At 69.8% G+C, this 56,845-nt stretch carries 55 protein-coding genes (1 of these 55 cut by a window edge); 15 read left to right on the forward strand and 40 right to left on the reverse strand.

Going from position 1 to position 56,845, the window contains the following annotated elements; translation table 11 throughout:
- The 3 genes from AC3RX1_RS15155 to AC3RX1_RS15165 all read left to right on the forward strand — a co-directional run.
- Nucleotides 1-285 (forward strand): HNH endonuclease signature motif containing protein (locus AC3RX1_RS15155; protein WP_491502098.1); only part of this gene is annotated, 285 nt, incomplete at its 5' end.
- A 75-nt stretch (nt 286-360) separates the two neighbouring features.
- The gene (locus tag AC3RX1_RS15160; RefSeq protein ID WP_491502099.1) at nt 361-762 is read left to right on the forward strand and encodes a hypothetical protein; all 402 of its coding nucleotides are present in this window, start codon (nt 361-363) and stop codon (nt 760-762) included.
- 498 nt (nt 763-1,260) lie between these two features.
- Nucleotides 1,261-1,740, forward strand: coding sequence for a hypothetical protein (locus tag AC3RX1_RS15165; protein ID WP_491502100.1), 480 nt, complete (start codon nt 1,261-1,263; stop codon nt 1,738-1,740).
- A gap of 335 nt (nt 1,741-2,075) precedes the next feature.
- Here the strand turns inward: AC3RX1_RS15165 and AC3RX1_RS15170 are convergent, their stop codons facing one another.
- The 9 genes from AC3RX1_RS15170 to murC all read right to left on the reverse strand — a co-directional run bounded on the left by AC3RX1_RS15170 (nt 2,076) and on the right by murC (nt 9,507).
- Nucleotides 2,076-2,996, reverse strand: coding sequence for an RluA family pseudouridine synthase (locus tag AC3RX1_RS15170; RefSeq protein WP_491502101.1), 921 nt, complete (start codon nt 2,994-2,996; stop codon nt 2,076-2,078).
- Between the two features lies 1 nt (nt 2,997).
- Entirely contained in the window at nt 2,998-3,543 is a 546-nt protein-coding gene (gene lspA / locus AC3RX1_RS15175; protein WP_491502102.1) for a signal peptidase II, read from the reverse strand.
- 9 nt (nt 3,544-3,552) lie between these two features.
- Entirely contained in the window at nt 3,553-4,152 is a 600-nt protein-coding gene (locus AC3RX1_RS15180; RefSeq protein ID WP_491502103.1) for a DivIVA domain-containing protein, read from the reverse strand.
- Nucleotides 4,153-4,316: 164 nt separating this feature from the next.
- A complete protein-coding gene (locus tag AC3RX1_RS15185; RefSeq protein ID WP_491502104.1) occupies nt 4,317-4,619 on the reverse strand; it encodes a YggT family protein in 303 nt (100 codons plus the stop codon).
- A gap of 6 nt (nt 4,620-4,625) precedes the next feature.
- Nucleotides 4,626-5,099, reverse strand: coding sequence for a cell division protein SepF (locus tag AC3RX1_RS15190; RefSeq protein WP_491502105.1), 474 nt, complete (start codon nt 5,097-5,099; stop codon nt 4,626-4,628).
- 31 nt (nt 5,100-5,130) lie between these two features.
- On the reverse strand, nt 5,131-5,817 hold the full coding sequence (locus AC3RX1_RS15195; RefSeq protein WP_491502106.1) for a YggS family pyridoxal phosphate-dependent enzyme: 687 nt from the start codon (nt 5,815-5,817) through the stop codon (nt 5,131-5,133).
- Nucleotides 5,818-6,969: a cell division protein FtsZ gene (gene ftsZ / locus AC3RX1_RS15200; protein ID WP_491502107.1), complete on the reverse strand. Its 1,152-nt coding sequence runs from the start codon at nt 6,967-6,969 to the stop codon at nt 5,818-5,820.
- 178 nt (nt 6,970-7,147) lie between these two features.
- The gene (locus AC3RX1_RS15205; protein ID WP_491502108.1) at nt 7,148-8,101 is read right to left on the reverse strand and encodes a cell division protein FtsQ/DivIB; all 954 of its coding nucleotides are present in this window, start codon (nt 8,099-8,101) and stop codon (nt 7,148-7,150) included.
- 2 nt (nt 8,102-8,103) lie between these two features.
- Nucleotides 8,104-9,507 carry a UDP-N-acetylmuramate--L-alanine ligase gene (gene murC, locus AC3RX1_RS15210; RefSeq protein WP_491502109.1) on the reverse strand — a complete coding sequence of 468 codons (1,404 nt, stop codon included), beginning with the start codon at nt 9,505-9,507 and terminating at the stop codon, nt 8,104-8,106.
- 106 nt (nt 9,508-9,613) lie between these two features.
- Here murC and AC3RX1_RS15215 point away from each other — a divergent pair, with 106 nt between their 5' ends.
- Nucleotides 9,614-9,973 (forward strand): GntR family transcriptional regulator, encoded by a 360-nt coding sequence (locus AC3RX1_RS15215; RefSeq protein WP_491502110.1) that lies wholly within the window; start codon nt 9,614-9,616, stop codon nt 9,971-9,973.
- Here the strand turns inward: AC3RX1_RS15215 and AC3RX1_RS15220 are convergent.
- The 10 genes from AC3RX1_RS15220 to AC3RX1_RS15265 form a co-directional block, all read right to left on the reverse strand.
- Entirely contained in the window at nt 9,970-11,043 is a 1,074-nt protein-coding gene (locus AC3RX1_RS15220; RefSeq protein WP_491502111.1) for a UDP-N-acetylglucosamine--N-acetylmuramyl-(pentapeptide) pyrophosphoryl-undecaprenol N-acetylglucosamine transferase, read from the reverse strand. The genes AC3RX1_RS15215 and AC3RX1_RS15220 overlap by 4 nt on opposite strands.
- Before the next feature lie 9 nt (nt 11,044-11,052).
- Entirely contained in the window at nt 11,053-12,291 is a 1,239-nt protein-coding gene (gene ftsW, locus AC3RX1_RS15225; protein WP_491502112.1) for a putative lipid II flippase FtsW, read from the reverse strand.
- A complete protein-coding gene (murD, locus tag AC3RX1_RS15230) occupies nt 12,251-13,792 on the reverse strand; it encodes a UDP-N-acetylmuramoyl-L-alanine--D-glutamate ligase (protein WP_491502113.1) in 1,542 nt (513 codons plus the stop codon). Before murD ends, ftsW begins: the two co-directional genes overlap by 41 nt.
- A complete protein-coding gene (mraY, locus tag AC3RX1_RS15235; RefSeq protein ID WP_491502114.1) occupies nt 13,789-14,898 on the reverse strand; it encodes a phospho-N-acetylmuramoyl-pentapeptide-transferase in 1,110 nt (369 codons plus the stop codon). The genes murD and mraY overlap by 4 nt, the downstream gene beginning before the upstream one ends.
- Nucleotides 14,895-16,307 (reverse strand): UDP-N-acetylmuramoyl-tripeptide--D-alanyl-D-alanine ligase, encoded by a 1,413-nt coding sequence (locus AC3RX1_RS15240; RefSeq protein WP_491502115.1) that lies wholly within the window; start codon nt 16,305-16,307, stop codon nt 14,895-14,897. Before AC3RX1_RS15240 ends, mraY begins: the two co-directional genes overlap by 4 nt.
- A gap of 16 nt (nt 16,308-16,323) precedes the next feature.
- On the reverse strand, nt 16,324-18,102 hold the full coding sequence (locus tag AC3RX1_RS15245) for a peptidoglycan D,D-transpeptidase FtsI family protein (RefSeq protein ID WP_491502116.1): 1,779 nt from the start codon (nt 18,100-18,102) through the stop codon (nt 16,324-16,326).
- A gap of 4 nt (nt 18,103-18,106) precedes the next feature.
- Nucleotides 18,107-18,685, reverse strand: a complete 579-nt coding sequence (ftsL, locus tag AC3RX1_RS15250) for a cell division protein FtsL (protein ID WP_491502117.1) — start codon at nt 18,683-18,685, stop codon at nt 18,107-18,109.
- A complete protein-coding gene (gene rsmH, locus AC3RX1_RS15255) occupies nt 18,682-19,650 on the reverse strand; it encodes a 16S rRNA (cytosine(1402)-N(4))-methyltransferase RsmH (RefSeq protein ID WP_491502118.1) in 969 nt (322 codons plus the stop codon). The genes ftsL and rsmH overlap by 4 nt, the downstream gene beginning before the upstream one ends.
- Before the next feature lie 108 nt (nt 19,651-19,758).
- On the reverse strand, nt 19,759-20,190 hold the full coding sequence (gene mraZ, locus AC3RX1_RS15260) for a division/cell wall cluster transcriptional repressor MraZ (RefSeq protein WP_491502119.1): 432 nt from the start codon (nt 20,188-20,190) through the stop codon (nt 19,759-19,761).
- Between the two features lie 184 nt (nt 20,191-20,374).
- A complete protein-coding gene (locus AC3RX1_RS15265; RefSeq protein ID WP_491502120.1) occupies nt 20,375-20,755 on the reverse strand; it encodes an SCO2097 family morphological protein in 381 nt (126 codons plus the stop codon).
- A gap of 65 nt (nt 20,756-20,820) precedes the next feature.
- On the opposite strand from AC3RX1_RS15265, the gene AC3RX1_RS15270 reads away from it, so the two are divergent.
- Nucleotides 20,821-21,915, forward strand: a complete 1,095-nt coding sequence (locus tag AC3RX1_RS15270; RefSeq protein ID WP_491502121.1) for a polyprenyl synthetase family protein — start codon at nt 20,821-20,823, stop codon at nt 21,913-21,915.
- Nucleotides 21,916-21,953: 38 nt separating this feature from the next.
- Here AC3RX1_RS15270 and AC3RX1_RS15275 read toward each other — a convergent pair whose 3' ends face one another.
- Nucleotides 21,954-22,307 carry an Rv2175c family DNA-binding protein gene (locus AC3RX1_RS15275; protein ID WP_491502122.1) on the reverse strand — a complete coding sequence of 118 codons (354 nt, stop codon included), beginning with the start codon at nt 22,305-22,307 and terminating at the stop codon, nt 21,954-21,956.
- A 181-nt stretch (nt 22,308-22,488) separates the two neighbouring features.
- Here AC3RX1_RS15275 and AC3RX1_RS15280 point away from each other — a divergent pair, with 181 nt between their 5' ends.
- Entirely contained in the window at nt 22,489-23,775 is a 1,287-nt protein-coding gene (locus tag AC3RX1_RS15280; RefSeq protein WP_491502202.1) for a LysM peptidoglycan-binding domain-containing protein, read from the forward strand.
- A gap of 80 nt (nt 23,776-23,855) precedes the next feature.
- Complete coding sequence (gene pknB, locus AC3RX1_RS15285) at nt 23,856-25,823, forward strand: Stk1 family PASTA domain-containing Ser/Thr kinase (protein ID WP_491502123.1); 1,968 nt, start codon at nt 23,856-23,858, stop codon at nt 25,821-25,823.
- A 25-nt stretch (nt 25,824-25,848) separates the two neighbouring features.
- Here the strand turns inward: pknB and AC3RX1_RS15290 are convergent, their stop codons facing one another.
- Nucleotides 25,849-27,186, reverse strand: a complete 1,338-nt coding sequence (locus tag AC3RX1_RS15290) for a class II 3-deoxy-7-phosphoheptulonate synthase (RefSeq protein ID WP_491502124.1) — start codon at nt 27,184-27,186, stop codon at nt 25,849-25,851.
- Nucleotides 27,187-27,212: 26 nt separating this feature from the next.
- Complete coding sequence (locus AC3RX1_RS15295) at nt 27,213-27,905, reverse strand: lysophospholipid acyltransferase family protein (protein ID WP_491502125.1); 693 nt, start codon at nt 27,903-27,905, stop codon at nt 27,213-27,215.
- A 148-nt stretch (nt 27,906-28,053) separates the two neighbouring features.
- On the opposite strand from AC3RX1_RS15295, the gene AC3RX1_RS15300 reads away from it, so the two are divergent.
- Nucleotides 28,054-29,886: an AMP-dependent synthetase/ligase gene (locus AC3RX1_RS15300; protein WP_491502126.1), complete on the forward strand. Its 1,833-nt coding sequence runs from the start codon at nt 28,054-28,056 to the stop codon at nt 29,884-29,886.
- Nucleotides 29,887-30,025: 139 nt separating this feature from the next.
- On the opposite strand, the gene AC3RX1_RS15305 is transcribed toward AC3RX1_RS15300, so the two are convergent.
- The 4 genes from AC3RX1_RS15305 to AC3RX1_RS15320 form a co-directional block, all read right to left on the reverse strand.
- Complete coding sequence (locus AC3RX1_RS15305) at nt 30,026-31,051, reverse strand: hypothetical protein (protein ID WP_491502127.1); 1,026 nt, start codon at nt 31,049-31,051, stop codon at nt 30,026-30,028.
- Between the two features lie 209 nt (nt 31,052-31,260).
- Nucleotides 31,261-31,752: a peptide deformylase gene (gene def, locus AC3RX1_RS15310; RefSeq protein ID WP_491502128.1), complete on the reverse strand. Its 492-nt coding sequence runs from the start codon at nt 31,750-31,752 to the stop codon at nt 31,261-31,263.
- Nucleotides 31,753-31,754: 2 nt separating this feature from the next.
- Complete coding sequence (locus AC3RX1_RS15315) at nt 31,755-33,596, reverse strand: MinD/ParA family ATP-binding protein (protein ID WP_491502129.1); 1,842 nt, start codon at nt 33,594-33,596, stop codon at nt 31,755-31,757.
- A 50-nt stretch (nt 33,597-33,646) separates the two neighbouring features.
- The gene (locus AC3RX1_RS15320; protein ID WP_491502130.1) at nt 33,647-37,054 is read right to left on the reverse strand and encodes a pyruvate carboxylase; all 3,408 of its coding nucleotides are present in this window, start codon (nt 37,052-37,054) and stop codon (nt 33,647-33,649) included.
- Between the two features lie 96 nt (nt 37,055-37,150).
- Here AC3RX1_RS15320 and AC3RX1_RS15325 point away from each other — a divergent pair, with 96 nt between their 5' ends.
- On the forward strand, nt 37,151-37,963 hold the full coding sequence (locus AC3RX1_RS15325; RefSeq protein ID WP_491502131.1) for a ParA family protein: 813 nt from the start codon (nt 37,151-37,153) through the stop codon (nt 37,961-37,963).
- 114 nt (nt 37,964-38,077) lie between these two features.
- Here the strand turns inward: AC3RX1_RS15325 and AC3RX1_RS15330 are convergent, their stop codons facing one another.
- The 3 genes from AC3RX1_RS15330 to AC3RX1_RS15340 all read right to left on the reverse strand — a co-directional run bounded on the left by AC3RX1_RS15330 (nt 38,078) and on the right by AC3RX1_RS15340 (nt 39,925).
- Complete coding sequence (locus AC3RX1_RS15330) at nt 38,078-38,623, reverse strand: MerR family transcriptional regulator (RefSeq protein WP_491502132.1); 546 nt, start codon at nt 38,621-38,623, stop codon at nt 38,078-38,080.
- 112 nt (nt 38,624-38,735) lie between these two features.
- The gene (gene ftsR, locus AC3RX1_RS15335; protein ID WP_491502133.1) at nt 38,736-39,428 is read right to left on the reverse strand and encodes a transcriptional regulator FtsR; all 693 of its coding nucleotides are present in this window, start codon (nt 39,426-39,428) and stop codon (nt 38,736-38,738) included.
- Nucleotides 39,428-39,925, reverse strand: a complete 498-nt coding sequence (locus AC3RX1_RS15340) for an FHA domain-containing protein (RefSeq protein ID WP_491502134.1) — start codon at nt 39,923-39,925, stop codon at nt 39,428-39,430. The genes ftsR and AC3RX1_RS15340 overlap by 1 nt, the downstream gene beginning before the upstream one ends.
- A 215-nt stretch (nt 39,926-40,140) precedes the next feature.
- Between AC3RX1_RS15340 and AC3RX1_RS15345 the strand changes: the two genes are divergently transcribed.
- Nucleotides 40,141-40,689 (forward strand): copper resistance CopC family protein, encoded by a 549-nt coding sequence (locus tag AC3RX1_RS15345; RefSeq protein ID WP_491502135.1) that lies wholly within the window; start codon nt 40,141-40,143, stop codon nt 40,687-40,689.
- A 9-nt stretch (nt 40,690-40,698) separates the two neighbouring features.
- Nucleotides 40,699-42,096, forward strand: a complete 1,398-nt coding sequence (gene lpdA, locus AC3RX1_RS15350) for a dihydrolipoyl dehydrogenase (RefSeq protein ID WP_491502136.1) — start codon at nt 40,699-40,701, stop codon at nt 42,094-42,096.
- Between the two features lie 233 nt (nt 42,097-42,329).
- On the opposite strand, the gene AC3RX1_RS15355 is transcribed toward lpdA, so the two are convergent.
- From AC3RX1_RS15355 to AC3RX1_RS15370, 4 genes are read right to left on the reverse strand one after another with little or no spacing between them, the layout of a single operon-like run.
- Entirely contained in the window at nt 42,330-42,941 is a 612-nt protein-coding gene (locus tag AC3RX1_RS15355) for a CYTH domain-containing protein (protein WP_491502137.1), read from the reverse strand.
- Between the two features lie 4 nt (nt 42,942-42,945).
- Entirely contained in the window at nt 42,946-43,173 is a 228-nt protein-coding gene (locus tag AC3RX1_RS15360) for a response regulator (RefSeq protein ID WP_491502138.1), read from the reverse strand.
- Between the two features lie 49 nt (nt 43,174-43,222).
- Entirely contained in the window at nt 43,223-44,731 is a 1,509-nt protein-coding gene (locus AC3RX1_RS15365) for a CoA-acylating methylmalonate-semialdehyde dehydrogenase (RefSeq protein WP_491502139.1), read from the reverse strand.
- Nucleotides 44,731-45,669, reverse strand: coding sequence for an NAD(P)-dependent oxidoreductase (locus AC3RX1_RS15370; protein WP_491502140.1), 939 nt, complete (start codon nt 45,667-45,669; stop codon nt 44,731-44,733). The genes AC3RX1_RS15365 and AC3RX1_RS15370 overlap by 1 nt, the downstream gene beginning before the upstream one ends.
- Nucleotides 45,670-45,845: 176 nt before the next feature.
- On the opposite strand from AC3RX1_RS15370, the gene AC3RX1_RS15375 reads away from it, so the two are divergent.
- Nucleotides 45,846-46,733, forward strand: coding sequence for a LysR family transcriptional regulator (locus tag AC3RX1_RS15375; protein ID WP_491502141.1), 888 nt, complete (start codon nt 45,846-45,848; stop codon nt 46,731-46,733).
- A 4-nt stretch (nt 46,734-46,737) separates the two neighbouring features.
- On the opposite strand, the gene AC3RX1_RS15380 is transcribed toward AC3RX1_RS15375, so the two are convergent.
- Nucleotides 46,738-47,796, reverse strand: a complete 1,059-nt coding sequence (locus AC3RX1_RS15380; protein WP_491502142.1) for a YihY/virulence factor BrkB family protein — start codon at nt 47,794-47,796, stop codon at nt 46,738-46,740.
- Between the two features lie 95 nt (nt 47,797-47,891).
- Between AC3RX1_RS15380 and AC3RX1_RS15385 the strand changes: the two genes are divergently transcribed.
- The 3 genes from AC3RX1_RS15385 to AC3RX1_RS15395 all read left to right on the forward strand — a co-directional run bounded on the left by AC3RX1_RS15385 (nt 47,892) and on the right by AC3RX1_RS15395 (nt 51,588).
- The gene (locus AC3RX1_RS15385) at nt 47,892-49,559 is read left to right on the forward strand and encodes a GspE/PulE family protein (protein WP_491502143.1); all 1,668 of its coding nucleotides are present in this window, start codon (nt 47,892-47,894) and stop codon (nt 49,557-49,559) included.
- 180 nt (nt 49,560-49,739) lie between these two features.
- Nucleotides 49,740-50,402: a response regulator gene (locus AC3RX1_RS15390; RefSeq protein WP_491502144.1), complete on the forward strand. Its 663-nt coding sequence runs from the start codon at nt 49,740-49,742 to the stop codon at nt 50,400-50,402.
- A 13-nt stretch (nt 50,403-50,415) separates the two neighbouring features.
- The gene (locus tag AC3RX1_RS15395; protein WP_491502145.1) at nt 50,416-51,588 is read left to right on the forward strand and encodes a sensor histidine kinase; all 1,173 of its coding nucleotides are present in this window, start codon (nt 50,416-50,418) and stop codon (nt 51,586-51,588) included.
- Between the two features lie 3 nt (nt 51,589-51,591).
- Here the strand turns inward: AC3RX1_RS15395 and AC3RX1_RS15400 are convergent, their stop codons facing one another.
- The 6 genes in view from AC3RX1_RS15400 to AC3RX1_RS15425 are tightly spaced (at most 33 nt apart) and all read right to left on the reverse strand, a layout consistent with a single transcriptional unit that may run on beyond the window.
- Complete coding sequence (locus tag AC3RX1_RS15400; protein WP_491502146.1) at nt 51,592-52,830, reverse strand: type II secretion system F family protein; 1,239 nt, start codon at nt 52,828-52,830, stop codon at nt 51,592-51,594.
- Between the two features lie 2 nt (nt 52,831-52,832).
- Complete coding sequence (locus AC3RX1_RS15405) at nt 52,833-53,975, reverse strand: type IV pilus twitching motility protein PilT (protein ID WP_491502147.1); 1,143 nt, start codon at nt 53,973-53,975, stop codon at nt 52,833-52,835.
- An 8-nt stretch (nt 53,976-53,983) separates the two neighbouring features.
- On the reverse strand, nt 53,984-54,685 hold the full coding sequence (locus AC3RX1_RS15410) for a hypothetical protein (RefSeq protein WP_491502148.1): 702 nt from the start codon (nt 54,683-54,685) through the stop codon (nt 53,984-53,986).
- Complete coding sequence (locus AC3RX1_RS15415; RefSeq protein ID WP_491502149.1) at nt 54,685-55,344, reverse strand: hypothetical protein; 660 nt, start codon at nt 55,342-55,344, stop codon at nt 54,685-54,687. Before AC3RX1_RS15415 ends, AC3RX1_RS15410 begins: the two co-directional genes overlap by 1 nt.
- A complete protein-coding gene (pilM, locus tag AC3RX1_RS15420; RefSeq protein ID WP_491502150.1) occupies nt 55,344-56,363 on the reverse strand; it encodes a type IV pilus biogenesis protein PilM in 1,020 nt (339 codons plus the stop codon). The genes AC3RX1_RS15415 and pilM overlap by 1 nt, the downstream gene beginning before the upstream one ends.
- 33 nt (nt 56,364-56,396) lie before the next feature.
- Nucleotides 56,397-56,845 carry the 3' portion of a prepilin peptidase gene (locus tag AC3RX1_RS15425; RefSeq protein ID WP_491502151.1) on the reverse strand. 403 nt of this gene lie beyond the right edge of the window, so 449 of the gene's 852 nt are visible here — the last part of the coding sequence; its start codon lies off the right edge, out of view — the gene reads right to left on this strand; its stop codon occupies nt 56,397-56,399.

The following is a 56,845-nucleotide window of genomic DNA, read 5'->3' on the forward strand; positions in this document are numbered from 1 at the left end:
ACCACCTACCGGGTCCCCAACGCCCTGCGCCGCTGGCTGGGCGCCCGCGACCCGGTGTGCACCTTCCCCGGCTGCGGACGCCTCGTCCGGGACTGCGAGATCGACCACCGCATCGAATGGCACCAAGGCGGCACCACCGACGCCGACAACACCGGACCACTGTGCAAATCCCACCACCGGGTGAAGACCGAAACACGGTGGAACATCACCACCACACCCGACGGCACCGTGCAGTTCCGTTCGCCCACCGGCATCACCACCGACACCGACCCACCACCCTGGTAGACCATGGCCGGGGGCTCCGGCCCGCCTGTGGATAACTCCGACGTGTCATGCGATCGGGTCGCTACCGTGGTGCATGTGTCTCGTCGTCTCGCAGGGCTCACCATCGCCGCCGTCTGCGCGCTCGCGCTCTTGACCGGCTGCACACCGCAGCCCACCGAAACGCCGACTCCGACGCCCCGTTTCACGAACGAAGCACAGGCCTTCAAGGCCGCAGAGGAGACCTATCGCGCGTACGTCGATGCAGTGAATGCCCTGGATACGCTGGACCCAGCGACCTTTGAATCGGCCTATGACTGGACCACCGGCGAGGCGTTGGCCGCGGACAAGAAGAACCTCACCCGCTACTACTCGAAGGGCATCTCGAAGACAGGTGCAATCGTCATAGAGCTGATTGCTCCTCGGGACGTCAACGCCGGACCGATCTTCGGTTTCCCTGGATGTCTGCGAGAACGTCTCCGGAGTCGACCTCATCGATAAGTCCGGTGTATCGATCGTGGCCGCCGATCGCCCGGACGTGCAACAGAACGTTGTGACGTTGAAAGCGTCTAGCTCATAACAAACGGGCTTCCTCGTCGAAAGCGAATGGAAACGAACGGATGGACCCTCGTGTTCACCGGGCTGAGGCGATCATCGCTGCTCGTCGCCACACTTCTGATCTCCATTATTGGCATGAGCGGAGCGGAAGACCCTCCGGGCGGCGGTCTTGTGGGTGGGCTGGAATCGGAAGCCGCATCTGACGGGACCTCGGTGACCGTGACCGGTCAGAAGCATCAGCCGGGTCGCGATCCAGCGCCTGCCACGCCTCGTCAGTACCGCGGCACGACAGACAACGGAGGCTCACACGACGACACCGTCCACGCTCCGTCCACCGACCCGCTGACTGCGGTGGACTGCGAAGACCCTGCGACCCCGTGCCGCCTCAACGGCCCGTCCCCGTCGCCGAGCCCGACCCCGAAGGCGACAACCATCCCGGCGGTGACTCTCACCGACCTGGTCTCCTTCCGCCCCACCCCACCGACCCTGATCAGCGAACCCGACCACATCGGCATCGCCGGACTCCCCCAGAACCTCATCGCCCACACCACCACCCAAACCCTCCACGGACACCTGTTCGACCTGCCCGTCACCGTCCGATTCACCCCACACCACTACACCTTCACCCCCGGCGACGGCACCACCCACACCCACCACACCGGCGGCACCACCTGGGCCTCCACCGGCAAAGCCCAATTCACCCCGACCCCCACCAGCCACACCTACACCCACCGCGGCACCTACCCCGCCACCGTCACCGTCTCCTACACCCCCACCGTCACCTTCGACAACACCACCTGGCAAACAGTGCCCGGCTACATCACCGCCACCAGCAGCACCCAACGCATCCGCATCCTCGAAGCACACACCGCCCTCGTCGCACACACCTGCACCGAAGACCCCACCGCACCCGGCTGCTGACCCACACCCCACCCCCACACGCACCCCAACCCCCGCCCGCAAGCCCACTCACCGCACCGCCCGGACGTCGCCGAATCAGGCACAGCAACGGAATCAGGCAGATCCCGCCACGATCCGCCTGAATCCACACCATCGCCTGAACTCGCGACACCCCACGACGCAACACCGACGCTGACCCGACTTCCGCGCAGTCCGGACGTCACCGAATCAGGCACAGCGACAGATTCAGGCAGATCGCGCCACAATCCGCCTGAATCCACACCATCGCCTGAAGTCGAGATGCCCAGGACGTAAGCCCGGCTGCCGACCCACGGCAAGCGCTGCTGCGCCGCGACTCACTCGTCGCGCAGCACGTCCAGCGCGTGTTGGAAGTCGGCGGGATACTCCGACGCGAACTGCACCCACTCGCCCGTACCGGGGTGGGTGAACGCCAACTGGTGGGCGTGAAGCCACTGCCGCGTCAGGCCCAGCCGAGCCGACATCGTCGGATCCGCTCCGTACAGCGGGTCGCCGACGCACGGGTGCCGATGCGCCGCCATGTGCACGCGGATCTGATGCGTACGCCCGGTCTCGAGGTGGATCTCCAGCAGCGCCGCGCCCCGGAACGCCTCGATCGTCTCGTAGTGCGTCACCGAGTCCTTGCCGTCGGGTGTGACCGCGAACTTCCACGGATGCGACCGGTGCCGGCCGATCGGCGCGTCGATCGTCCCGCTCAGGGGGTCGGGATGCCCCTGCACGACGGCGTGATAGATCTTCTCCACGGTCCGTTCCTTGAACGCCCGCTTCAGCTCGACGTACGCCCGCTCGCTCTTGGCGACGACCATCAGCCCGCTCGTTCCGGCGTCCAGCCGGTGCACGATCCCCTGCCGTTCGCTCGGGCCGCTCGTGGCGATCCGGAACCCGGCCGCCTTCAGCGCCCCGAGCACCGTCGGGCCTTCCCATCCGAGCGACGGATGCGCCGCCACACCGGCGGGCTTGTCGACCACCACGATGTCATCGTCGTCGTGCACGATGCCGAGGTCCGGCACGGCGATCGCCTCGACAGCGGGCTCTGACTTCGGGGTCCACGTCACCCCGACCCACGAACCGGCGTGCAGCCGGTCCGATTTCCCGACCGTGCGGCCGTCGACGCTCACGCCCCCGCTGTCGGCGACCTCGGCGGCGAAGGTGCGCGAGAAGCCGAGCATCTTCGCGAGGGCGGCGTCGACGCGGATGCCGTCGAGCCCGTCGGGAACCGGGAGCGTACGGGACTCCACGTCAGTCCTCGGCCGCGCTCTCGGCCTTCGTGCGCTTCTCCCGGGTGCCGTCGAGCCGCACGCCGACGAGGACGAGGATGGCGACCCCCACCATCATCGTCGTGATGAACATGTCGGCCACGTTGTAGGTCGCCGGCATCATCCACGGTGTGTTGATGAAGTCGACGACATGTCCCACCGCGAAGCCCGGCTCACGAAGCAGCCGATCGCTGAGGTTCCCGAGCACCCCGCCGAGGAGGAGCCCCAGCACGATGGCCCAGGCGCGGGAACGCACCCGCGTGCCGACGAGCCAGATGATGACGAGCGCCACGACAGCCAGCGCGATCGTGAAGACCCATGTCACGTTCTCACCGATCGAGAACGCAGCCCCCGAATTCTTGATGAGGAAGAAGATCAGGAAGTTGCCGATCACACGCACCGGCTGCTCGAGCGGCAGGTGCTGCAGCGCGAGGTACTTGGTGAACTGATCGGCGGCCAGCACCAGCACTGCGAGGATCACAGTGATGGTGCCGGCCGCCGCCGTGCGCAGTGGGGCGCGGCCGCTCAACGACCGGGCCTAGCGGCCGACGGCCGAGACCGACGCCGAGCCGCTGCTGCTCGCAGTCGAGTCGAGGTCGCGCAGCTTGCCTTCGATGTAGCTGCGGAGCTGGCTGCGGTAGTCGCGCTCGAAGTTCTGCAGCTCGGAGATGCGGCCTTCCAGCGCCGCGCGCTCCTTCTCGAGCCGCGCGATCTCCTCACGACCACGAGCCTCCGCGTCGGACACGATCGACGCGGCCTGGGCCTGTGCATCGGCGATGAGCTTGTCGCGCTGCGCCTTGCCCTCTGCGACGTGCTCGTCGTGCAGACGCTGCGCCAGCTCGATGATGCCGGCGCTCTGGTTCGCGCCGCCCGTCGCGGCCGCGGGAGCCTCGGCGGGGGCCGGAGCCGGCGCCTCAGCCTGAGCGGGAGCGGCGGCCTGCTCGGCGGCGGGTGCCGGCGTCGCGCCGGACTCGTACGCGGCGAGCTTCGCCTTCAGCTCCTCGTTCTCGGCGAGTGCCTTGCGCCACTCCACGACGATCTCGTCGAGGAAGTCATCGACCTCATCGGGGTCGAAGCCCTCCTTGAACCGGACGTGCTGGAACTGCTTGGTGACGACGTCATCCGGAGTCAAAGGCATTTCTTCCTCTTTCGGGGCTCGTATCAGTGCTGGCCGATGTCAGGATAACCGGCGTTGCCGACCGGTCATATCAGGAAAGCATAGTCGGGGCGCTCGGTGCGACGCGAGCGAGGCGCCACCGCGCGACACGCAGCGGCCGGCCCTCGACCGGCCCGGTGAAGGCTTCACAGCGCCGCGATGGTACCTGTGATCGACAGCAGCACGAAACACGCCAGAAGCACGATGGTGAACGCGAAGTCGATCGCCACAGGACCGATCCGCACCGGCTTGACGAACCGGCGGAGGAGCCGGATGGGCGGGTCTGTGACGGTGTAGACGAGCTCTGCCACGACGAGTCCCGCGCCCTTCGGGCGCCATCCCCTGTCGAACAGCGGGATGTAGTCGAGCACCATCCGTGCGAGCAGGACGATGACGTACAGGAGCAGAAGTCCGTTCAGGACGGCTGCGATGAGGTGGACCGCTCCCACGTCGGACTACGGCTGCGCGAAGGGCGCGACCTCGGGGTCCGCCTGCGCGACGGTGCCGTCGCCGGAGACGGCGACGTTCTCGGGCGAGAGGAGGAACACCTTGCTGGTGACGCGCTCGATGCGGCCGTACAGGCCCAGCGAGAGCCCGCTCGCGAAGTCGACGAGGCGGCGCGCGTCGGCATCGCTCATCTGCGAGAGGTTGATGATCACCGGGATTCCCTCGCGGAAGTTCTCGGCGATCAGCTGCGCGTCGCGGTACTGCTTCGGGTGCACGGTGAGGATCTCGCTCACGGCGCTAGGTGCCGGCTGGCGCACCACGGCAGGGCGGTGGATGGGTGTGACCGGCGCGGCGGGCTTCTCGACGCTCTTCACCGTGCTGCGCGAAGCGGCCGGCTGCTGCTGCTCCGGTTCCTCGTCGTACACGTCTTCCTCGTCGGCGAGGCCCAGGTACACCATGGTCTTCTTGAGCGGGTTCGACATCGCATCCTCCGTTTGCTCGTCTGATTCGAGGCTAAGTGTGCACGGGCCGCGAGCCCGTGATTGCCGTGCCGATCCGCAGGTGTGTCGCACCCGCATCGATCGCCTCGGCGAAATCGGCCGTCATTCCCGCCGAGATCCAGTCGGCATCCGGAACCACCGCGCGGAGGCGTTCCGCGTACCCGGCGAGCCGGGCGAACGCGGCCGCCGGCGACTCGTCCAGAGGCGCGACCGCCATCACGCCCCGCACGCGCAGCGTGCGGCATCCGGCCACATGCTCGGCGAGCCGCTCCAGGCCCTCCGGAGCAACACCCCCGCGGTCGGGGTCGTCGGTGAGGTTGATCTGCAGCAGCACGTCGAGCACTGCAGGGTCGTCCTCGCCGGCTCGCTCGAGCGCGTCGGCGATCTTCTCCCGGTCGAGCGAGTGGACGACGGATGCCGCGGCCCGGATCGCGCGTGCTTTCTTGGACTGCGCCTGCCCGATGAAGTGCCAGCGCAGGTCGGTCAGGTCCGCGAGCTCCTCGCTCTTGGCCGTGAGCTCCTGCTGCCGGTTCTCGCCGACGTCGCGCACTCCGAGACGGTGGAGGTCGGCGACGAGCGAGGCCGGGTGGAACTTCGTGACGACGATGCGCGTGATGGCGGACGGATCGCGCCTCGACGCGCGCGCCGCATCAGCGATGCGCGCGTCGATGTCGGCGAGCCGACCGGCGAGATCGTCCACTTACTTCAGGAAGTCGGGGATGTCCAGATCGTCCTCGCCGAAGGCGGAGTCGAAGCCCGACTCGGCCACGACCGGCACCGGAACGCTCTTGATCTCGTCCGCCGACTCCGACGCTCCGCGCGCGGCATCGTCGGCCGACGTCGTCGGCAGCGCGGGCGCCGCTGCGGGCCGGCTCGTCATGATCGGCTCGATGCGCTGCTGCGGCTCACCGCCGTCGAAGCCCGCCGCGATCACCGTCACACGCACCTCGTCGCCGAGCGTGTCGTCGATCACGGTGCCGAAGATGATGTTCGCCTCGGGATGCGCGGCTTCCTTCACCAGCTGCGCGGCGTCGTTGATCTCGAAGATGCCGAGGTTCGAGCCACCCTGGATCGACAGCAGCACGCCATGCGCTCCCTCGATCGACGCTTCCAGCAGCGGGGACTCGACGGCCAGCTCCGCGGCCTTGATCGCCCGATCGGCGCCGCGCGCCGATCCGATGCCCATGAGAGCCGATCCTGCGCCCTGCATGACCGACTTGACGTCGGCGAAGTCGAGGTTGATGAGACCCGGCGTGGTGATGAGGTCGGTGATGCCCTGCACACCGGCGAGGAGCACCTGGTCGGCGGTGGCGAAGGCCTCGATCATCGAGATGCCGCGGTCGCTGATCTCCAGCAGCCGGTCGTTCGGCACGACGATGAGCGTGTCGACTTCTTCCTTGAGCTTCGCGACGCCGGCCTCGGCCTGGCTCTGCCGGCGACGGCCCTCGAACGAGAACGGCTTCGTGACGACACCGATGGTCAGGGCCCCGATCGACTTCGCGATCTTGGCGACCACCGGTGCACCGCCCGTGCCGGTGCCGCCGCCCTCGCCGGCCGTGACGAAGACCATGTCGGCGCCCGCGAGGGCTTCCTCGATCTCCTCCGCGTGGTCTTCGGCGGCGCGTCGGCCGACCTCCGGGTCGGCACCGGCTCCGAGGCCGCGGGTGAGCTCGCGTCCGACATCGAGCTTGATGTCGGCGTCGCTCATCAGCAGCGCCTGGGCGTCGGTGTTGACCGCGATGAACTCGACACCGCGCAGCCCCAGCTCGATCATGCGGTTGACGGCGTTCACGCCGCCGCCACCCACACCGACCACCTTGATCACTGCGAGGTAGTTCTGGTTCTGGCTCATGCCGGCCTCCGTCTCGTCCCGAACCACGCTGTTAAACCTTCAACCTCATCTAGAGGTTTAAAGAATTGCCCGGTATGCAATTCCTTCGAGTTCGAAGGTAAGCGGAGCACGGCCGTGCACCCGCGAGGACACGGGCGTGTCGCGCAAGTTTCGTCGGCGATTCGGGGGCGGCGCGGTCTCAGCGGACCAGGACCGCGGACGGGCTGGACACGTCGTAGGACGAGACGCCCTTCGGCGGCCGTGCCTTCATGATCTTCTGCAGCACGAGCGCCTTCATCGCGGAGTCGTCGGCGCTGCCCCACACGACGGATGTGCCGGTCTTGCCCAGGGTCAGGGTGACATCGTCCGGCGTGGTCGCCGTGACCTTCGTGACCTGAGAGCGGATGCCCGCGGGCAGCGACCTCACCACCTGACCGGCCGCACGGAACGCCTTCGAGTGCACGCCGGCCCCGATGGAGATCAGCGGCTGGTTCTTCGGGGCGGACGCGGTCGTCGACAATGCGACGCCCGCGGCGTCGACGAGCGTGTACCCCGCCGGACCCTTCACGACCCCGACGGGCGTGCGCTCGACGATCCGCACCACGAGCTCGTGAGGCGGACGCGCCTCGAGCGAGTACGACTGCACGAGCGGGAACGTCACGAGCGCCGCCTTCACGTCGCCCTCGTCCACGAGTGGCAATGGCGTGCCCAGTTCGCCCGTGAGCGCCTGCCGCACTGCGCTGGCGTCGAGGCTGTGGGCGCCCACGACGCTGATCTGCTGCACAGCGAACAGCGGACTGTAGGCGGCGCCGAAGGAGCCCGCGACGAGAACGAGCAGCGAGGCGCCGACGGCGATCCAGATCGCTCGGCGATGTCGCTGGCGCGCCGTGAACCGGCGCACCTCCGCCCGTTCGGTGCGGCGGCGGGCGCGGGCGGCCTTCCAGACCGCGCCGATGCCGACGCGACGTGCGTCGTCTTCCGCGCGTGCACCGGCATCAGACGCCTCCGTCTGTTCCCGGTGTTCCGGATCGAGCGGGATGACGTGCGCCGGGCGCTCGTCGGCGATGCCGTCGTCGGTCTGGGCGGGGACGGTCGGCACGCGCTCCGGCTTGCGCACCGGCGGCGGTGCGGGCAGGGGCGAGGGCCGGCGCACGGCTACTCCCCCGCGGGCACGCGGGTCAGGGCCTCGAGGACCTGGGGGATGATGAGGTTCACGTTGCCGCAGCCGAGCGTGATGACGTAGTCGCCGTCGCGGGCGACCGACGCGGTGTAGTCGGCCGCCTCCTGCCAGTCGGCGACGAAGTGCACCCGATCCTGGTCGGCGAAGTCGTCGCTGACGAGACGTCCGGTGACACCGGGAACGGGATCTTCCCGGGCGCCGTAGACGTCGAGCACGACGGTGTGGTCGGCGAGCGATTCGAGCACCTCGGCGAACTCGCGGTGCATATGCTGCGTGCGCGAGTAGGTGTGCGGCTGATGGACCGCGATGATGCGCCCGTCGCCGACGACGGTGCGAGCGGCGGAGAGCGCGGCGGCGACCTCGGTCGGGTGATGCGCGTAGTCGTCGTACACGCTGACGCCGCGTTCGGTCCCGTGCAGTTCGAAGCGGCGGACGGTTCCGGTGAACCCCGAGAGCGCCGACGCGGCCTCGCCGAGGCCATGGCCCAGCGTGAGGAGCACGGCGACGGCACCGGCCGCGTTGATCGCGTTGTGGGCGCCGGGGACCGCGAGCTGCACGTCGACGCTCGCGCCCGCATGGGTGACGGTGAACGAGACCGGTCCATCGGTGCGGATGTCTGTCACGCGGACATCGGCCGCGGCATCCGTTCCGAAGGTCACGACGTGGGGATGCGTGATGCGCTCGCGCACACGCCGGGCGCCGGTGTCGTCCGCCGAGATGACGACGGCTTCGCGGGCCTTGTCGGCGAACGCCGCGAAGGCTGCGTCGAAGGCGTCGGCGGTGCCGTAGTGGTCGAGGTGGTCGGGGTCGATGTTCGTGATGAGGGCGATCGACGTGTCGTAGAGCAGGAACGTGCCGTCGGACTCGTCAGCCTCGATCACGACGAGGTCGTCGGATCCGGTGGCGCTCGAGGTGCCGAGCTGCGCGATCACTCCGCCGTTGACGAACGTCGGATCGGTGCCGAGCGCCTGCAGCGCGGTCACGATCATGCCCGTCGAGGTGGTCTTGCCGTGCGCGCCCGCGACCGAGACGAGGCGCCGCCCGCCGATGAGCCAGTGGAGCGCCTGCGATCGGTGGATGACCGCGAGGCCGCGCTGCTTCGCGGTGACGAACTCCGGGTTCTCGGGCCAGATCGCGCCGGTGTGGATGACGGTGTCGGCGTCGCCGAGGTGGGCGGCGTCATGGCCGACGTGCACGTCGGCGCCGAGCGCGGCGAGAGCGCGCAGATTGTCGCTGTCGGCGCGGTCGGAGCCGGAGACCCGGATGCCGCGCTCCAGGAACATGCGCGCGAGCCCCGACATGCCGGATCCGCCGATGCCGATGAAGTGCGCGGCGTGGATCTCGTCGGGGATGGGGAGGCTCAAGTCGGGTCTGATCATGTCGGCTCCATCCTAAGTTGGCGCTCCTGATGCGCCGCCCAGGGCGCGCGGCGTCGCACGCGTTGATACGTTTGACCTCGCCGCCCACCACCCCCGGGAGCCCCGCATGATCACGATCGACCCCGAGAGCGCCACGCCGCCGTTCGAGCAGCTGCGCACGCAGTTCGTCGACGCCGTCGCGTCGGGCGCGCTCGCCCCGGGCGAGCGGCTGCCGACGGTGCGCCGCCTCGCCGAGGACCTCAGCCTCGCACCCGGGACGGTGGCCCGCGCCTATCGCGAGCTCGAGGCATCCGGTGTGATCGAGACGCGGGGACGCGCCGGCACGTTCGTCACGCTCGACCGCGACCCCGTGCGCCAGCAGGCCCAGCGCGCCGCGGCGGCGTTCGCGGAGCAGATCCGCTCCCTCAAGCTCGACGCCGACGACGCGCTCTCGATCGTCGCTGCGGCTCTCCGCGCGGGCGGCTAACGCCCCAGCGCCCGGTCGATGTGGACGATGACGTTCTCGGTTCCGCTGCGCGTGCCGACGGATGCCGCGGCCCGCCGCATCGCGTCGAGCGCCGCGCCATCGGCCAGCAGCGGCACCACGTCGCTGCGCACCCGATCGGCGGTGAACTCGCCGTCCGGGATGATCCGCGCCGCTCCCGCCCGCACCGCCGAGGCCGCGTTGAGGCTCTGCTCGCCGTTGCCGACGGCGTACGGGACGTACACCGCCGGGATCCCCAGCGCGCTGATCTCGCTCACCGTGGCCGCCCCCGAGCGTGACACGATCAGGTCGGCAAGAGCGAACGCGAGATCCATCCGATCGACGTACCGGCGCACCGCGTAACCGGGCAGGCCGGGGTCGGCCAGCTCGCTGCGCTCCCCCGTCACGTGCAGCAGCTGCCACCCCGCATCCAGCACGTCCCGCCAGCTGCCGCTGAACGCCTCGTTGAGCCGCTGCGCCCCCAACGACCCGCCGAACACGAGCAGCGTGGGCTTCGCGGCGTCGAGCCCGAAAAGAGCGGATGCCTCGGCCCGCGCCGCGTCGCGGTCGAGCGTCACGATCTCCCGGCGCAGGGGCATCCCGACGACCTCGCCCCGACGCAGCGGCGTCCCGTCGAACGCGACTCCCACGGCCGCCGCGCGACGAGCGCCCAGCACGTTCGCGAGCCCGGGCTTGGCATTCGCCTCATGGACGACGAACGGCACCCTCTCGCGACGGGCGGCGACGTATGCCGGAGCCGACGCGTATCCCCCGAATCCGACCACGACGTCCACACCGCGGTCGCGGATCTGCGCGCGCACCTGCGCGATCGCCTGGCGGAACCGCACCGGGAACGCCGCCGCCGCGCCGTTCGGCCGCCGGGGAAACGGCACCTTGTCCACGAACAGCAACTCGTAGCCGCGCGCGGGGACGAGCCGCGCCTCGAGACCTTCACGCGTGCCGAGCACGAGCACCTGCGCACCGGGCTCACGCTCGCGGAGCCCATCGGCGACGGCCAGCAGCGGATTCACGTGGCCGGCGGTTCCTCCACCGGCCAGAAGGTACGTCGTCACCTGACGACCCTAACGGGTGCGTGCTGGAGGGGTGACGGGAATCGGCCGGGCGGGCGGCTTGGCTGGAAGCGACCGCGCAAACGACAGCAGCACACCGCACGCGATCAGCACCGACACGAGCGACGTGCCGCCCTGCGACATGAACGGCAGCGGCACGCCGAGCACGGGGGCGAGCCGCAGCACGACGGCGATGTTCAGCAGCGCCTGACCGACGATCCACACGATGATGGCGCCCGAGACGATCCGCACGAACGGGTCGTGCGTCTTGCGGATCACGTGGAACACCCCCACGGCGAAGAGGGCGAACAGCACGAGCACGACACAGCAGCCGATCAGTCCCAGCTCCTCGCCGGTGATGGCGAAGATGTAGTCGTTCGCCGCGGCCGGCAGCCAGTCGTACTTCTGCTTCGAGTTCCCGAGCCCGACGCCGAAGAGCCCTCCGCTGGCGAGCCCCCACACGCCGTGCAGCGGCTGATAGCAGTCGCCGTAGTAGTCCGCGAGGCAGTTCGGATTCATGAAGCTCATGATCCGACGCATCCGGTCGGGGCTCGTGACGGCGAACACCGCGAGCGCGGCGAGTCCGCCGAGGAGCGGGAGGATGAAGATGCGCAGCTTCACTCCGGAGAAGAAGAGCGCGCCGAGCACGATGAACAGCAGGATGATCACCGTGCCGAGGTCATGGCCGGCGAGCACCGTGGCCATCACCGCGATCGAGACCGGCACGACCGGGATGAACACGTGCCGCCACCGGCCGAGCAGGGTCTGCTTGCGGAAGAGCACGTACCCCATCCACAGCGCGAGTGCGAGCTTGAGGAACTCCGACGGCTGGGCTTGGAGACCGGCGACCTGGATCCAGTTGCGGTTGCCGTCGTTCGTGACGCCCAGCGGGGTGAACACGAGAAGCTGGAACAGCGTCGCCGCGATGAGAACGGGCCAGGCGGCCTTCTTCCAGAACGACACCGAGAATCTGCTCGCGATGAGCATGATCGGGATGCCGATCAGGGCGAACATCCCCTGCTTGAGGAGCGCCTCGTACGGCGCATCGCCGTTCGCCGTGCCGATGGCGGATGTCGCGGACAGCACCATCACCAGACCGAAGCCGGTCAGCATGAGCGCCGTCGACAGGATCAGCAGGAACTCGCTGGGAACCGGTGCGAAGACCCTTCCCAGCACGACGCGGGCCGAGAGCCCGCGCTGCGGGTCGGCGTCAGGCGGCCCCGCCGGAGGCCGGGTCGTCGTGCTCGTCATCGGCCCCCCTCGAGATCAGCTCATGCACCGCGGCGGCGAACCGTGCGCCCCGGTCGGCGTAGGACGAGAACTGGTCGAACGACGCCGCGGCGGGGGCGAGCAGCACCACGTCCCCGTCACGCGCCACTCCGGCCGCGATCTGCACGACCCGCGCCATGACGTCATCAGTCTCACCGGCGTCGACCTCGATCACCGGCACCGCCGGCGCGTGTCGCGCGAACGCCGTCGCGATCGCCGCCCGCTCGACGCCGATCACGATCGCCGCCTTGGCCGTCGCGCCCCGCGTGGCGACGAGGTCGGCGATGTCGACGCCCTTCAGCTGCCCCCCGACGATCCACACCGCGCCGGGGTAGGCGGCGAGAGAGGATGCCGCAGCGTGCGGATTGGTCGCCTTCGAGTCGTCGATCCAGGTGACGCCGCCGGCGCTGCCCACCACCTCGATGCGGTGGGCGTCGAGACGGAAGCCGTCGAGAGCATCACGGATCGCGCCCGGCTCGACGCCGGCGGCGCGCGCCAGCGCCGCGGCCGCGAGGGCGTTCGCCACGACGTGCGGCGCCGCGAGGCCGCGGTCACGCAGCTCCGCGACCGTGCAGAGCTCCAGCGCGGTCGTGCGCCGCTCCTCGAGGAAAGCGCGATCGACGAGGATGCCGTCCACGACGCCGAGGTCGCTCGGCCCCGGCACGTCGAGGCCGAACCCGATGGCGCGCGCCCCCTCGACCACATCGGCCTCTTCGACCATGCGCATCGTCGCGGCATCCGCTCTGTTGTACACGCACGCGACCCGGGTGTTCGCGTAGACGACGGCCTTCGCGTCGCGGTAGGCCTCGAACGATCCGTGCCACTTGAGATGGTCGGCGGCGAGGTTCAGGCAGACGGCGGCGAGCGGCGAGACCGGGTCGGGCCCGGAGGTCTGGTGCGAGAGGTACCAGAGCTGGTGGCTCGAGATCTCGACCGCGAGCACGTCGAAGCCGCCCGGGTCGCGCACCGCGTCGAGCACCGGCACGCCGATGTTCCCGCAGGGCGCGGCGCGCAGGCCTCCCGCGGCGAGCATCGCGGCCGTCATCTGCGTCGTCGTGGTCTTGCCGTTCGTACCGGTGATCAGCACCCACTCGGCCGGCGTGCCATCGGGCCGTGTCACCTTGTCGCGCACTCGCCACGCGAGCTCGATGTCGCCCCACAGCGCGATGCCGGAGTCGAGGGCCCAGCGCACGACGGCGTGGTCGGGAGCAAAGCCCGGGGATGCGACGATCACCTCGGCGGCGAAGGCGGCGAGCTCATCCGGCACCTCGTCGAGCGGGCCGGTGTGCAGCCGCGCGCCGATGACCGGGAGGAGCCGCGAGTACTCGGCATCCGCGTCCTCGGTCACGACGAGGACGTCCGCGCCCAATTCGGCGAGCGTGTCGGCGACCGAGAAGCCGGTGACGGAGAGTCCGAGCACCGCGACGCGCAGACCCTTCCAGTCGGCATTCCAGCTGGTCAGGGCGTCGAGCCGTGCGGTCATGTCCGGGACAGCCATTCGACGTAGAACAGGCCCACACCCGTGACGGCGAGCATGCCCGCGATGAGCCACATCCGCACCACGATCGTGATCTCGGGCCATCCCCGCATCTCGAGATGGTGGTGGAACGGACTCATCAGGAACAGCCGCTTGCCGCGGGTGAGCTTGAAGTAGAGGCGTTGCAGGATCACGGATCCGGTGCCGATGATGAAGGCGCCGGCCAGCAGAGCGGCGAGGATCTCGGTGTGCGACAGGATCGACATGGCCGCCACGACGCCGCCGATCGCCATCGATCCCACGTCGCCCATGAACACCTTCGCCTTCGGCGCGTTCCACCAGAGGAAGCCGATCAGGGCGCTCACGAAGGAGGCCGCGACGATCGTGAGATCCATCGGGTCTCGCGTCGGGTAGCACGCGGGCTGATACGCGTCGACGAGCCCCTGCCCGCTGCAGGCCTGGTTGAACTGCCAGAACGTCACGAGGCTCATCGCGGCGATCGTGAAGATGCCGATGCCGGTCGCGAGGCCGTCGAGCCCATCGGTGACGTTGGTGCTGTTCGACCAGGCGACGCCGATGAAGCTGATCCAGACGAGGTAGAGGATCCAGCCGACGATCGCGCCGAGCGCGAAGAAGTTCAGCACCGGCACGTCGCGCACGATCGACACCATGCCGGATGCCGGGGTCTGCCCGTAGGGGTCTTTGAAGTTGAGCGCGAGGATCCCGAACGAGACGGTGACGAGCACCTGGCCGAGGATCTTCCGCCAGCCGCTCAGGCCGAGGCTGCGCTGACTGCGCACCTTCATGAAGTCGTCGATGAAACCGACGATGCCGAAGCCGACCATCATCCAGATGACGAGCAGGCCCGAGGCGGTCGGCGGGTTGTTGCCCGTGTAGCAGCCCACGAGGTATCCGACGATCGACGCGAGGATGAAGATCACCCCGCCCATCGTGGGAGTGCCGCGCTTCGCGGAGTGGCTCGGGTTGTGCACGTCCTCGGGGGTGCGGATCACCTGTCCCCAGCCCCAGCGGCGGAACAGCCGCAGGAAGACCGGGGTGAGGAAGAGCGTGAATGCGAGGGAGACCGCAGCCGCTGTCAGGAGGGATCTCACGAGAACGATTCTCCCAGACGATCGCCGAGGAACCGCAGGCCCGCGGAGTTGGACGACTTGACGAGCACGCGGTCGCCGTCGCGCAGCTCGCCGACGAGGTAGTCGTACGCCTCATCGGCGTCGGCGAAGAACACCGCCTCGTCATTCCACGAGCCCTCGCCGACCGCGGCGAGGTACAGGCGCCGCGCTTCCGCGCCGATCACGACGATGCGCTGGATGCGAAGGCGGACGGCGAGCTCGCCGATGCGATCGTGCTCTTCGCCCGCGTACTCCCCCAGCTCGCTCATCGCTCCGAGCACGGCGACGGTCCGCTCGCCGGGGCCGGTGATCTGCGCCAGCGTGCGCAGCGCCGCCGCCATCGAGTCGGGGCTCGCGTTGTAGGCGTCATTGATGATCCGCACCCGGTCGCTGCCCAGGGGCTGCATCCGCCACCGCTCCGCGAGCTCCACGGACTCCAGCCGCGCCAGGGCTGCGGCCGGGTCGACGCCGAGCTCCGTGGCGGCCGTCAGCGCGGCCAGGGCGTTCATGATGTGGTGCGCGCCGAGCACTCGCAGGTGCAGGGGACTCCGCGCGCCGTCGACGGTCACGGTGCAGCGCGTCCCCGACGCATCCGTCTCGATGTTCTCCGCGCGCACATCCGAGGTCGGCGCGGTGCCGAACCAGCGCACGGCGAGTCCGCGCTCGTCGGCGATCCGGGACATGGATGCGACCCGCGCGTCGTCGGCGTTCAGGACGGCGGTGCCGCCCGGGCGGACCGCCTGCACGAGCTCGGACTTCGCCTTCACGGTGCCCTCGATGCCGCCGAAGCCGCCGGCGTGGGCCATCCCGACCATGAGCACGACCCCGACGTCGGGGGTCACGAGCCCCGCGAGCCGGGCGATCGCGCCGGGTCCGCTGGCGCCGAACTCGCACACCAGGAACCGGGTCTGCTCGGTCACGCGCAGCATCGTCAGCGGCGCGCCGACCTCGTTGTTGAACGAGGCGCGGGGGGCGACCGTCTCGCCCTCGTCCTGCAGGATGCGCGCGAGGAGGTTCTTCGTCGTGGTCTTGCCGTTCGACCCGGTGATGCCGACCACCTTCAGGTCACCGACCTCGCGCACGCGCGCGACGACGGTGCGTGCGAGGTCGGCCAGCGCCTGTACCGCATCGGAGACGACGATCTGGGTGACGGATGCGTCGACCTCGTGCTCCACGATCGCGAGCACCGCGCCGCGCTCGACGGCGGCGTCGACGAACAGGTGCCCGTCGGTGGTCTCCCCGGGCTTGGCCACGAAGATCCCGCCGGGCCGGAGCTCGCGGGAGTCGGTGTCGACGTCGCCTGCGACGACGGTGTCGACGGTGTCGGCGCCGACGGTGCGGAGCCGGCCGTTCACGGCATGGGCGATCTGGGCGAGCGTGAGAGCGATCATGAGTGCAGGGGGCCGATCAGCCGAATTTGGGGAGGATCTTCGGCTTCGAGGTGGCGGGCATGACCCGGTACGTCTTCAGAACCTGGGTCATCGCCTTCTTGAAGTAGGGCGCGTTGGCCGAAGACGACCTTACCTTAGTGGGCTCGTTCAGCGTGATCGCGACGAGGTACTGCGGGTCGTCGGCGGGGGCGAATCCGATCATCGTCGTGTAGTAGACGCCCTGCTTGTAGCCGTGGCCGTTGGAGATCTGCCCGGTCCCGGTCTTCACGCCGATCCGGTAGCCCGGGATCTTGATCATGTCCTTGTACGACGCCTGCAGCGCGACGTTCTCGAGGATCTCGCGCATCTGCGACGAGGTCTTCTCGCTGATCACCCGGGTCGACTTCGGCAGCGTCGGGGTGACGACGGTGCCGTCGGCCTTCGTGCACGACTCGACGAGGCGGAGGGGCTTCTTCACTCCCCCGTCGACGATCGCGGTGTACGCGCCGAGCAGCTCGGGGATCGTCGTGGTGAGGCCCTGACCGTACGAGGTGTCGTAGCGCATCTGGTTGTCCCACTCCTGGTACGGGTGCACGATGCCCTGCGTCTGTCCCGGGAAGTCGATCGCGCTGCCCGAGCCGATGCCGAACTTCTTCAGGTAGTCGTATCGCGTCTGCAGGCTGATCCGCTGGCTGAACGTGGATGCGCCGACGTTCGACGAGTCCATGAGCACACCCGCGAGGGTGTAGTCGTAGGTGGGATGCCGCGTGGCGTCGCTCACCCGGGCGCCGTTGGCGAACGTCTTGCGATCGGGCACGACGGCGGTGGAGGTCGGCGACTGGTTCCCCGCGTCGATCAGCGTCGACGCGGTGAGCGCCTTGAACGTCGAGCCGGGCTCGAACTGGCTGTTGAAGATGTGGCTGTTCTTGTACGAGCCTGCCGCGTTGAAGTTGTTCGGGTCGACGGTCGGATACTCGGCAGCGGCCTTGATCTTGCCGGTCTTCACCTCGACCACCGTCGCCGTGGCGTACTGCGCGTGCATCTCCTGCGTCGCCTGCTTGGCCAGCTGCGTCATGTACCACTGCAGATCGGTGTCGATCGTGAGCTTCAGCGTGCCGCCGTCCACCGCAGGCGTCTCGGCCTCGGTGCCCGGGATGATGACCCCGTCCTTGCCGCGCTGGAAGGACAGCTTGCCGTCGGTGGGCTCGAGGCAGGTGTTCTGCATCTCCTCGAGTCCGGTCAGCGGCGTGCCGTCGGAGCCGACGAAGCCGACGAGGTTGCCACCGACCGCGCCGTTCGGGTAGGTCCGCGACGGGCTCGGCGAGCAGCTGATGAAGTCGGCGCCGAGCTCGACGAGCTTGCGATACTGCTCGGTGCTCAGCCCCTTCTTCAGCGGCGCGTACTGGGAGCCGGGGTTCTCGGTCAGCGCATCCGACACGATCTGCCGCACGGTGTCGCCGCTCTGCCCCGTGATGTGCGCGATCTCGTCGGAGAGCTCGGGCCAGGTCACCTTCACCGTGGCACCGTCGTCGGTGCGGCGGGTGATCGTGCGGACGTTCACGGGCGTGAACTGGCAGTTGTAGTCGACGACGCTCGATGCGAGCGGGTCGCCGTTCGCATCGACGATCGACCCGCGGGTGCCCGAGAGCACCTGCGAGCCGGCGAGGCCGAACGACATCGCGTTGTCGATGTTCTCCTTGGCGTTGACGACCTGGATGTCGACGAGGCGCACGACGAACGTCGCGAGGACGATGAGGACGACGGCCAATGCGACCACGGTGCGGCGGCGGGGGCTTCGAGTGCTGCGCGTCGTCATGGTCTCAGTGTGTGCGCACGGTGGGCAGACCGTCGGTCACGGGCACGGGTGTCACCGATTCGGTGGTCGTGCCCTTCGTCGCGCTCCCCGCCGATCCGTCGATGGTCGCGTGCGGATCGGTCACGAGCGGCGTGGCGGCGATGAGCGCGTTGGCGACTCCACCGCGTGCCGTCGGGTCGACCGCCCCGCGGCCGGTGGCGGCCTTGCCGCTGCCGAGCACCTTTCCGTCGCTCAGGCGCAGGTACGCCGGCGATTCGGCGATCACCATGCCGAGCTTGGAGGCGTTGGCGGCGAGGTACTGCGGCGAGCTGAGCCCGGTGATCTCGTCGTCGAGGATCTGCTTCTGCCACGTGAGCTGCTTCTGCTGCGCGCTCAGCCGCGACACCTCGTACGAGGTCTGCGTCGTCATGACCGACAGCACCATCTGCGCTCCCACGATCGCGAGGGCCCCGGCGACGGCGACGAGGCCGTACATCATCCGGGGGCGGCGGCGGCGTGAGGGCTGTTCGACGGCGTGCAGCCGCCGCCCGCTGCGCTCATCGGGGACGACCCAGGGCCGTGCGGTGGCGAGCTGCGTGCTCATGAGTTCTCCTTCACGGCATCCGGTCGCACACGCTCGGCGGCGCGCAGTCTCACCGGGGTCGCACGCGGGTTCCGTGCGCGTTCTTCGTCGCCCGCGAGTTCGGCGCCCTTGACGAGCGACCGGAACCGGGGGGCGTGCTCGGGCAGTTCGACGGGGAGGCCGGCCGGGGCGGTGGACGCCGTCGCCAGCGCGATCGCCCGCTTGACGAGGCGATCCTCCAGCGACTGATAGGACAGGACGACGATCCGCCCGCCGACCCGCAGCGAGGCGAGCGAAGCGGGGATCGCCCGCTCGAGGGCGGCGAGCTCGCCGTTCACCTCGATGCGCAGCGCCTGGAACACGCGTTTGGCGGGGTGTCCGGCGCGCTGCACGGCGGCAGGCGTGGCATCCGAGAGGATCTGCACGAGCTGGCCCGACCGCAGGATCGGCTCCTCGGCGCGGGCGGCGATGATCGCGCGCGCATAGCGCCCGGCGAGCTTCTCCTCTCCGTAGCGCTCGAAGATCCGCCGCAGGTCGCCCTCGCCGTAGCCGGCGAGCACATCGGCCGCCGTCGTCCCCGCCGTCTGGTCCATGCGCATGTCGAGGGGCGCGTCCTGTGCGTAGGCGAACCCGCGGTCGGCTTCGTCGAGCTGCAGCGACGAGACGCCGAGGTCGAAGAGGATGCCGTCGACGGCGTCGTGGCCGGCGCCCGCGATGGCGTCGGCGATGCCGTCGTACACCGTGTGCACGAGCGTGACGCGGTCGCCGAAGCGCTGCAGCCGCTCGCCGGCGATCCGCAGGGCGTCCTGGTCGCGGTCGAGGCCGATCAGCCGCAGCGTCGGAAAGCGCTCCAGGAACGCTTCGGAGTGGCCGCCCATGCCGAGGGTGCCGTCGACGAGCACGGCGCCGTCGCCGCTCAGCGCGGGGGCGAGCAGCTCGACGCAGCGGGCGAGCATGACGGGGGTGTGGATGTCGCGGATGTCCATAAGCGTGACCGGCGCCGTGCCCGATCCCGGATCCTGATCCCCATCCGCTCTGACCTGGCGCCGGGGAAGTGCGTCAGGGCGTGAGCGGCTGGGCATCACGAACAGGGATCAGAACAGCCCGGGGATCACCTCCTGCTCCATCTCGGCGTAGGTCTCCTCGTTGCCGGCGAGGTAGTCGTTCCAGCTCTCGGCATCCCAGATCTCGGCGTGGGCGCCGACACCCGTGACGACGAGCTCCTTGTTCAGCCCGGCATAGGTCCGCAGCGGAGGGGGAATCGTGATGCGGTTCTGGCTGTCGGGCTTCTCGGCGCTCGCGCCGGAGAGGAACATGCGCAGGAAGTCGCGTGCCTGTTTGTTCGTCAGCGGGGCCTCGCGGATCCGCTCGTGAACCCGCTCGAACTCCTCGGTGGAGAAGACGTAAAGGCACCGCTCCTGCCCACGGGTGACCACGACGCCCGCGCCGAGATCGTCCCGGAACTTCGCGGGCAGGATGACCCGGCCCTTGTCGTCGAGCTTGGGATTGTGCGTGCCCAGCAACATCGCCGAATCACCCCCCTTCGTCCGGCCCCCCTGAGGTTGTTCGCCACTTTACTCCACTCTCCTCCACTTCACCACCATTCCGACGTCGATTCCTCCACTGGCGCTCCCCGGCGGTCCCGCGCGGGCACAAAAAAACACCGACCCGAAGGTCGGTGTGAGGTGGGGCGAAGGGCTGCCCGGAGGATCAGTGGTCGTCTTGGCGGCGGTCCCAGCGGTCGTTCATCCGGTCCATGAAGGACGCCGACTGCTGCCGGCCGCGCGACGTGCTGCCCGACTTCGACCCCGAGGCGGAAAGCCCGCGCAGGCCACGGTGCGAAGGGGTGACGGCGAGGATGACGCCGCCGAGCATCACGACGAAGCCGATCACGCCGATGAACACGAGCGGGATCGCGACGCCCGCGATGAGTCCGCCGAGTCCGACGAGGACGAGGACCATGCCATAGACGACGTTGCGATAGCTGATGGATCGGCCGTCACGGGAGGCGTGGACGACGTCGGCGTCGTTATGCATGAGATGGCGTTCCATCTCATCGAGCAGGCGCTGCTCTTGTTCGGAGAGTGGCATGCGTCCCCCTCGGGTCAACCAGTTCCCACAAGTCTACTCGTGGCTGTGATCACTAGGCTAGGCCTGTGGCATCCTCCCCCGACCTGATCGCGGCGCTTTCTCAGCAACTGGATGACTTCTTCTCGGCGCAGCGTGCGCAGGCCGCCGATTTCGGCACGGAGGCGGCGATGCTGATGGATGCCGCGGCCGATGCGACGACGGGCGGAAAGCGGCTGCGCGCCCGTTTCTGCGTCGCCGGCTGGGAAGCGGTGAGCGAGAATCGCGCGGGGGTCAGCGCCCCTCCGACGGACGTGATCACCGCCGCTGCGGCGCTCGAGGTCTTCCACGCCGCCGCCCTCGTGCACGACGACATCATCGACAATTCCGACACCAGGAGGGGGCGCCGCTCGGCGCACCGCCTCATCGAATCCGAGCACCGCTCGGCGGGCTGGAGCGGCGACGCCGAGGCGTTCGGCCGCGCCGGCGGGATTCTGCTCGGCGACCTCCTCGTCGCGCTCAGCGACGACCTCTTCGAACAGGCGCTCGCCCGGTTCGACACCGCCCTCGCCGCGGCGGCGCGACAGCAGTACGCGCGCATGCGGCGCGATGTGACGATCGGGCAGTTCCTCGACGTCGCCGAGGAGTCCGCGCACACCGTCGCTCCCGACGAGGAGCACGCCGACCGGGCGCTGCGCGTGGCGTCGCTGAAGTCGGCGCGCTACAGCGTCGAGCAGCCGCTGCTGATCGGCGCACGCCTCGCCGGGGCCGATCCGGATCAGGTGCGCGCTCTCGCGGAGTTCGGTCATCCCGTCGGCATGGCGTTCCAGCTGCGCGATGACGTGCTGGGCGTGTTCGGCGACGAGCGCGTAACGGGCAAGCCCGCCGGCGACGACCTGCGTGAGGGGAAGCGCACAGTCCTCATCGCGTACGCGCGCGAGGAGCTGCCGCCCGGGGCGCGGCGCACCCTCGACGAGCTCCTCGGCGACCCCGATCTCGACGAGTCCCAGATCACGGCGCTCCAGCGCACGATCGAGGACAGCGGGGCACTCGACCGTGTGGAGGCGCTCATCGAGCGCTTCGTCCGTACCGCCGATCGGGCGCTGAACGCGGCACGCCTCGGCAACGCCTCGGTGAGCCGGCTGCGCGACCTCGCGCGCGCCGCGGCGGTGCGCGCGGCGTGATCTCCGGTCGATCGGGCGAGGACCGCGTCTTCGCGTGATCAGGCGAGGGTCTGCGCGACCCGGCGCACCTCGCTCTTGCGACCCTGCAGCAGTGCCGAGATCGGCGCCACGCCGATCGAGTCCTCCCGCGCGAACAGCCAGTCGATGGCCTCGTCGTCGGTGAAGCCCGCGTCGTGCAGGACGAACAGCGTTCCGCGCAGCGAGGAGAGCACGCGCCCGTCGACGAGGAACGCGCCGGGCACCTGCGGCGCCCCGCCCGCACGACGCGACGCGACGAGCTGACGGTCCTCGAGCATCTGCCGCACCCGGCTCGGCGTCTCGCCGAGCGCCTCGGCGACCTCGGGGATGCTGAGCCACTCGATCGGCACGGATGCTGCATTCTCACCGGTCATCCGCCCACTATCTCACGCTCGTGCGCATCCCCGGCTCTCGTCACTTCAGTCCCAGAAACCACACTTCTCCCTCCTATAGCACTGGTTGACAGCAATTCACATCCGTGACACGCTCTCATGGTCACTGAGGGGGAAGCTCGTGCCGAATTCGCACATCTCTGTTCGTCGTACCACCGCGGCGCTGCCGGTCGCCATCGCGGGATCCATCGCCGGATCGCTGGCTCTGTCGCTCGCCGGCGCACCCGCCCACGCGGCGGAGGTGCCGCAGCGGGCGCCGCTCGAGCCCCACGCGCCGGCCACGGCGACCATCCCCCACCTCGCCTCGGCGGGCGCGATGTCCGGCGCGGCGATCACGGCAGTCGGGTCGTTCGGCGTCGCGGCGAAGGCCCCGGCGGCACGCCGCACGCCGACCACTCACCGCATCGTGCGCGGCGACACCGTGAGCGCCATCGCCGCCCGGTACGGCCTGCGCACGGCAGACGTGCTCTCGTGGAACCACCTCACCTGGTCGAGCATCATCTACCCTGGCCAGACCCTGCGCCTGACGGCACCCGGCGCAGCGTCAGCGCATTCCGCGCCGTCGAAGGCTGCCGCATCCCGCCCCGCCACCAAGCCGAAGGCGGCGAAGACCGTCACGGCACGCACCACCGGCAGCACGTATACCGTGCGCTCCGGTGACACCGTCAGCGCCATCGCACGCCGACACGGCCAGTCGACGCAGGCCGTGCTCAACGCGAACGGGCTGCGCTGGTCGTCGACGATCTACCCCGGCCAGAAGCTCACGATCCCCGGGAAGGCCGCGCCGGCGGCGAAGCCGGCGAGCGCGAAGCCCGCAGCCCCGAAGCACACGGCGAAGCCCGCTCCGAAGGCGGCGGCTCCCGCCTCGACCGGCACGGTCTCCCCCGGAGACGCCTATGCGGTGCGCGCCGGCGACACGATGTCGGCGATCGCCGCACGCCACGGCGTGAGCGTCACGGCGCTGCTGCATGCCAATGACATGGACTGGAACTCCATCATCTATCCCGGCCAGAAGCTCACGATCCCCACGAGCGGCATCCCGGGACTCACGACCGAGCAGGCGGCCAACGCCAGGCTCATCGTGCGCGTCGGACGGCAGATGGGAGTGCCCGAGCGGGGCATCGCGATCGCGCTCGGCACCGCGATGCAGGAGTCCAGCCTCCGCAACCTCGACTACGGCGACCGGGATTCACTGGGGCTCTTCCAGCAGCGACCGAGCACGGGATGGGGCACGGCGGCGCAGGTGCGCAACGCCGAGCGCGCGATCCGTGTCTTCTTCGGCGGACCCGGCGATCCGAACGGCACCCGCACACGCGGCCTTCTCGACATCCCCGGCTGGCAGAGCATGGCGTTCACCGAGGCGGCCCAGGCCGTGCAGATCTCGGCGTATCCCGACGCCTACGCCCAGTGGGAGAAGCCCGCGCTCGCCTGGCTTGCGGCGATCGGCTGAGGCGTCCGCCCGGTCACGGTGCGGTCTCGGGCGGTGAGCCGCTCCCGGGGCCCACACCCTGTCGTCCGTAGACTTCTGGGGTGAGCACGAGTCAGCAGGCCGACCCGCTGATCGGACGTCTGGTCGACGGCCGATACCGGGTGCGCGCGCGCATCGCGCGGGGCGGCATGGCGACCGTGTACGTCGCGACCGACCTGCGGCTCGAGCGGCGCATCGCGCTGAAGGTGATGCACAGTCATCTCAGCGACGACGCCGTGTTCCAGAGCCGCTTCATCCAGGAGGCCCGCGCCGCCGCCCGCCTCGCCGATCCGCACGTCGTCAACGTGTTCGATCAGGGCCAGGACGGCGAGATGGCCTACCTGGTGATGGAGTACCTCCCGGGGATCACCCTGCGCGAGCTGCTGCGCGAGCAGAAGCGGCTCACCGTGCCGCAGGCGGTCACGATCATGGATGCCGTGCTGTCGGGGCTCGCGGCCGCGCACCGGGCAGGCATCGTGCACCGTGACGTCAAGCCCGAGAACGTGCTGCTTGCCGAAGACGGCCGCATCAAGATCGGCGACTTCGGCCTCGCGCGCGCGACGACGGCGAACACCGCGAGCGGGCAGATGCTGCTCGGCACGATCGGCTACCTCGCCCCCGAGCTCGTCACCCGCGGCACGGCCGACGCCCGCAGCGACATCTACGCGCTCGGGATCATGCTCTACGAGATGCTCGCGGGCGAGCAGCCGTACAGGGGCGAGCAGCCCATGCAGATCGCGTTCCAGCACGCGACCGATTCGGTGCCGCGCCCCAGCGTGCGGAACCCCGGAGTGCCCGAGCAGCTCGACGAACTCGTGCTCTGGTCGACGGAGAAGGTGCCCGACGAGCGGCCGGCAGACGCCGGTGAGATGCTGCGCCGGCTGCGCGAGATCGAGCAGCAGTTGGGCATCGCGCCGCAGGTGCAGCGGACGCTGTCGGTCCCGGGCACCGTGACGACCGACCGACTCGACTCCGGTGAGGTGACGAAGCTGCTGCCCTCGGCTGTGGTGGCGTCGACCGCTCCCCCGGCGGAGGACGACGACAACGCGACACGTCTGCGGCGCCGCACCCGCACGCGGCAGGCCCAGGGCGTCTGGCTGCTCGTGCTCGTCGTGCTGCTCGCCGCCCTCGCCGGAGGCGCCGGGTGGTGGTTCGGATCCGGGCCCGGCTCGCTCGTCGCCGTCCCGCAGCTGGCCGGAACGACGTTCAGCCAGGCGCAGAAGGCGCTGCAGGAGCGGACCCTGACGGCGGTCCGCAAGGGCGAGAACAGCCTCGAGGTCGCGGAAGGCCGCGTCATCCGCACCTCTCCGACCCCGGGCACGCGCGTCGACAAGAAGTCGTCGGTCGACGTCGTGGTCTCCCTGGGACCGGCGGAGATCACGATCGCGAAGCTCAGCGGCAAGACCGAGGCTCAGGCACGGGATGCGTTGGGTGCGCAGCACGTCACGGTGGCCGAGAAGAACAAGACCTACTACACCGACCAGGCGAAGGGCACCGTGCTCGGTGTGACGGTGACTCCCGCCGGCGGCGGGAAGGCGATCGGCTGCGACGACGGCTGCACCGCTCACGAGGGCGACAGCGCGACGCTGTCGGTCTCGCTCGGCGCGCTCCCGAGCGTCGTCGGCAGGCCGGTCGACGAGGCGGTCGCGACGCTCAAGGATGCCGGGATCACGGTGAGCTCGCGGTCGGAGGAGTACAGCAGCGACGTGCCCGCCGGCTCGGTCATCAGCATGGCCGACCGTTCGGGCGGCGGCTGGTGGCGTCCGGGCGACAAGACGACGCTCGTCGTGTCGAAGGGGCCGCAGCTGTTCGATGTGCCGGATGTCACCGGCAAGACGCGCGATGACGCGAAGCAGACGCTCGAGTCGGCCGGCTTCGCGGCAGACTACAACGGGTTCTGGAACGCCGTGATCAACGCCGTGACGAAGGTCACCGCTCAATCGCCCGCGGACGGGTCGACCTGCAACGCCGACAAGACGCAGTGCGCCCGGGGGACGACGATCCAGCTGCAGATCAGCGGCTCGTTCTGACCGGGCGCGCCGGCGTGGCCGGGCGTCAGCGCTTCTCGAGCTCCTCGGCGACGAGGAAGGCGAGCTCGAGGCTCTGCATGTGGTTCAGCCGCGGGTCGCAGAGCGACTCGTAGCGGGTGGCCAGGCTCTCCTCGTCGATCTGCTCCGAACCGCCGAGGCACTCCGTCACATCGTCGCCCGTGAGCTCGACGTGGATGCCGCCGGGGAACGTGCCCACCTGACGGTGTGCGTCGAAGAATCCGCGCACCTCGTCGACCACGTCGTCGAAGCGACGGGTCTTGTAGCCCGTCGGCGTCGTGATCCCGTTGCCGTGCATCGGGTCGGTGACCCAGAGCGGGGTGGCCCCCGCATCCTTCACCGCTTCCAGCAGCGGAGGCAGCGCGTCGCGGATCCTGCCGGCCCCCATGCGGGTGATGAACGTGAGACGACCCGGCTCGCGCTCGGGGTCGAGCTTGTCGATGAGCGCCAGTGCCGTCTCGGGGCTCGTCGTCGGCCCGAGCTTCACGCCGATGGGATTGCGGATCTTCGAGAAGTAGTCGACGTGCGCGCCGTCGAGATCGCGGGTGCGCTCGCCGATCCACAGGAAGTGCGCCGACGTGTTGTAGGGCGTGTCGGTGCGCGAGTCGATGCGGGTCATCGGCCGCTCGTAGTCCATCAGGAGGCCCTCGTGGCCGGTGTAGAACTCGACGCGACGCAGCTCCTCGAAGTCGGCGCCCGCCGCCTCCATGAACTTGATCGCCCGATCGATCTCCGCCGCGAGGCGCTCGTACCGCTGGTTCGCGGGGTTCTTCGCGAACCCCTGGTTCCAGCTGTGCACCTCGCGCAGGTCGGCGAAGCCGCCCTGCGTGAACGCGCGGATGAGATTCAGCGTCGCCGAAGCCGTGTGGTACCCGCGAAGCAGGCGCTGCGGATCGGGAGTGCGCGACCCCGCGGTGAAGTCGTAGCCGTTGACGATGTCGCCGCGGTAGGCCGGCAGCGTGACGTCGCCGCGCGTCTCGGTCTCACTCGAGCGCGGCTTGGCGAACTGGCCCGCCATCCGGCCCATCTTGATGACGGGCATCGATGCGCCGTACGTGAGGACGACGGCCATCTGCAGCACGGTCTTGATGCGGTTGCGGATCTGATCGGCGGTCGCTCCCGCGAACGTCTCGGCACAGTCGCCGCCCTGCAGGAGGAACGCCTTGCCGGCTGCGGCGCCGGCGAGCTTGTCGCGCAGCTGATCGACCTCGCCGGCGAACACGAGCGGAGGCATGGACGCGATCTCCGCGGATGCGGCGGCCACCGCCTCGGCGTCAGCCCACTGCGGCTGCTGCTTGATGGGAAGCGTGCGCCAGTGGTCGAGGGCGTCGAGGGAAACCAGCATCCGGCAAGTCTACCGGCGGGGCACCCTCATCTCTTCGCAGATGACGCCAGACGGTCCTTGACCGTCGACGCGTAGACGTCCTCGTACGACTGCTGCCCGAGGCGCTGTAGAGCGACCATGATCTCGTCGACGACGGATCGCAGGATGTACCGGTCGTTCTCCATCCCGGCGTAGCGGGAGAAGTCGAGCGGCTCGCCGATCACGACGCCCACGCGCGCGATGCGCGGCAGCCGCCGGCCGATCGGCATCATCGTGTCGGTGTCGACCATGACGACCGGCACGACGGGCACGTCCGCCTCCAGCGCCATGCGGGCGATCCCGGTGCGTCCCCGGTAGAGCTTGCCGTCGGGGCTGCGCGTGCCCTCCGGATAGATGCCGAGCAGCTCGCCGCGGCCGAGCACCTGCAAGCCCGTGTTCAGCGACGCCTCCGACGCCTTGCCGCCCGAGCGGTCGATCGGCAGCTGTCCGGTGGCCTTCATGAACACGCGGGTCGCCCACCCCTTGATGCCGCGGCCGGTGAAGTAGTCGCTCTTCGCGAGGAACGCGACCGGCCGGTCGATGAGCAGCGGCAGGAAGATCGAGTCGGCGAACGAGAGGTGGTTGCTGGCGAGGATCGCGGCACCGGATGCCGGGACGTTGCGTCGACCGACGATCCAGGGGCGGAAGATCGCCTTCAGCACGGGCCCGATGACCACGTACTTCATGAGCCAGTAGAACATTGTCGCCCCCTTCCGTCCGCATGCGCTCCGCGTTCCCTCCGCGTGCACCGGAGAAGTCTACCGAGCCGTCCGGCGGCGGGTCGGCGAGGGGGCCCCGGCTAGACTCGAGTCACAGCACGCCCGCATCGGTACCGAAGGAGATGCCGTCATGACCCTCGCCGAGTTCAGCGCTCCCGCGATCGTCCCCGCCGATCCCCAGGCGAACATCGCCGATCTCCTCGAGGAGCGGGTGTCCGCCACTCCCGACCTCGCCCTGTTCGCCGTGCCCGAGGGCGACGGCTGGCGCGACATCACCGCAGCGCAGTTCCGGGACGACGTGCTCGCCGTGGCGAAGGGCTTCGTCGCCGGCGGCCTCGAGCCCGGCGACAAGGTGGGATTCATCGCGCGCACCACCTACGAGTGGACCCTCATCGACTTCGCCCTGTTCTATGCCGGCGCCGTCATGGTGCCGATCTACGAGACGAGCTCTGCCGGGCAGATCCAGTGGAACCTGTCGGATGCCGGAGCGGTGGCGTGCATCGTCGAGCTGCCCGAGCACTCCGAGCGCTTCGCGGAGGCGAAGACCGAGCTTCCGCTCATCCGCACCACCTGGCACCTCCACGAGGGCGCACTCGACGAGCTGCGCGCGAACGGCGCGTCGGTCGCCGACGAAGAGATCGAGCGGCGCCGCAGCCTCGCGAACGGGGCGGACATCGCGACGCTCATCTACACCGCGGGCACCACCGGCCGGCCGAAGGGGTGCGTGCTCACGCACTCGAACTTCGTCGAGCTCGCCCGCAACTCGGCGCGTTCGCTCGCCGAGGTGGTCGAGACACCGGGCGCATCCACTCTGCTGTTCATCACCACGGCGCACGTGTTCGCGCGGTTCATCTCGATCCTCAACGTGCATGCCGGCGTGAAGACCGGCCATCAGCCCGACACGCGTCAGCTGCTTCCGGCGCTCGGGTCGTTCCGGCCGACGTTCCTCCTCGCGGTGCCGCGGGTGTTCGAGAAGGTGTACAACTCCGCCGAGCAGAAGGCCGAGTCGGGCGGCAAGGGCAAGATCTTCCGCGCCGCCGCACGCACCGCGATCGAGCACTCGCGGCGAGTGCAGGAGGGCGAGAAGGTCCCCTTCTTCCTCGGCCTGAAGTTCAAGGTCTTCGACAAGCTCGTCTACAGCACTCTGCGCGAGGCGATGGGCGGCAACATCCGGTACGCGATCTCGGGCTCGGCCCCGCTCGGCGAGCGGCTCGGCCACTTCTTCGCGAGCCTCGGCGTCATCGTGCTCGAGGGCTATGGGCTGACCGAGACCACGGCTCCCGCGACGGTCAACGTGCCGAAGCGGACGAAGATCGGCACCGTGGGCCCGGCGCTTCCGGGGGTCTCGCTGCGTCTGGCCGACGACGGCGAGGTGCAGGTGCGCGGCATCAACGTGTTCAAGGAGTACTGGAACCGCCCGGATGCGACGGCCGAGGCGTTCGACGACGGATGGTTCCGCACCGGTGACATCGGATCGTTCGACGACGAGGGCTACCTCACGATCACCGGCCGCAAGAAGGAGATGATCGTCACCGCGGGCGGCAAGAACGTCGCGCCGGCGGTTCTCGAGGACCCGATCCGGGCGAACCCGGTGGTCGGGCAGGTCGTCGTCGTGGGCGACCAGCGCCCGTTCATCGCGGCGCTGATCACGCTCGACACCGAGATGCTGCCGACGTGGCTCGGCAACAACGGGCTCGACGCGACGATGTCGCTGCCGGAGGCCGCCGAGAACCCGCAGGTCCGGGCCGAGGTGCAGCGGGCGATCGACGAGGCGAACAAGATGGTGTCGCGTGCGGAGTCGATCCGCAAGTTCGTCATCCTGCCGACCGAGTGGACCGAGGCGAGCGGACACCTCACGCCGAAGTTCAGCATCAAGCGCAACGTCATCCTGAAGGACTTCGCCGACGAGATCGACGAGATCTACAACGTCGGCGCCAGCACGACGAACGTCTCCCTGAAGTAACGCTCCCCTCCCGCGCCGGGCTCGCCCCTCCGTCGGTTCATTTCGGCGAAGTCGTACGATCTCGCCGATTGAACACCAATCCGCGCGCTGACTCGTGTTCAGTGGTGAGTTTGATGTGGTGTCGCGGAGTGTTCGCCGGTTATCCGGATGCCGGCGGCCCGGGGTCGGGATTCGGCCGTCGCAGCGGCGGGCGGATGCCGTACACAGCGAGTCGCTCGATGAATGCCCGCACGGTGCCGATGTCGTCGTCACGGACACGCAACACGCGCCGGCCGGTGCGAGCACGGATCCAATCCTCCCGGCGCTTCTCCTCCAGAAGCACCTGTTCCAATTCACTTCCGCGGCGCATGGCCTCGTCGAGGTACTTCGACATGCCGTCGAACTCGAGCCATCCCTCCTCCGTGTCAGCGTCCACGTAGAAGGTCGTGCCGTCGGGGCCGTCGACCGGCACCTGAAGTCGGCGCGTGCGGATGCCCACCTGCGCCAGGCGCAGACGCGCGACACTCTCTCCTGGCAGTTGCGCCCGGCCGTCGGCGAAGTCCACGACCCATCGGGCCCGCCGTGCACCTCGCACACCCGGCATCGAGCCGAGCACCGCATGCATCTGATGCCGCAGAGCAGCTGCGGCATCCTCGTCAAAGTCCCGTGAGCCGGCGCCGGCTGCCACGGACCTCAGCGCGGCATCCGCACAGGCAACTGCAGTCTCGAGAGTGCTCGTACGCGCGACGTCGACAACGGTACGCGCGAGCGACGTACACCGGATGCCGTCGACCTCGACGACATCCTCTTCCATGAGCGAACCGAAATGCCTCAGGACGTCACGGGTGCTCGAGATGCGGACTCCCTCCTCGCAGATGAGGTGGACGCGCTCCGGAAGCATCCGGAACAGTGGCAACTTGTGCGCCACGGCCGCGGAGACGTTCGCGGCGACGGGACCCGGCGGCTCGGCGTCCGCGATGACGGCCATCAGATGGGCCAGGTGCTGCTGCTCCCAGAAGAGCCCATCCCACAACGCGTGGGGCATGTACCAGCCGTGATGCAGCCGATGCACCGCCTTCGCACGGACGGCCGCCCTTATCTGGTGGTCCGTCCAGCCATGGGCGATGAGCGTCGCACGCGACGACAGCGAGGAGCGGATGGCGGCGGGGTCCTGTGTCTTTCGCATGGCACATGATCTTGGTCCGGGCGCATGCTGAGCACGCGGTCCCCACCGCTTCTGTGGAGAGAGGACGCCATCGGATGTGTCTGTGCAGAAGCCGCCGGCGAGTCAGAGCCTTGCGGCGAGTGAACACCAAACTCGTGGGTGAACATCAACCCGCGTGCAGTTTGATGCTCATCCGACGAAATCGTACGATCTCGCCGCAAGCCGGCGGGTCAGAACCAGCCGGACTCGCGGATCTCGCGCATGGCGACGCGGCGGTCGGCGGGGTCGAGGCGGTCGATGTAGAGCATGCCGTCGAGGTGGTCGGTCTCGTGCTGCAGCGCCTGTGCCAGCACGCCGTCGCCCGAGACGGTGACCTCGTTGCCGTCGGCATCGACCCCGGTCACGGTCGCGTGCGGATACCGCATCACCTCGTGCCAGAGGCCGGGCACGGACAGGCATCCCTCGCCGATGCGCTCCGGCTCCCCCGACACCTCGACGAGAACCGGGTTGATCACGTAGCCGATCTCGCCGTCGACGTTGTAGCTGAACGCCCGCAGCCCCACGCCGATCTGGGGAGCCGCGACACCGGCGCGGCCGGGCAGCTCGACGGTGTCGACGAGGTCCTGCGCGAGCGCGTGGGTGCCCTCGTCGAACGTCTCGACCGCAGCACTCGGGCTGCGCAGCACCGGGTCGCCGAAGAGGCGGATCTGCCGCACCGTCATGGTCAGGCCGCTGCCGGGAGGGCGCGGAGCCCCTCGACGACGGTCACGGCGAGTTCCCGAGCGGCCTCGCGGGTCGCCGGCTGCAGCTCGCGGAACGCGATGGCGCTCCCGGTCGCGATTGCGGGATCGTACGGCACCCGCACGACGGCCCGGACCCGGCTGCTGAAGTGCGCCTCGAGCTCGTCCTCGCGCACGAGCGGCGCGCCCGGACGGGCGTTGTTCAGCACCACGACGGCATTGCGCACCTGCGCCGCATAGCCGTTCGACTCCAGCCAGGTCAGCGTCTCGGATGCCAGCCGCGCCTCGTCGATGCTCAAGCCCGAGACGATCACGAGCTGATCGGCGAGCCCCAGCGTCGCCTCCATGACGGAATGGACGATGCCGGTGCCGGTGTCGGTGAGCACGATCGAGTAGTAGTGCGCCGCGAGCGCCGCGACGTCCTCGTAGTCCTTGTCGCTGAACGCCTCGGACACATGCGGGTCGGCGTCGGATGCGAGCACGTCGAGGCGGGTCTCGTCGCGGGCGACGACCGTCGAGACGTCGTTGTACCCGTTGACGTTGCCCTTCATCCGCACGAGGTCGCGAACGGTGTTGCCACTCGGCCGGGCGATGCGCTCGGCGAGCGTGCCCCGGTCGGGGTTCGCGTCGATCGCGATCACCCGGTCGTCGCGGGCATCGGCCAGCGCCATGCCGAGCAGGGTGGTGATCGTCGTCTTGCCGACGCCGCCCTTGCGCGAGAGGACGGGAACGAACCGGGCTCCGCCGCTCAGCGGCGCCGCGATGCGGTTGGTGAGGTCCTTGCGGGCACGCGCCCGCTTGCCGTCGCCCAGGTTGATGCGGCCGCCCGACAGGGAGTACACGAGGTGCTGCCACGCCCCTTCGGGCTCGCCGCCGGTGAGCTTGCCCGGCTCGAGCAGACGATCCGGCGTCAGAAGGTCGGAACTCTCCTTGCCGGCCTCGAAGTCGTCGAACCGCTTCGAGCTGAGCGTGACGTCGGGCTTGCGCACGCGCACGCGCTCCACCTCGTGGGCGCGCTGGGCGCGGTTCTCGTCCATGGAAGCCTCCTGAGGGACGTGCCGGACATCGTCGTCCGAGACTGATTCGATCATGTCATCGACGGATGCGTCCAGGTCGGGCGCGACGATCTCGGCGTCCTCGATCATCTCGTCGTCGCGGGACGCCGGCGCCGCGAGCGTGGGGTCGTCCTCGAGCTCCTCGTCCTCGAGGACGGCATCGTCGGCGCCATCACGCGCAACGGCGGGCTCGGGCTCGATCTCCGCGGCCTCGACAGGCTCGGTCTCGACGGGCTCATCGATCCGTTCCTGCACGGCCTGCAGCCGTGTCGCACCGGGGGCCTCGCCCTCAGCCTCATCGTCCTCGGATCCCGCGTCCGTCTCGACGTCCGCGTCGTCGTCCGTCTCGAGTTCCGCGTCGGCCGCCTCAAGCTCCGCCTCGGCGACAACCTCCCCGGAGTCCGCGTCGGCGGCCACGTCCCCCGCTTCGAGATCCACCGTCGACGAGTCCCCCGCCTCGAGCTCGGCGCCGGAGGACGCATCCGTCACCTCGGCATCCGCGTCGTCCGACGCATCCGTCGCCTCGTCGTCGTCGACCGCCCCCGCGTCAGCGACGAGGTCCGGCTCGGCCTCCGCGGTGAAGTCCACTTCGTCGCCGATCACGTCGTCGTCGAGCAGATCGTCGTCACCCGACATCGGCAGGGCGACCGGCACCTGGGCGGTGGCGCCGCCGAGGATGCCCAGCACCGATGTGTCGGTGCTGGCGGCGTCACTCAGCACGCCGAGCTCGTCGGCGTTCTCGGGGTTGGCGTCGGGATGGTCAGGCGTCAAGGCAGAACTCTCCAAGGCAGCGGGGGCTCGGGCGAACCCCGCCCTCCAGGTTACTGCCGTGGACGGATGACGACCAAAAGGTCTCCCGCCTCCACCTGGGCTGTTCCCGGCAGCACGACCCGCTCGACGACGCCGGCGACGGGGGCGGTGATCGCCGCCTCCATCTTCATCGCCTCGATCGACGCGACGGGTTGACCGGCCTCGATCGCCTCGCCCTCCGCGACCTTGACGGTGACGGCGCCGGAGAACGGGGCGGCGACCTGGCCGGGCTTGGAGGTGTCGGCCTTCTCCGCCTGGCGCGCGGCGACCTCGATGCCGCGGTCGCGCACGAACACCGGACGCAGCTGTCCGTTGAGCTTCGTCATGACCGAGCGCATGCCCTTGTCGTCGGCCTCGCCGATGGCCTCGAGCCCGACGTAGAGCTGCACGCCCCGCTCGAGCTCGACGACGTGCTCGGTGCCCGGCGTGAGGCCGTAGAGGTAGTCGGCGGTGTCGAGCACGCTGAGGTCGCCGAACTGCTCGCGCTGCTCGCGGTACACCCGCGTCGGGGCGGGGAAGAGCAGCTCGTTGAGCATCCGGCGGCGAGTGGCGGAATCGGAGCCGAGAGCGGTCTCCTGCTCGGCGGAGATCGGAGTCAGGCTCATCTTCACGTCACGGCCGGCGAGGACCTTGCTGCGGAACGGCTCGGGCCATCCGCCCGGCAGGTCGCCCAGCTCCCCCGCCATGAAGGAGACGACCGAGTCGGGTACGTCGTACCGCTCGGGGTGCTCCTCGAAGTCGGCGGGGTCGGCCTTCACCGCCGCGAGGTGCAGCGCGAGGTCGCCGACGACCTTCGACGACGGCGTGACCTTCGGCACGCGCCCGAGGATGTCGTTCGCGGCGGCGTACATGTCCTCGATGAGCTCGAAGTCCTCCGACAGGCCCAGCGCGATCGCCTGCTGCCGCAGGTTCGAGAGCTGCCCGCCCGGGATCTCGTGGTGGTACACCCGCCCGGTGGGGCCGGGCAGACCTGACTCGAACGGGTGGTAGAGGTGGCGCACCGCCTCCCAGTACGGCTCGAGGTCGGAGACACCGGCGAGGTCGAGCCCCGTGTCGCGGTCGGTGTGCGCGAGGGCGGCGACGAGCGCCGACAGGGACGGCTGGCTCGTGGTGCCCGACATCGGCGCTGCGGCGGCGTCGACGGCGTCGGCCCCGGCGGCGCTCGCCGCGAGCAGCGTCGCGAGCTGCCCGCCCGCCGTGTCGTGGGTGTGCACGTGCACCGGCGCGTCGAACCGCTCGCGCAGCGCCGAGACGAGCTTCGCGGCGGCGGCCGGGCGCAGCAGCCCCGCCATGTCCTTGATCGCGAGGATGTGCGCGCCGGCGCCGACGATCTGCTCCGCGAGGCGCAGGTAGTAGTCGAGCGTGTAGAGGTCCTCGGCCGGGTCCAGCAGGTCGCCGGTGTAGCAGACGGCGACCTCCGCCACCGCGGTGCCGGTCTCGAGCACTGCATCGATCGCCGGGCGCATCTGGGTCACGTCGTTCAGCGCGTCGAAGATGCGGAAGATGTCGATGCCGGATGCCGCGGCCTCGCGGACGAACGCATCCGTGACCTCGGTCGGGTAGGGCGTGTAGCCGACGGTGTTCCGCCCGCGCAGCAGCATCTGGATGGCGATGTTCGGCATCGCCTCGCGCAGCTTGTCGAGCCGCTCCCACGGGTCTTCGCCGAGGAACCGCAGCGCCACGTCGTAGGTGGCGCCGCCCCATGCTTCGACCGACAGCAGCTGAGACTCCAGCCGGGCGACGTAGGGCGCCACGGTGACGAGATCCTTCGTGCGCACTCGGGTCGCCAGGAGCGACTGGTGGGCGTCGCGGAACGTCGTCTCGGTGACGGCCAGCGGGGTGCGCTGCCGCAGGTCGGCGGCGAATCCGGCCGGGCCGAGAGCGAGGAGGCGCTGACGCGATCCGTCGGGCACTGGGGCGTCGAGGTCGACCGCCGGGAGCTTCAGGGCCGGGTCGATCGACAGCGGGTTCACGCCGTTCGGCTTGTTGACGGTGGTGTCGACGAGCCAGTTCAGGATCTTGGTGCCCCGGTCCTTCGAGGTGCGGCCGCGCAGCAGCTGGGGCCGCTCCTCGATGAACGCCGTCGAGAGGTCGCCGGCGGCGAACGCCGGATCGTCGAGCACCGCCTGCATGAACGGGATGTTCGTGGCGACGCCGCGGATGCGGAACTCGGCGAGGGCGCGCCGCGCACGCATGACCGCCTGCGGGAAGTCGCGGCCGCGGCAGATGAGCTTCGCGAGCATCGAGTCGAAGTGCGGGCTGATCTGCGAGCCGGCCGCCGTCGTCCCGCCGTCCAGCCGGATGCCGGCGCCGCCGGGCGAACGGTACGTCGTGATCTTGCCGGTGTCGGGGCGGAAGTCCTGGGTGGGATCCTCGGTCGTGATGCGGCACTGCAGCGCCGCGCCCCGCGGATGGATCTCCTCCTGACGGAGGCCGAGGTCGTCGAGCGTCTCGCCCGCGGCGATGCGCATCTGCGACTGCACGAGGTCGATGTCGGTGATCTCCTCGGTCACGGTGTGTTCGACCTGGATGCGCGGGTTCATCTCGATGAACACGACCTCGCCGGCGCGCTCCCCCGCGGTCTCGAGCAGGAACTCGACGGTTCCGGCGTTCTGGTACCTGATCGATTCGGCGAACGCGACGGCGTGACGGTGCAGGGCCGTGCGGATGTCGTCGTCGAGGTTCGGGGCCGGCGCGATCTCGACGACCTTCTGATGCCGGCGCTGCACGGAGCAGTCGCGCTCGAACAGGTGGATCGTGTGACCCGCCCCGTCGGCGAGGATCTGCACCTCGATGTGCCGGGGACGGATGACGGCCTGCTCGAGGAACATGCGCGGGTCGCCGAACGCGCTGCCCGCTTCGCGCATCGCCTCGGCGAGGGCCGGGGCGAGCTCGCCCTTGCTCTCCACACGGCGCATCCCGCGCCCGCCGCCGCCGGCGACGGCCTTCGCGAACAGCGGGAAGCCGATGAGGTCGGCCTGCGCGACGAGCTCGTCGACGTCGTCCGACGCCTCCGTGGAGCGGAGCACCGGCACGCCGGCCTCGATCGCGTGATGCTTGGCCTCCACCTTGTTCCCGGCCATCTCGAGCACCGCGGCGGGGGGACCGATGAACGTGATGCCGTTCGCCGCCGCCTTCTCCGCGAGCTCGGGGTTCTCGGAGAGGAAGCCGTAGCCCGGGTAGATCGCGTCGGCGCCCGACTCGACGGCCACGCGGATGATCTCGTCGACGTCGAGGTAGGCGCGGACCGGGTGCCCCTCCTCGCCGATCTGGTACGCCTCGTCGGCCTTCAGCCGGTGCAGCGAGTGGCGGTCTTCATAGGGGTAGACCGCGACCGTGCGGGCCCCGAGTTCGTATGCGGCGCGGAAGGCGCGGATCGCGATCTCACCGCGATTGGCGACAAGGATCTTTCGGAACATGCAGACCCCCAAACGGGTGGCGGCCACCCGGGTGGGGGCGAGCGCGTGTCGTGGCTGAGTGTGATCTCAGCCTAAGGGACGGTAACGTAGGGCCTTGTGCACGTCCTCTCCGTCAGCTCACTCAAGGGCGGCGTCGGCAAGACGACCGTCACGCTCGGGCTCGCTTCGGCGGCGTTCGCCCGCGGCGTGAAGACGCTCGTCGTCGACCTCGACCCGCAGTCCGACGTCTCCACGGGAATGGACATCCAGGTCGCCGGCCGGCTGAACATCGCCGACGTACTGGCGAATCCCAAGGAGAAGGTGGTCCGCCAGGCGATCACCTCGAGCGGCTGGGCGAAGGTGCACCCGGGCACGATCGACGTGATGATCGGCAGCCCGTCGGCGATCAACTTCGACGGGCCGCATCCCAGCGTCCGTGACGTGTGGAAGCTCGAAGAGGCCCTCGCCGCCGTCGAGGCCGACTACGATCTCGTGCTCGTCGACTGCGCGCCGTCGCTGAACGCGCTCACCCGCACGGCGTGGGCGGCGAGCGACCGCGTCATCGTCGTGACCGAGCCGGGACTGTTCTCGGTCGCGGCCGCCGACCGTGCCCTCCGCGCGATCGAGGAGATCCGCCGCGGGCTCTCGCCGCGTCTGCAGCCGCTCGGTATCGTCGTGAACCGGGTGCGTCCGCAGTCCATCGAGCACCAGTTCCGCATCAAGGAGCTGCGCGACATGTTCGGGCCGCTCGTGCTCTCCCCTCAGCTGCCCGAGCGCACGTCGCTGCAGCAGGCGCAGGGCGCGGCGAAGCCGCTGCACATCTGGCCCGGCGACTCCGCCCAGGAGCTCGCGGCCGACTTCGACGCGCTCCTCGACCGCGTCATGCGCACGGGCCGCATCGCGTCGCCCGACGGCGTCACCGTCGGCTGACGCATCCGGCCCTTCGACTCGTCGCTACGCGACTCGCTCAGGGACCTGGCAGAACGCCTCCGCGCGACTCGCTCAGGGACCTGGCAGAACGGTGCTGCGCGACGGGCGGCGCGGCTACGCGGTGCGCTTGGCGCGACGCGCCGCGAGCTCGTCGAGCGGCTCCGGCGTCTGGGCGTCGAAGTCGAGGAGAGTCGACTCGACCTCTGTCAGCACCTTGCCCACGGCGATCCCGAACACGCCCTGGCCGCGGCTGACGAGGTCGATGACCTCGTCGTTCGACGTACACAGGTACACCGAGGCGCCGTCGCTCATGAGCGTCGTTCCGGCGAGGTCACGGATGCCGGCGGCGCGCAGCTGCTCGACGGCGGTGCGGATCTGCTGCAGCGAGATCCCGGTGTCGAGCAGACGCTTCACGAGCTTCAGGACGAGGATGTCGCGGAAGCCGTACAGGCGCTGCGACCCCGAGCCGCTCGCGCCGCGCACCGTCGGCTCGACGAGCTCGGTGCGAGCCCAGTAATCCAGCTGACGGTACGTGATGCCGGCGGCACGCGCCGCGACGGCGCCGCGGTAGCCGACCTCGTCGTCCATCGCGGGGAGTCCGTCGGTGAAAAGGAGGTCCACGGCGAACCGCTGCTCTCCTGCCGTATCCTCGGCAGTCATCGAGATCCCCCTTCACCGGACAACATGTACCGCTCCATCCACGCTAGAGGAGGGACGCGCCTCCGGCAACGACATCCGCTCCAAGAACGTCCGGCGTGTCGTACGTGCGTGCTCATCGCACGAGGCGCTCGAGCGCCGCACGCACGAAATGCGCGCGCACCTCGCCGATGCGCGCCGCGATCTCGGGGGCCAGCTCTCCGGCGCGGCCGCGGGCCGACGCATCCGTGCGCCGCAGCAGCGGGGCGAGCGCCGACTCGATGAGCGCCACGTCGCGTTCGGCCGACTGACGCAGCGTGCGCATGTGCCGGGGTTCGATGCCGTGTCGCTCGAGTGCGACGAGGGCGCGCAGCACGGCGAGGTTCTGGTCCGTGTAGGTCTCGGATGCCGCGATGACGCCCGTGCTGATCGCGTCGTTGAGCAGCTGCGGACCGGCGCCGGCAGCGGCGAGCAGCTCGGCGCGCCGGTAGCGACGGGGCGCCGGGGAGATCGACGGCGGCACCGCGGCGGGAGGCGAGGGCGCCCGGCCGGCGTCGACATCCGCCATGTACTCCCGGATGCGGGCGAGCGGAAGGTAGTGGTCGCGCTGCAGGGTGAGCGCGAGCCGGAGGCGCTCGACGTCGCCGGGCGTGAACTTGCGGTAGCCCGATTCGGTGCGGTGCGGAGTGACGATGCCCTGCATCTCGAGGAATCGCAGCTTGCTGGCCGTGAGGCCCGGGAAGTCCGGCGTCAGCCGCGAGAGCACCTGGCCGATGCTCAGTACTCCCCCGGTCGCGGGAGCGGCGCGGGGAGCGGGGGCGGCCGACATCAGCTGGCCGCTGTGGCGTGAAGGTCGGCGGGCGAGACGAAGAAGTTGAGGCGGAACTTCCCGATCCGCACCTCCGCGCCGTTCTCGAGCTGCGCGCGGTCGACGCGTTCCCCGTTCACGTACGTGCCGTTCAGCGACCGCTGATCGACGATCTCGAAGCGACTGTGGTCGCGGGTGATCTCGGCGTGCCGGCGAGAGACCGTCACATCGTCGAAGAAGATGTCGGCCTCGGGGTGGCGGCCGACCGTCATCACGTCGTTGTCGAGCAGGTAGCGCGCGCCGGCGGTGGGACCCGAGCGCACGATCAGCAGCGCCGATCCCTCGGGCAGTGCGTCGATCGCGCTGAGCTCGGCGTCGGACAGGTCGCTGCCGAACGGCACGAAGGAGAGATCGGAGTCGTGGCCGAACGTCTGCGTCGAGTCATGCGACGAACGCGCGTCAGCGTCCGAGCCGCGACGGATGTCGCCGAATTCGGGTCGGCGGTTGTCGTCGTCCACGGTCGTCCTCCCTTTCCCCCCAAGACTAACCGATGCAATGCCGTCTGCGAGAGGGCAGCGTCGGGGTTCGACCCTATTGAAGATCGCGGGTCGCTGTCCACCTGGACGCCACCGGAACGAAGGCGCCGAAAAGATGGCGGCTCGGCCGTGCGGCGGCTGCCGCGTCGGACGACGAGCCGAAGCCGCGCACAGCACCGGCGGGTAGGCTCCGCCCCGTGAGAGTCAGAACCGCCTTCGTCGCCCTCGCCCTCGCCGCCGCAGCCGTTCTCGGCGCGGCAGCGCCGGCATCCGCCCACGACCAGCTGCTGTCGACGAGCCCCGACAACGGCACGACGGTGCAGGCCCTTCCGGATGCGGTCTCCCTCACCTTCAGCGACACGGTCACCGACGCCGGCGGCGACGCGAACCAGGTGCGCGTGCTGGATGCGAGCTGCCAGGTTCTCAACGACGGCGCGCTGCAGGTGCAGGACAACGTCGTGACGCAGACCGTCGCCGGTTCGGCGACGGGGCCCGTGACGGTGCAGTGGCGGGTCGTGTCGCGGGACGGGCATCCCGTCTCGGGAGAGTTCTCCTTCACCGTCGGTTCCGGGGCTGCTCCGAGCGCCTCCTCCGACTGCGCGAGCGCCTCCCCCGTGGCCGGCGAACAGGGCGCGACGGCGGGGGGTCCGCTCCCGTTCGTGATCGTCGGGATCATCGTCGTCGTCGTGATCGCCGGTGTCGTGGTGCTTCTGGCATCCCGCTCGCGTCGGCCGGACGACCAGTAGGCTGGAGTCATGCCACATTATGACGTCGTGATCCTCGGCGCCGGTCCCGGCGGATACGTCGCGGCCGTTCGCAGCGCCCAGCTCGGCCTTAGCACGGCCATCATCGAAGAGAAGTACTGGGGCGGTGTGTGCCTGAACGTCGGGTGCATCCCCTCGAAGGCCCTCCTGAAGAACGCCGACCTCGCCCACCAGGTGCTCCACAAGGCTGACCTGTTCGGCATCTCGGGCGACGTGCACTTCGACTTCGGTGTCGCGTGGGATCGCAGCCGCAAGGTCGCCGAGACGCACGTCAAGGGCATCCACTACCTGATGAAGAAGAACAAGGTCACCGAGTACGAGGGGCGCGGCTCGTTCACCGGCCCGAACGCCATCACGGTGACGAAGGCCGACGGCTCGACCGAAGACCTCACGTTCGACAACGCGATCATCTCGACGGGTTCGAAGGTGCGGAGCCTGCCCGGCGTGACGATCGGCGGCAACGTCGTGTCGTACGAGGAGCAGATCCTCGCCCGCGACCTGCCGCGCTCGATCGTGATCGTCGGCGCCGGCGCGATCGGCATGGAGTTCGGCTTCGTCATGCGCAACTACGGCGTGGACGTCACGATCATCGAGTTCCTCGACCGCGCGCTTCCCAATGAGGACGCCGACGTGTCGAAGGAGATCGCGAAGCAGTACAAGGGGTACGGCATCGACATCCTCACCTCGACGAAGGTCGAGAAGGTCGAGGACTCCGGTGACAAGGTCACCGTGACGTACACCGGCAAGGACGGCCAGAGCGCGTCGATCGAGGCCGACAAGGTGCTCGTGTCGGTCGGCTTCGCCCCGAACGTCGAGGGCTTCGGGCTCGACAAGACCGGCGTGAAGCTCACCGAGCGCGGCGCCATCGACATCGACGACCACATGCGCACGAACGTGCCGCACATCTACGCGATCGGCGACGTCACGGCGAAGCTGCAGCTCGCCCACGTGGCCGAGGCGCAGGCCGTCGTCGCCGCGGAGACGATCGGCGACGCCGAGACGATGACCCTCGGCGACTACCGGATGATGCCGCGTGCGACGTTCTGCTCGCCGCAGGTCGCGTCGTTCGGCCTGACCGAGCAGCAGGCGCGCGACGCCGGCTACGACGTCAAGGTCGCGAAGTTCCCGTTCTCGGCGAACGGCAAGGCCAACGGCCTCGGCGAGCCGGTCGGCTTCGTGAAGCTCATCGCCGACGCGGAGCACCTCGAGCTGCTCGGCGGCCACCTGATCGGCCCCGATGTGTCGGAGCTGCTCCCCGAGCTGACGCTCGCGCAGAAGTGGGACCTCACGGCGCTCGAGGCGGCCCGCAACGTGCACACGCATCCGACGCTGTCGGAGGCGCTGCAGGAGGGCTTCCACGGCCTGGTGGGACACATGATCAACCTCTAGACTGACCGTCAGTCTCCCGGCATCCGGGACTCAGCGACGCCGCCCTATCGAAGCCGAGGGCGGCGTTGCTGCGTCTGCGGCCACCCCCTGTTCGGCGAGATCGTACGATTTCGCCGAATGCACATCAATCCGCGCGCAGAGTCGTGTTCAGTCGCCGGGATCGTACGATCTCGCGGCAACGGGGCTGAGTTCCGGCGCCGGGATCGTACGATCTCGCGGCAGAGGAGTCGGGATCAGGCGCCGAGGGCGCGCGCCAGCTTCGAGTCGGATGCCGCGACCCGGCCCCCGCTGCCGGCGACGAGCGCGTCGGCTGCGGCGAAGAACGCCGCCGGGTCGGCGGGGACGGCGGGTCCCAGCTCGACCTCCCACTCGCGCCAGGACGTCTCCCGGCCGCTGCGCTCGTCGCGCGCGGTGACGTGGTCGTCGACGACCTCGGCGACGACGAGCCCTGCGGCCTCCTTCAGCGCGTACGCGACCCGGTGGTTGCGGATGCGCGCGAGCGGCACGAAGGGACCGTCCGCCCACTCGGCGAGGATCGCCGCCAGCTCGGCTGGGACGTCCTCGTCGGCGTCGTCGCCGAGCGGCCAGTGCCACTCGTGCTTGCCGTCGGATGCGGATGCTTTGATGTGCCAGCCCTCGTCGGGGCCGCCCGTGCGCCGGCGCACCGCCACGCGCGCACGGGCGAGCGCGGCGTCGGCGGTGTCGAGGTAGCGCGCGTCGAGCTCGCGCTCCTCGGCGTCACCGAGGGCGACGACGCCGGGCAGCTGCGTCCAGTCGGGCAGCTGCGCGGCGTCGTCGACCTCGTACTTGCGCTCGACCTCGACGGAGTGCGACGGGCCGGCCACCGGCTCAGTCGTCCCGGTTGTCGTGGTCGGGGTCGATGTCCTCGGTGGTCTCGACGAAGAGGAAGCGCGTCTCGGTGGGGCCGTCGTGCGCGCCCGTGTTGGTCTCGGCGCCCTCACGACGGTAGATGAGCTGCCCCTCGCCGTACGGCATGATGAGCGAGTCCGACGCGCTCTCGTCGAGGGGGATGATCTGCCCGTCGAGCGGGCCTCCGGAAAGACGTGCGATGGCCATGTTCACAGCGTAGTGTGCTCCTTCCCGTTCCACCGGGAACGCGGACGGGTCAGTGGGTCGGGAAGCCGAGGCTGATCTGGCTCTCGCTGGGCTCGGGCCACCGGCTCGTCACGACCTTGCGGCGGGTGTAGAAGTTGAAGGCCTCCGAACCGTACATGTGCGTGTCGCCGAACAGCGAGTTCTTCCAGCCGCCGAATGAGAACGATCCGACCGGCACGGGGATCGGCACGTTGATGCCCACCATCCCGACCTCGATGTCGTACTCGAACTGGCGCGCGGTCTTGCCGTCGCGCGTGAACACCGCGGTGCCATTGCCGTACGGGTTCTCGTTGATGAGCTTCACCGCTTCGTCGTACGTGTCGACACGCACGACCGAGAGCACGGGACCGAAGACCTCCTCGTCGTACACGGGCATGCCGGGCTTCGCGTCGTCGACGAGGGATGCGCCGAGGAAGAAGCCGTCGGAGTCGAACTCCTGCTCGCGGCCGTCGACGACGAGCGTCGCACCGGATTCGGCGACACCGTCGACGAACCCGCGCACGCGGTCGCGCGCCGCTGCCGTGATGAGCGGCCCGATCTCGTTGGACGGGTCGAACCCGTCGCCGATGCGCAGGCTCTTCATCCGCTCGGCGACCTTCGCGACGAGCTCATCGCCGACGCCGCCCACGGCCACGACGGCCGAGATCGCCATGCAGCGCTCCCCCGCCGATCCGAAGCCGGCCGACACCGCCGCATCCGCTGCCGCATCGAGGTCGGCGTCCGGCATCACGACCATGTGGTTCTTGGCGCCGCCGAGTGCCTGCACGCGCTTTCCGTGGGCGGCGGCCTCGGTGTAGATGTACTTCGCGATCGGCGTCGAGCCGACGAACGAGACCGCCTTGATGATCGGGTCGGCGAGGATGGCGTCGACCGCCTCCTTGTCGCCGTGCACGACGTTCAGGACGCCATCGGGCAGCCCGGCCTCGCGGAAGACGTCGGCGATCCAGACCGCGGCGGAGGGGTCGCGCTCGCTGGGCTTGAGGACCACCGCGTTGCCGGCGGCGATCGCGGTCGGCACCATCCACAGCGGCAGCATTGCGGGGAAGTTGAACGGCGTGATGCAGGCGACCACGCCGAGGGGCTGGCGCACCTGGTGCACGTCGAGCCCCGTCGCGATCTGCTCGGAGTACTCGCCCTTCAGGTGGTGCATGAGCCCCGTGCAGAACTCGACGTTCTCGAGTCCGCGCTGCACCTCGCCGAGAGCGTCGGGCACCGTCTTGCCGTGCTCGGCGGTGATGATGCGCGCGAGCTCGTCGGCGCGGGTCGTGATGATGTCGCGCACCCGGAACATGAGCTGCGCGCGCTTGACGAGGCCGACGTCGCGCCACGCCTTCTGCGCGGCGGCCGCGGTGCGGGCGGCCTCGGCGACGAGCTCGGCGGACGCGAGTCCCACTTCGCCGGTGGGTGTTCCGAGCGACGGGTTGTACACGGTGCCGCGGCGCTCGCCGGGATCGATGTGCTTCCCGCCGATCACGTGCGGGATCTGGGTGCGCGTGGCGGTGTCGATCGTGGTGGTCATCATCGGGTTCCTTCGTGTGAGTCGAGTGCGGGGTCGTAGCCGACGAGCGTCCCGTCGGGCGACGCGAGCTTGGTGATGAGCATGCAGTCCTTGGCGCCGAGGCCCTCGTCGACGAGCTGCTCGAACTGCGACAGCGCGAGCTCTGCCGCCGGCAGGTGCACGCCCGTGGTCGCGCCCGCCTGCACCGCGAGCGAGCAGTCCTTGCGCGCGAGGTCGACCGAGAACGTGGCGTCGAAGTTCTTGTCGGCGGCGCCGGTCGTGACGACGCCGGGCACTGGATACCAGGTCCGCTGCGGCCACGACTGTCCGGAGGACACGTTAGCGACGCTCCAGAACACGGCCGGATCGAGGCCCAGCTGCTGTGCGAGCTGCGACCCCTCGGCGACGCCGAGCGCCGAGACGAACAGCATCATGTTGTTCACGAGCTTCGAGGCGATGCCGGCAGTGGCGTCGCCGCAGAGGATGACGGACCCCGCCATCGGTTCGACGAACGCCTTCGCGCGCTCGAGGTCGTCGGGCTTGCCGCCGAGCATGAAGCACAGCGAGTGCGCCTCGGCGCCGGCGGTGCCGCCGGAGACCGGGCTGTCGACGAACGTGAACCCGCGGGCCTCGGACTCGTCATGGCACCAGCGGGAGGTCTCCACGTCGACCGTGGACGTGTCGAGGAGGAGCGTTCCCGAGTCGGCGTTGGCCCAGATGCCGTCCGGGCCGTCGTACACGCTGCGCACGTGCTGCGGCATCGGCAGCGAGGTGAAGCACGCGTCGGCTCCTTCGAGCGCCTCCGCGACCGAGCCGACCGTGATGACGCCCCGGGCGGCACCGGCCTCCAGGCACGCGGGTGCGATGTCGAACCCGCGCACGGTGTGTCCGGCGGCCACGAGGTTTCCGCTCATCGGGGCACCCATGTGCCCGAGTCCGATCCAGGCGATCGTCGACATCCTGCCTCCTCCTTGAAGCTGGTTCTGCATGACGTGTCACTACGGGTGACACGGCGCGGACATCGAGAACGGATGCCGCGCTCACGGCCAGGATAGGCACGTTGCCCACTGCAGATCAATGCACGGAGAGAGGACAATGTTGCACTTCAAGTGTGCACGCATGCACACTTGCTCTCATGACTCGCGAGCCGCAGCCTGAGGCGCTGATGACCTTCCTCGCCGTCGCCCGGCTCGGCCGCTACACGGCGGCCGCCGAGGTGCTCGGCGTCAATCACTCGACCGTGTCGAGGCGCATCTCATCGCTCGAGGAGGCGATGGGCGGCCGCACGCTCGTGCGCACGACCGGCGGATGGGAGGTCACCGACCTCGGCCGCCGCGCGATGGCCGCGGCAGAGAGCATCGAGGCGTCGCTGCGCGCCCTCGGTGAAGACACCGGCGGCGACGCCGTGCAGGGCATGGTGCGCATCGCCGCACCCGAGGCGTTCACCTCGGCGTTCCTCGTGCCGGCGATGACGGCGCTGCAGCAGCAGCATCCCGGCCTCGCCGTCGAACTGCTCGCGGCGACCCAGCGGGTTCGGCAGAACCGCTCCGGCGTCGACCTCGAAGTGGTGGTGGGGCGGCCGCAGGTCAACCGCGCGTTCGCGACGCCGGTGTGCGACTACTCGCTCCGGCTCTACGCGTCCCCCGACTACCTCGCCGATCGCGGGACGCCGGCCTCGCTCGACGAGCTCGTGACGCATCCCGTCATCTACTACGTCGAGTCGTCGCTGCGTGTCGACGAGCTCGACCGGGCCGTTCAGCAGTTCCCCGCCTCTCCCCCGTCGATCCGGTCGACGAGCGTGTTCGCGCACGTCGAGGCGACCGCCGCGGGCGCCGGTATCGGGGTGCTGCCGGACTTCCTCGCCGACCGCGACGAGCGGCTCGTGCCGGTGCTGCGCGAGAGCTACGCGCATCCGCTGTCGTACTGGGCGGTCGTGCGTGATGAGGGGCCGCGCAATGCCGCGGTCGCTGCCGCGCTCGCGTCGATGCAGGAGCACGCGCGCGACGCGCGCCGCGCGGCGTGAGCGGTCAGCCGGACCTCTCGGCCGACGCATCCCCCGTCTTCTCCTCCGGTTCGCCCCCGGGCTTGTCTTCCTTCGCCTCGGCTTCGGCCTCCGCCGCCCGGGCGTGGTTCAGCTCGCTGGTCGCGACGCGCACGGCGTTCTCGGCACGCAGCACGCGACGGCGCTGCATCGTGCGGGCGCCGTAGCGGGCGCGCACGCGATCCTTCTGCTCCGCGACGCCGACGAGGATATACGAGCTCGCGATCAGCAGGACCTGCGCGGAGAGGTTGAGCCAGAGCAGCAGCGCGATGAGCGACGCGAACGACGCGAGGAGCGGGTTCGACGATGCTCCGCGCACGAACAGGGTGGACAGCTGCTGCAGCACCGTGAGTCCGACGGCGCCGATGATCGCGCCGGGGATGATGGCGCGGGCGGATGCGCGGACGCCGGAGAGCACGATGAACACGAGCGCGATGATGACCGCGTCGAGCACGAACACGATCACGATGGCGGCGGCTCGGGTGCCGACCGCGGCGATGCCCGCCGAGGCGGGCCCGGCCCACTGGGTGACGAGGTCGCTGATCGCCGAGACGAGGAAGGTTGCGCCTGCCGTGGCCGCGACGCCGATGGCGACCGCGATCGCGAGTCCGAGGTTGCGCAGCAGCACCCACAGGAAGAAGAGGTCGTCGTGCACCTCGTCGGCCAGGCTGCGGAGCGCCGTGCGCGTCGAGGTGATGGCGCCGAGGGCGGCTCCCACGAGTCCGATGACGGCGATGATGCCGGCGATCGTCAGGCCGGTCGGGGCGGTCAGCGTGGCGGGGTCGACGAGCTTTCCCTTGCCGATCAGTCCTGGCACGACGTTGTTCACGGCGTCGCCGAGCTTTGTCATCGCCTCCGGGTTGCCGGCCAGCCACGTGGCGGCGGCGGTGAAGCCCAGCAGCACGGCCGCGAACACGCTGAACAGCGCGCGGTAGGTGATGGCGTCGGCGAGCTGCGGGCCGCGGTGCTCGCTGTAGAGAAGGAACGCTCGCACCGGCTTGAGGGTCAGCGCCCACGCGGTGGCCTTGCGGATGAATTCGCGCACGTCGGCCACCCTATCGAGGCCCCAGGACCGGGCACCGCCCCTACCCGACGGCGGCGCCCGCCGCTAGGATGTTCGCGGGGAACAGGGGAAAGAGTGTGAGAGATCTGGCGCAGACGCTGGTGGAGACCGGTGCGGTCGACGCCGTTCAGATGTCGATGCTCGTCCGCGAAGTGGGCGACGGGCCCGACCTCCGTGAGCGGCTTGTCGAGTCGCGCACCGTGACCGAGCGGCAGATCGCCGAGGCGATCGCGCTGCACTCGAACCACCGGTTCGTGGACCTCACCGGTGCGACGCTCGATCCGGAGACCGTGGCGATCGTGCCCGGCGCGCTCTGCCGGCGCTACCAGCTGATCCCGCTGCAGCGACTGCGCAACCGGCTCATCGTCGGCATGACCGATCCCACCGACCTCATCGCGATCGACGACGTGACGAGCGTCGCCGACGCGCGCATCGACCCTGTGGTGGTGGCGGCGGATGCGTTGCAGCAGGCGTTCGAGCGCTACCTACGCTCCGACGAGGAGCTCAGCGACCTGTCGGTGCAGATCGGCGAGGCGATCGCTCCGTCCTCCGCTGCGGCGTTCACCGAGTCGCTCGACGATGACGACGAGACGCCCATCATCCGCTTCGTGAATCTGCTCATCGCGCAGGCGATCAACGACCGCGCGAGCGACATCCACGTCGAGCCGGGCGAGCAGTACCTGACGGTGCGGTTCCGCATCGACGGAGTGCTGCACGAGATGCAGCGGGCCGACCGTGCGATCCAGGACGGGGTGATCTCCCGCCTGAAGATCATGTCGTCGATCGACATCGCCGAACGCCGCAAGCCGCAGGACGGCCGCCTCTCGGTTCGGCACGACGGTCGCCAGATCGACCTCCGGGTCGCGACCCTGCCCACCGTGTGGGGCGAGAAGATCGTGCTCCGCATCCTCGACACCACCGGTCAGGCGCTCGCGATGAGCGACCTCGAGTTCTCGGTGACCAACGAGCGGCGGTTCACGTCGGCGATCACCCGTCCGCACGGAATGGTGCTCGTGACGGGGCCGACCGGATCCGGAAAGTCGACGACGCTGTACACCGCGCTGCGCACGGTGGCAGATCCGCGGGTGAACGTCATCACCGTCGAGGATCCGGTGGAGTTCCGCATCCCGGGCATCAATCAGGTGCAGGTGAACCAGCGGGCGGGAATGACGTTCCAGGCGGCACTGCGGTCGATTCTGCGGGCCGACCCTGACGTCGTGCTGGTGGGTGAGATCCGCGACAACGAGACCGCCACCATCGCGATCGAGGCGGCCCTCACCGGTCACCTCCTCCTGTCGACGCTGCACACGAACGACGCGCCGAGCGCGATCACCCGCATGACCGAGATCGGCTGCGAGCCGTTCCTCGTGGCCACGGCGCTGCAGGCAGTCGTGGCCCAGCGCCTCGCCCGCAAGCTCTGCACGCACTGCAAGCTGCCGTACTCGGAGAACACCGAGACGCTGCGGCAGCTGCGCTTTCCGCACGAGCCCAGCGACCCGCCGCAGCTGTACAGGGCCGGCGGCTGCCCGGCGTGCTCGGGCACGGGTTACCGGGGCCGCATCGCGCTGCACGAGGTGATGACGATGTCGGATGAGCTCGCGCAGCTCATCACGACACACGCCACCGGCACCGAGCTGCGCCAGGTCGCGCTCGAGCAGGGCATGGTGTCACTGCGCGACGACGGCTGGAGCAAGGTCACCCAGGGTCTCACCACGATCGAAGAGGTCCTGCGGGTCAGCGTCTGAGATCACCCCTCGATGGCAACCTCTCCCGATGGTGAGGAGTTTCCTCCCTTCCCGCCACGCGCGTCATGTTCCTAAAGTGGATGGCCGGTCCGAATCGGCCTCGGCAGGCGACCGACGCGGTGAGTGGGGGATCTCTCCGCGTCGGTCAGGCCGCCGCCCGTCGATAGGATGTGCTCGAGCATGGACGCCCCGCACGACATCCGAGTGATCCTCGTCGAGGATCAGGCGCTCTACCGTGCGCTGGTGGGCGACCTGATCCGTCATGAAGAGGGCTTCACGCTCGTCGGCGCGACCGGGAGCGTCGCCGAGGCGCGCACTCTCGCCGCGTCCCGCCCGGTCGATGTCATGCTGCTCGACGTCGAGCTTCCCGACGGCAACGGCTTCGCACTCGGTCGCTCGCTGCGCGCCGCGCGTCCGGACCTCGGCATCGTGCTGCTCTCGAGCCACGACGTCATGGACCTTCTGCTCGCCCTCCCCGACGCGGAGCGGGCGGGATGGAGCTACCTGTCGAAGGTGTCGTCGACCTCGCGCGCCGTGCTGCTGCGGGCCCTCCGCGCCAGCGCCCGCGGAGAGACCGTGCTCGATCCTGAGCTCGTGGCGCGGCTGACACCTCGTCGCGGCAGCGCGGTAGCCGACCTCACCCCGCGTCAGCTCCACGCGCTCCGCCTCGTCGCCGAGGGCCTCTCGAACGCCGCGATCGCCCGCGAGATGGGCATCTCGACGCACTCCGTCGACAACCTGCTGAACGCCGTCTACACGACGCTGGGAGTGCGCGACGACGGTGACCTCAACAGTCGGGTCGCAGCCGCGCTGCACCTCGTGCGCGACGGCGCCGTGTCATGAGCGGCGCGGTGGCATGAGCGTCGCGCTGCCGCCATCCGTCGCCGACCGCGACCGCACCGACGATCTGCGCGTGCTGCTGCTGACCGCCGGTGCGCTGCTTCTCACCTTCGCCATCGGGTCCACCGTCCAGGCGATCTTCGTCTTCCGCCCCGACCGCCTCTCACTCGGCGAGCTCCTCGCGGCGAACCCGCTGCTCCCCCAGCGGCTCCTCGTGAATGTCGTGACCGTCGCGCTGGTCCTGCTCGTGTGCGCGCTCGTGCGGCCCAATGAGCGCCGGCCGGGCATCGCCGCCGTCTGGGTGGTCGCCGTCGCCGTGGCAGCCGGTTTCGGGCGGCATGGCGGTCAGCTCCTGCTCGGCATCTACGTCGGCCCGTCGGCGAATGCGAGCATCACCGAGATCGCGTCGGTGATCGTCGTCGTCGTCGTGTCGCTCCTGCTCGCACTGCTGCAGGTACGCGCCCGGGTTCGCCTGCGTGAGCACGAGCGCGCGGCCGCCGAGCTGCGCGTCCGGGCATCGAACGCCCTCGCCGAGCTCGCCGCCGAGGAGATGCGCGTGCGCCGGGAGGTCGCCGAGGGCCTGCACGGCACGCTGCAGGGGCGGCTCGTGATGATCCAGGCGTCGATCGCGACGCTCCTCACGCGCGGACGGGAGAGCCGATGGAGCGACAGCGACCTCCAGCGGCTCGCGACGATCCGCGATGAGCTCGAGGCTGTCCGCGAGCACGATGTGCGGGAACTGAGTCAGCTCGTCTACCCGGTCGGCGTCGACGTCGGCCTGGGGCACGCCGTGCGCGCGCTCGTCCGCCGCATCCCGCCGGAGATCTCGGTGACGGCGGAGGTGGCCGCTGAGGCGGATCGTGCCCTCGACGGTGCGCATGCCGACGCTGTCAGCAGGCGCATCGCGATCGTGCGAGCAGTCGAGGAGGGCATCACGAACGCCCTCCGGCACGGCGCCGCGACGGCGATCCGGATCCTCGTCCGTCTGCACGTGACGCAACAGGGGCGCCAAATCGTGCTCACCGTCGACGACGACGGCGCGGGACTGCCCGACGTGCCGCGGTGGAACGGTCTCGCGCGCACGGCCGAGCGGCTCGAACTGCATGCGGGCATCGCTGTACTCGAGGGATCGCAGCTGGGCGGTGCGCGACTGCGCGTCGAGCTCCCCGCGTCCGACGCTGACGCCTGAGCGTCAGCCGGTCTTGCTCAGGTCGCCGTAGAGCGTGAAGATCGGCAGGTACAGCGCGATCACCATTCCGCCGATGATGACGCCGATGCCGACGATGAGCACGGGCTCGATCGTCGAGGTGAGCTGAGCGGCGGCGGTGTCGACCTCGTTCTCGTAGAAGTCGGCGATGCTCGAGAGCATCTCGGCGAGCGTGCCCGATTCCTCGCCGACCGCGACCATCTGCGCGACCATCGGCGGGAACACCGCGGCCTTCGCGAGGGGTCCGGCGAACGACTTGCCCTGCCGCACGGAGTCCTGGATGTCGAGCACCGCCTGTTCGATCTTCCAGTTGTCGGCGGCCTGGCCCACGATCGAGAGGGCGTTCAGCAGCGGGACGCCGGCTCCGAGCATCATCGAGAGGCTGCGGGTGAACCGGGCGACGGCGATCTTCGTGGCGAGAGGGCCGAACACCGGCATGCGCAACTTCAGCGGATCGACACGGCGGCGGACGGGCTCGGTGTCCTTCTTCGCCGCCCACCACAGCGATACGGCGATGGCGACCACGATCATGAGCGGCAGGATCCAGATCATGTTGTGCGAGATCGTCACGATGATCTGGGTGGGGATCGGGAGCTCGGACCCGATGCCCGCGAACATCCCCTCGAAGACCGGCACGACGAAGGTGACCATCGCCACGACGCCGAGGATCGCGATCACGAGCACGACCATGGGGTACGTCGTGGCCGACTTGATCTTGTTGTGGAGCTCGGCCTCCTTCGCGTACGTCTCGGCGACGGAGGAGAGCGCGTCGCCGAGGAATCCGCCGGTCTCACCGACCCGGACGAGGCTCACCATGAGCGGCGGGAAGACGTCCTTCTGCCGGCCGAGCGCCGACGAGAACGACACTCCCGACTCGACGTCGGCCTGCACGGCGATGAGGGCCGACTGCAGCCGCTTGTCCTCCGCCTGCTCGACCAGGATGCCGAGGGTGCGCATGAGCGGCAGTCCGGCGTTGATGAGTCCCGCCATCTGCTTCGTGAAGACGGCGAGGGTCTCGGCCTTGACCTTGCGCTTGAAGCCGGGGATCGAGATGTCGCGGTTCAGCCCGGTCTTCGAGACGGCCGCCACGTGCAGCGGGGTGAGGCCCTGGGCCCGGAGCTTGTTCGCGACGGCGGTCTCGCTCGCCGCCTCGAGGGTGCCCTTCACGATGCTGCCGCCGGTGGGATCCACCGCCCGGTACGCGAACTCCTGGATGAGTGCCACGGCTACTGTCCCCTGCTGAGCTGCCAGCTGTCGGCGTGCGTCGTCCAGGCCTCGGCGTCGAAGTCGCGCGGGCGTACACGCACGTCGTCGAGCGACGAGGGGTCCACGGCGTAGGCGCGGGCGACGTGCTGTGAGATCGTCCCCTCGGCGACGAGCCGTTTGAGGTCCTGGTCGAGGGTGTGCATCCCGACGGCCGATCCTGCCTGCAGCGCCGAGTACAGCTGGGCGATCTGGCCCTCGCGGATCATGTTCGCGACGGCCGGCGTGTTCACGAGGACCTCCGTCGCGATCGTGCGCCCGGTGGTCTGCGCCCGCGGCAGCAGCGTCTGGCTGATGACGCCCTGCAGCGTGTCGCCGAGCTGCGAGCGCACCTGGTCCTGCTGATGGGCGGGGAACGCGTCGACGATGCGGTTGATGCTCTTCGTCGCGCCCTGCGTGTGCAGGGTCGAGAGCACGAGGTGGCCGGTCTCGGCGGCCGAGAGGGCGGTGGCGATCGACTCCGGGTCGCGGAGCTCGCCGACGAGGATGACATCGGGGTCCTGGCGCAGCACGCGACGCAGCGCCTCCGAGAACGACGCGGTGTCGGAGCCGATCTCGCGCTGGTGGATGAGAGCCGTGCGGCTCGTGTGCTGGAACTCGATGGGGTCTTCGACCGTGATGACGTGCGCCGGGAGGGTCGAGTTGATGATGTCGACCATGGCGGTGAGCGTCGTGGACTTGCCCGATCCGGTGGGGCCGGTGACGAGCACGAGGCCGCGGGGCTTGAGCGCGAACTCGCGGATGATGGGCGGTGCGCCGAGCGCGTCGAGGCTGAAGACGGTGCTCGGGATGAGGCGCAGCGCGACGGCGACCGCGCCGAGTTGGCGGAACACGTTCACGCGGAAGCGGCCGACGCCCTCGACGGCGTACGAGAGGTCCACCTCGCCGCTGTCCATGAACTCGGCGAAGCGCTCGCGCGGCATGATGCGGGAGAGCGCCGGTTCGAGCCAGTTCATCGTGAGCGGTTCGGGGAACTCGGGCACCGGCCGAAGGTGTCCGTCGACACGGATGAGTGCCGGCTGGTCTGCGGTGAGGTGCACATCGGATGCGCGGGCGTCGGCGGCGACCTTGAGCAGGCGGTCGATGGGCGGAACGGTCTCGAACATCGGAATTCTCAATCGGTGGTGCGGATGAAGGCGAGCGCGTCGACGGTGAGCGTGTAGCGGGCCTTGTCGTCGGATGCTGCAGCCCCCGCGAGCGCGGAGTGGGTGATCGCGATCAGCCGCGGGCCCTTGCGGAGCTCGTCGAGGTAGTCGGCTGCGGCGGCGGGAGACGGTACGTCCACCGTGATCGTGAACGGCGCCTGGGTGCGGGCGGCCGGCGCGGACGGCGCCGGTGTCGGCGACGATCCGGAGCCCGCCGCATCCGTCTTGGTGGACGCGGATGCCGAGGCGTCCGTCGTCGTGGCGTCCGCCGCCGGAGCGGGGGCCGCCACGACCTTGCCGTCGTCACCGACGGTGGTGCGCGCGGTGAACGGCTCGACGTCGGCGGCGGTCATCGTCGTGATCGTCGACTTGGTGGCGTCTGCCGCCTTGATCGCGAGCTCGAAGGCGTCGTCGAGGTGGTTCGGGACCGAGATCTGCCTGCGCAGGTGCGCGACCTCCTGCTGCGTCTGAGGCAGCTTCTTCTTGGCGGCCTGCAGCGATTGCACCTGGATGTCGTACTGCGAATTCGTCTGCGCGACGCGCGCGGTGTCGGCGTCGGTGTTCAGCGACTGCGTGTACATCGGGAGGGCGAACACCACGACGCCGAGCACCACGACGGCGATGACGACGAGGAGGCCGAGGAGGTTGATGAGCTGTTTCGGGAGCGACATCACTTCTCCTTCGCGGCGTAGAGGCCGGTGTAGACGGTCTGGTCGAACGTGGCGGTCAGCTGGTAGCTGTACGTCGGCTTCTCCCCCTCGGTGGCCGTGCCGGTGAGGTCGACGGCGTCGGCGTCGATGACTCCTTCGTGCGATCGGAGATCACGCGCCATCATGACGATGTCCATCGGCACAGCGCTCTCGACGGTCACCGATCCCGTCACGCCGGGCTGCGCCGTCGCCTTCCCCTTGCCGGGGAGGGCACCGGTCGTGAGATCCCAGGCGGTGATCGTCCCCGCGCCGGGGATGACGCCGTCGATGACGTCGAAGACCGGCGTCCACGCGACATCCGTCCCCATCGCCTCGGTGCGGTAGTCCTCGAGCTCCTTCTGCACGGTGCGGGTCTTGCTCACGTCGGCGAGCCCGGCCAGCTGCCCGACCAGGTCGGTCGTGCGGGCGTTCTCCGCGGCCAGGCGCTGGTCGGCGAGGACGTTCAGCGTGAAGGCCCCGGCCGACACGGCGGCGACGCCGACCATCGCGACCACGACGATGACGAGCCAGCGGCCGGCGAGGCCCGTGCGCTGGCGTCGCTCGATCTCGCTGCGCGGCATCAGGTTGACGCGGGGCACCGGGCTGAACCCGGACAGGGCGCCGCCGTGCGAGGAGGCCATCAGCGTCCTCCCCGCAGAGCGAGGCCGACGGTGCCGACGAGATTGAGGGCGAGGTCCGCCGATCCGAGCTCGATCGTCCGCGCCTGCACGACCTCTTCGGCGGTGATCGGCGACACCGGCGCCTCGAGCTCGCCGGCGAGCGCGCCGATCACGCCGGGCACGGCGACGCCGGCGCCGCTCAGCCGCACCGACGAGACCGGCGCTCCCCCGGGCCGGGTGGTGTGGAAGGCCAGGGTGTTGCGGATGCGGCTGGCGAGATCGGTGATCGCGGCGCTCGACGCCGACGCCGCACGCAGGGCGGCACGGCCCCGCAGCGGGGCTGACTCGGGCGGCACGGTCTCGAGCACCGCCTCCGCCTCGGCCGCGGCCTGCTCGCGTGCGCGGACGGCAGCGGTCTCGATGTCGGCGGGAATGATGCGCACGAACTGCGGCATCCCGTTCGCGGTGACCACGACGTAGGTCGTGTGGTCGCCGATGTGCACCATCGCGATCGCCTCATCCGGGGTGCCGACGGTGGCCGCGACGCGCGCGAGCCCGAACGGCACGAGGTCGACGGCCGCGACGTTCAGCTTGGCCTTGCCGAGCGTCGCGATGAGGTCCTCGATCGTCTCGGAGACGGCCGCGACGAGAAGTCCGTGCAGGAGCCCGTCGCTCTGCGAGATCGGGTAGAAGTCGAGCACGGCCTGGCTGACCGGCACGGGGAGCAGGTCCTGCACCTGGAACGGCAGCGCCTGCGTGAGAAGAGCGCGGGTCATCACCTCGGTCGAGTGCTCGCGGACGAGGATGCGTCGGCTGCCGACGCCGAGGGTGACCGAGCGCGAGCGGATGCCCGCGCGGCCCCAGAGCTGCCGCAGCGCGAGTGCGACCGCATCCTGGTCCATCACCTCGGAGTCCTTCGCGGCGTTGGGCGGCAGGGCGACCTCGCCGGCGGCGACGATGCGGGGATGCTGTCCGCGGGTCACCTCGACCGCGCGCACGCTCTCTTCGGTGATCTCGACACCGACCACGGTGCGGGCCATCACGCGTCCTTCCCGGCGCCGGGGCGCCTGCATTCAGCTGCCGACATGGAGCAGCCTGAGGTACCAGTCGCCGACGGCCGACCCGATGAGGATCCCGACCCAGGCGCCGGCGAGCATCCACGGCCCGAAGGGGATCGCGGTGCGGCGGCCGGCACGACGGGTGACGAGGAGGACGATGCCGAACACGCCGCCGAGGAGGAAGGCGGCGAACGCGCCGACGATGAGGGCCGGCCAGCCGAGCCAGCCGAGGTAGAGCCCGAGCACGCCCGCGAGCTTGACGTCGCCGCCGCCCATTCCGCCCGGGCGGATGAGGCGCAGCAGCGCGTAGAAGAGGTAGAGGGCGACGAGGCCGATGCCGGCGCGGATGAGCTGCGGCCAGTCGGCGGCGAGAACGGATGCGCCGCCGAGGAGCAGGATCGCGACCGGGTACGCGGTCAGCACGATGCTGTTCGGGAGCCGGTGCACGTCGAGGTCGATGACGG

This window comes from Microbacterium altimontanum (assembly GCF_058349865.2).

Bases quoted from the DNA above. Each gene is read 5' to 3' on its own strand.
- AC3RX1_RS15180 (WP_491502103.1), bottom strand. From the start codon at position 4,152: ATGCCTTTGACTCCGGATGACGTCGTCACCAAGCAGTTCCAGCACGTC.
- AC3RX1_RS15190 (WP_491502105.1), bottom strand. From the start codon at position 5,099: ATGTCGAACCCGCTCAAGAAGACCATGGTGTACCTGGGCCTCGCCGAC.
- ftsZ (WP_491502107.1), bottom strand. From the start codon at position 6,969: ATGAGCCAGAACCAGAACTACCTCGCAGTGATCAAGGTGGTCGGTGTG.
- murC (WP_491502109.1), bottom strand. From the start codon at position 9,507: ATGATCAGACCCGACTTGAGCCTCCCCATCCCCGACGAGATCCACGCC.
- AC3RX1_RS15215 (WP_491502110.1), top strand. From the start codon at position 9,614: ATGATCACGATCGACCCCGAGAGCGCCACGCCGCCGTTCGAGCAGCTG.
- ftsW (WP_491502112.1), bottom strand. From the start codon at position 12,291: ATGACGAGCACGACGACCCGGCCTCCGGCGGGGCCGCCTGACGCCGAC.
- murD (WP_491502113.1), bottom strand. From the start codon at position 13,792: ATGACCGCACGGCTCGACGCCCTGACCAGCTGGAATGCCGACTGGAAG.
- AC3RX1_RS15240 (WP_491502115.1), bottom strand. From the start codon at position 16,307: ATGATCGCTCTCACGCTCGCCCAGATCGCCCATGCCGTGAACGGCCGG.
- AC3RX1_RS15245 (WP_491502116.1), bottom strand. From the start codon at position 18,102: ATGACGACGCGCAGCACTCGAAGCCCCCGCCGCCGCACCGTGGTCGCA.
- ftsL (WP_491502117.1), bottom strand. From the start codon at position 18,685: ATGAGCACGCAGCTCGCCACCGCACGGCCCTGGGTCGTCCCCGATGAG.
- rsmH (WP_491502118.1), bottom strand. From the start codon at position 19,650: ATGGACATCCGCGACATCCACACCCCCGTCATGCTCGCCCGCTGCGTC.
- mraZ (WP_491502119.1), bottom strand. From the start codon at position 20,190: ATGTTGCTGGGCACGCACAATCCCAAGCTCGACGACAAGGGCCGGGTC.
- AC3RX1_RS15265 (WP_491502120.1), bottom strand. From the start codon at position 20,755: ATGCCACTCTCCGAACAAGAGCAGCGCCTGCTCGATGAGATGGAACGC.
- AC3RX1_RS15275 (WP_491502122.1), bottom strand. From the start codon at position 22,307: ATGACCGGTGAGAATGCAGCATCCGTGCCGATCGAGTGGCTCAGCATC.
- AC3RX1_RS15290 (WP_491502124.1), bottom strand. From the start codon at position 27,186: ATGCTGGTTTCCCTCGACGCCCTCGACCACTGGCGCACGCTTCCCATC.
- AC3RX1_RS15295 (WP_491502125.1), bottom strand. From the start codon at position 27,905: ATGTTCTACTGGCTCATGAAGTACGTGGTCATCGGGCCCGTGCTGAAG.
- AC3RX1_RS15300 (WP_491502126.1), top strand. From the start codon at position 28,054: ATGACCCTCGCCGAGTTCAGCGCTCCCGCGATCGTCCCCGCCGATCCC.
- AC3RX1_RS15305 (WP_491502127.1), bottom strand. From the start codon at position 31,051: ATGCGAAAGACACAGGACCCCGCCGCCATCCGCTCCTCGCTGTCGTCG.
- def (WP_491502128.1), bottom strand. From the start codon at position 31,752: ATGACGGTGCGGCAGATCCGCCTCTTCGGCGACCCGGTGCTGCGCAGC.
- AC3RX1_RS15320 (WP_491502130.1), bottom strand. From the start codon at position 37,054: ATGTTCCGAAAGATCCTTGTCGCCAATCGCGGTGAGATCGCGATCCGC.
- AC3RX1_RS15330 (WP_491502132.1), bottom strand. From the start codon at position 38,623: ATGACTGCCGAGGATACGGCAGGAGAGCAGCGGTTCGCCGTGGACCTC.
- ftsR (WP_491502133.1), bottom strand. From the start codon at position 39,428: ATGTCGGCCGCCCCCGCTCCCCGCGCCGCTCCCGCGACCGGGGGAGTA.
- lpdA (WP_491502136.1), top strand. From the start codon at position 40,699: ATGCCACATTATGACGTCGTGATCCTCGGCGCCGGTCCCGGCGGATAC.
- AC3RX1_RS15360 (WP_491502138.1), bottom strand. From the start codon at position 43,173: ATGGCCATCGCACGTCTTTCCGGAGGCCCGCTCGACGGGCAGATCATC.
- AC3RX1_RS15365 (WP_491502139.1), bottom strand. From the start codon at position 44,731: ATGACCACCACGATCGACACCGCCACGCGCACCCAGATCCCGCACGTG.
- AC3RX1_RS15370 (WP_491502140.1), bottom strand. From the start codon at position 45,669: ATGTCGACGATCGCCTGGATCGGACTCGGGCACATGGGTGCCCCGATG.
- AC3RX1_RS15375 (WP_491502141.1), top strand. From the start codon at position 45,846: ATGACTCGCGAGCCGCAGCCTGAGGCGCTGATGACCTTCCTCGCCGTC.
- AC3RX1_RS15390 (WP_491502144.1), top strand. From the start codon at position 49,740: ATGGACGCCCCGCACGACATCCGAGTGATCCTCGTCGAGGATCAGGCG.
- AC3RX1_RS15395 (WP_491502145.1), top strand. From the start codon at position 50,416: ATGAGCGTCGCGCTGCCGCCATCCGTCGCCGACCGCGACCGCACCGAC.
- AC3RX1_RS15405 (WP_491502147.1), bottom strand. From the start codon at position 53,975: ATGTTCGAGACCGTTCCGCCCATCGACCGCCTGCTCAAGGTCGCCGCC.
- AC3RX1_RS15410 (WP_491502148.1), bottom strand. From the start codon at position 54,685: ATGTCGCTCCCGAAACAGCTCATCAACCTCCTCGGCCTCCTCGTCGTC.
- AC3RX1_RS15415 (WP_491502149.1), bottom strand. From the start codon at position 55,344: ATGGCCTCCTCGCACGGCGGCGCCCTGTCCGGGTTCAGCCCGGTGCCC.
- pilM (WP_491502150.1), bottom strand. From the start codon at position 56,363: ATGGCCCGCACCGTGGTCGGTGTCGAGATCACCGAAGAGAGCGTGCGC.